Genomic DNA, 57671 nt, shown 5'->3' on the forward strand with positions numbered 1-57671 from the left:
GCGACGTAGACTAGCGAATCAGGACAACAAGTTTACGTCTTTATCAAACCGTCCGTGAAAACGGGGTAGAACCCCTCATTAATAAACATGGCTACGAGCTAGTAGACGGTAGATTATTTAGAAATTCAGCACTGCTAGCTAATTCGGATGCAGAGAAAATCGAGAGGGATAAAACTGCCATTGTTCGATATGAGTTATCCGCGCCTATGAAAGTTTTAGCGAAGCATGGATTTCTCGAAGGGCAATACTCTATATTCGATTATGGCTGTGGAAGAGGTGATGATCTCAGAGAGCTTGAGGCACATGGACTTGATGCACTCGGTTGGGATCCAAATTTCTTACCGGACGCCGAAAAAGTAAACGCAGATCTAGTTAATCTGGGCTTTGTGATTAATGTGATAGAAGACCGAAACGAGCGTATGGAAGCAATTCAGGGTGCCTGGGAGCTTACTGAAAAGCTACTCGTAGTTTCTGCCATGCTGGCTAACGAGAGCTATCTGGAACGCTTTACACCCTATAAAGATGGAATAATCACTAGCCGCAAAACGTTTCAGAAGTACTATAACCAAAGTGAGCTAAAAATGTTCATCGAGTTAAGCCTCGATGAGTCGGCCATCGCCGTTGCGCCAGGCATTTATTTTGTTTTCAAAGATAAATATCTAGAACAAGACTTTCTACAGAGTCGTCATAAGAGAAAACATAACTGGGAGCATAAATCTCAGCCCATTGATGTTAGAGAGGCAAAAACTCAGCTGTTATTCACTAAACATAATGAGCTGTTAGAAACCTTCTGGAAAACATGTCTATTGCTAGCCCGCTGCCCAACTAAAGAGGAATTTGACCAGGCAGAGGAGTTGCTTGAGCTGGTCGGCACAATGAAAAAGGCATTTCGGCTATGCCTATCTTTCTATGGCTCAGATGAGTTCAAGTTAGCGCAACAAATGCGGCGGGAAGATCTGCTTGTATATTTCGCAGTAGGCCTATTTGGCAAACGAAAGCCTTATAAGTATCAGCCAGAGCAAACAAAGCGCGATATAAAAGTATTCTTTGATACAAACAAAAGCGCACAAGCCCAGGCGACAGAACTTCTTTACCAAATAGCAGATGTTGAGGAAATAGAAAAAGAGTGCCTTGCTGCAAATAGTTACTTGCCTAAGAGCGTGTTAACGGAGGAGCTTGGACGGCCTCATTCACTTACCTTCCATAAAAAGTACATTGACTTGTTATCGCCACTTTTACGCGTTTATGTAAGTTCAGCTTTGCAGCTTTATGGGGAGTTGGAGGACATCCAGCTTATAAAGGTGCATATCAGTTCTGGTAAGCTGACACTGCTTGGCTATGAGAATTTCGAAAAAGCTAAGACGCCAAAATTAAAGGAACGAGTAAAAATTAAAATGGCTGACCAAGATGTGGACTTCTTCGACTACGTCGATGACCAATACGATACCTTTCTAGAGAATAAAAAGGATTACATTGAGTAATATTGCGACCTACCAACTAGACATTTCTCAGCTACTCAAGCTATTAGGCAAACTAATATAAAGTGGCGCGCCACTTGGGACTTGAAAACTGGAAGTATCAAAACTGATCGTAACCAGTACGTAATTTTTTAAAAACCAAACTTTACATATCATATTTTTTACGTAAAATTTTTACGTAACAACCCTAGCTTTTTTTAATTATGAATACATTAGACAACGACTTCTGCTACTCCTTTCCCGCAGTGAGAGGCGTTCAGGCAGGGCGCCCTTTTTATATCGCCACCTGTCCATTGCGTATAATACCTAAAATATTCATATACGACGAAGAAGAGGTTCCGCCGGAGCTGAGAGCTCAGCGTACGTTGAATAAAACCCGTATACCGGAAATGAGTCGCTATCTAGTGGATAACCCTGACGATTATGTTTTTTCCGCTCTAACAGCGTCAGTTGGCAATGATGTCTCATTCATTGAGCAGGACAATGCCCCAAACATTGGCACGCTAAAAGTGTCGATGAACGCGAGCATTTTAATTAATGATGGCCAGCACCGCAGAGCAGCGATTGAAGAGGCGATAAAACACAAACCTGAGCTCGGTCAAGACAATATAGCCATTGTATTTTATATCGACGAAGGTCTACGTAGAAGCCAGCAAATGTTTGCGGATTTAAATCAACATGCAATCCGCCCATCATCTTCTCTATCAACGCTTTATGACGACAGAGACCCTGGTGCTCGAGTAGCGAAATATCTAGCAAATACAGCAAAACCATTCGTTGGCTTCACGGAAATGGAAAAAAGTAGTATCCCGGTGAAGAGCAATAAAATTTTCGCGTTAAGTGCTATCAAACATGCGACCAGAGCCTTGCTCAAAAAAGGGCCAAAAGAGGAAATTTCGGACGAAGAAAAACAATTGGCTTTGCAGTTTTGGAATGACATAAATGATAATATGCCGGAATGGAAATTGGTGCAGGATAAAAAGCTCGCTGTAAGCGAGTTCAGGCAAGAATACTTAACGGCTCACGGCATTGCGTTGCAAGCAATAGCCAACGTTGGTTGCCAGCTACTCGAGCTCACAGAGGAAAAACGCATGCCTCTGATCGCCAAAATGCAAAATATCGATTGGCGCAAGTCAAATCGTGAGTGGATAAAACGTGCAATGATGCACGGTAAATTATCTAAAGCGGGCTCAAATATCTTTTTAACTGCAGTAGAAATTAAACGCCAACTGGGCCTTCCTTTAGAAGAGGAAGAGCTAACCAAAGAAAAAGACTTACTAGCATCATGACATTAGCCAAACAGTTCGAACTCGATGAGTATATAGACTTCATCGAGCAGGAAGATTTTGCAGGAAAAGCCTTATCTGAATACGTGGCAAACGTGCAGCGCGTCTACCTTCAAGACAAGCGCCCTTGGGTTATTGGTTATAGTGGTGGAAAAGACTCATCAGCCGTCATGGTGCTTGTTTATCTGGCACTGCTCGGCTTGAAGCCTGACGAGCGTCACAAGCATGTATTTGTGGTAGCTTCCGATACATTGGTAGAAACGCCAATCGTTGTAAACCATGTGAATAACTCATTAGAGGCGATTCAAAAGGGTGCAAAGCGGGATAATTTACCAATAACCTCACATAAAGTAGTCCCCAAAACGAATGATACTTTTTGGGCAAATCTATTGGGTAAGGGCTACCCAGCACCAACGCGTAACTTCCGTTGGTGTACCGAGCGAATGAAGATTGACCCAGTCAGCTCTTTTATTACTGATAAGATAAGTCAATATGATGAAGTAATTGTTGTATTAGGCTCGCGATCACAAGAAAGCGCATCGAGAGCGCAAGTTATAGCAAAGCATAAAATAGACGGCTCAGATCTGGCAAAGCACACCACTCTCTCTAATGCATTCATTTATACGCCTATTGATATGTGGGCTGTGGATGATGTATGGAAAATCCTTCGATTTTGTCATCTAGAGCAACATGACACACCATATGGCATTAAAAATAAATGGTTCGATAAATACGACCTTGAATGGGAAACCCCGTGGGGTGGAAAAAACTTAGTACTCTGGAACCTTTATAAAGACTCTTCCGGTCAGGGCGAGTGCCCTATGGTAATAGATGAGACAACGCCTTCCTGCGGAAACTCTCGCTTCGGCTGTTGGACATGTACGGTCGTAACCAAAGATAGAGCGATGGAAAGCTTAGTGCAAAATGGTGAGACCTGGATGCTTCCATTGCTAAAATTCAGGAATATTCTTTCTAGAAGCACTTCGCCTAAGCTCAAGAAAAAATATCGTAATCATATTCGCCGAGACGGTCGACTAGCATTTAAAACGCTTAGAGAAGATGGTGAAAAGATATTAACTGACGATTACACCACAGGTCCTTACAAGCTCAAATACCGCAAATTAGCATTGAAGCTCCTGCTTAAAACGCAGAAAAAGCTTTCAACCTATCAAAAGGACCTAGAGCTCATCACTGTCCCTGAGTTATATGCTGTCCGACATGAGTGGCTAAACGATCCTAACGAGCCAGATTGGGACGATGAACTTCCTGTGATCTTTAGAGGCATCTTTGGATTTGATCTTGATTGGACTGTTGACGACACAAACCAATTCTCGCAGCAGGAGTCAGCTTTGCTTAGTGAGGTTGCCCCACACCACGATATCTCGCCACAGATGCTGAAGAAGCTCATCGATTTAGAAGTATCCATGAGTGGCCTAACGCGCCGCGTAGGTATTTTTAATAAAATTGGTCGTCTTATTCAACAAGACTGGGAGTCAGCAGAGGCAATTATTAAAGAGAACAAAGACACTCGACAAAAGCAAATTGACCAGTCACGTGAAGTACAGAGCCTAACGGAAGAATTAGACATGATTAATGCCTCAATTGAACAGGAGGCTAGTTCATGATTTTTAAACGTCTTACTCTAAATAACTTTCGCGTTTTTGATGGCGAACATAATATTGAATTAGCACCTCGCAAAGATGGAGTGTTCACCAAGCCTATTGTTTTATTCGGCGGACTTAATGGCGCAGGTAAAACCAGTATTCTAACCGCTATCCGGCTTTTGCTGATGGGTAAACGAGCCGTGGGCAGTATCATATCAGCCAAAGAGTACAGCGAGTATCTAGCTACCCAAATCAACAATAAAGCCAAGGCTGAGAATGATTCACCAATTGCCAGCATCTGTTTGGAGTTTACTCACACGCATAAGGGTAAACACAATACGTTTGTAGTAGACAGGCTATGGGATATCTCAGGTAAAGAAACCCTTTCTTTAAAGCTTAACGACGAAGGATTAGATGTGCTCTCTGGCGAACAAGTTCAAGCTGTACTCTCTGAAATGATACCGCCAGGGATAAGTGACTTGTTCTTTTTTGACGGTGAAAAAATAGCAGAGCTTGCCGAGGACGATACTGGTGCATATTTAAAAGAAGCCGTTCAAAAGCTGCTGGGGCTCGATGTTGTTAATCGTCTTACTGATGACTTAGACATTTATTTAAAGCAAGCCACCAAGGACACCATTGACAAAAAGTCTCTAGCCCAAATTACCGTGCTTGAAAAAGAGAAAGCCGAACATTATAAGGCTGCACAGCAAGCGCAAGAAAGTGCAGAGCAAATCCGCCCTAGGCTTGCTGAGCTACGTAAGTCCGTTCAGGCAATTGAAGCTCAATTACAAGAACGTGGTGGAGCGTGGGCTAAAACTAAGAACCAAGAGAAAGCCAGAGCCAACCAGCTCGTAAAAGAAGAACACCAGCTCAGCGGCGCTATTCTACAGGAACTCGATGGTGCGTTCCCTATCGCTCTGGCTCCCACTGCCATCTCAAATTTGATTAGCCAACTTGAGCTAGAACGGCAATTAAAGAAACAGCAAGCTTTTGCTCAAGAGTTCGACGCTATCTCTGGCGAGCTATCAAAAACTTTAGCCAATAAATTTGGAGCAAAACCAGGGGACATATCTGGGTTGTTGGGTGAATTCATCTTAACCCGCCATAAGGCAGAAGCTGATAATGAGATTCTATTGGATATTTCTGACTCTGACTTTTATCGGCTAAAGGCCACTGTTGATAGCGCTACATATGCAAAGGATAACGTAAGCTCTCTTTTGAATTCTTTAAACAAGGTCCAAACAGAACTAGCTTCTCTCTCGATCAATATTGAACGAGCACCTGATGAGCAAGAGCTTGCGAAAATGTACGAGAATTTAAGAGATTTTGATAAGAAGATTCAAACAGCGAGAGAAGACTACAAATCACAGCTTTTACTTGCTAAAGATAACATGGCAAAAGCACTAGAGTTTGCCAAACGTCTTGAAAAACTCTTTAACCAGCAAAAAAACGAAGCAACAGTAGTAAAAGCCGTTACACGCGTTAACGCAGCACAGAGCGCATTAAGCGACTTTTCCACACGCTTAACACATTTGCGCGTTGCACAGCTTGAAGAATTATTTGCAACCTCTTACCGTCGCCTTGCACGTAAAGGCGGCTTAAAATTAGGCGCAAGGATTGACGCTAAGACTTTCGATGTTTCGCTAATAGACAAGGATGGCATAGAGATAAACCGTAAGTCACTGTCTGCCGGCGAAAAGCAAATATTTGCCTTCGCTATACTTGAGGCTTTGGGCAAACTTTCTGGCAAAGTTTTACCTGTAGTTGTAGACACGCCACTTGGCAGGCTCGATTCAAAACACAGGGATAAACTGATTACGCACTACTTCCCTGAAGCAGGTGAGCAAGTCATTTTACTTTCTACCGATACCGAAGTGGACAAAGAGTTCTACACCCTACTCTCAGATAAAGTTTCTCATTCTTACGAAATTGACTTTGACGAGAAAGCCCGATGTTCAAGGCTTAACGAAGGATATTTCTGGCAAGAAGAAAATCACAAGGAGGCTGTGTAATGTTACCTAATCGAATGCAGCTATCAAAAAATACTGAAGAGCAACTTAAAAAATTGAAAACACAGACAGGTGTTACACCTAATATATCGGCAAGAATTGCCTTTTTTAGTTCAATCGAAAGTGGTGACCGTTTTGACCAAATGAGTGACTATAAAACTGACGGTAGCCTTACACTAGATAAAATTACTTGGCTTGGTAAAACCCAAGCTGTAACAGAGCTATTTTTAAAAAAAATGTATGCAACACTAGATGAACGCCAATTACAAGCAGCATGGGCCTATCATGTTGAACGTGGAATTTCTTCAACTCGAGTAGCTAAAAATTTGACTAAATTAATTGATAAAGTTATTGATTAGAAAAGAGAGCTGCTCTTACTGAGGAGCAGCATACTCGTTAAGCAAGCAACTCTACTTTCAAAAAATGTTCGGCATAAGAAAGTTTACAATCGACTGGCCTGTCTAAAAGCCCATCAATATTAAACTTCTTTAGGCATGAGTTGGACAATTTCAAATTTTGATTACAAACGTCCACAACATAATCTTCGCCTAAATTTTTCAAAACCCCTGAAATCCTTCTACCATAATTGTCTAAAGTGAATAGAAAAGAATTTATTTCTTCTCTATGGTTATTCAACCAAAACTTAATGGAAAGATTTTCTAGCGTACTAATCGAACCAAATTTAAGCTCCTCATCAAGATTTTCAAACCAGTCATGATAGTTGTCAAAGACGTTGTGTATTGCTGCAATACATTCATTTTTATCTCTAGGTAAATACTCAGAAAAACTCTCAACATTTTCAAGTATGAATTTTATAACCTCTTTTTCTGGTGGCTCAGAGTAACGATTGGGTAAATAGTGAATAGGAAGCAAATACTTAGCATGATCAACTTTACCAACCATGTCACCATCTAAAATTGCGATTTGCTCAATGTTTTTAGAGCAATAGTGTTTTGCTACTTCTAAGATATGCGACTCGCCGTTTAGTACGTCAATAAAAAATTCAGAACTATATGACGGAGAATAGTTTAAAAAAATTTCTTTAAGTACTAATTTAGCAAACCTGTCTTCGACAAAAAATACACCTTTCTTGGGAGGAGTTAAACCTAAAGCATCTAAATACTGAGATTTTTTATGCTCTCTGATTAGGCTTATTTTCTCATCTGGATTTTGCTTGACAATGGAACAAGAGTTAACATTTTGTTTCTGTAATACTAAATCAGAATGTGTACTCATGATAATATGTAGAAAGTTTTTCTGAGCTACGTAGGCAATAAAATCCATTAAATATTCTTGCGACTTTGAACAAAGGAATGCTTCAGGCTCTTCCAACAATATAATAGAGTTCTTTGGCGCGGTTAACAACTTCCAAACTAGATATATTACCTTATGCTCACCTTGTCCCATCTGCAACGTCGAATAACAATTTTCTTTTTTGAAAACCTTGAAGAATGGAAGAACCTCAGTGTCATCTAGTTTGCCTTCAACTTCGATCACAGAAACCGATGTTATTTGTTTAGATAATATTCTCTGAATGTAGCCGATATACTCATTTAAAATATCACTTTCTTCGCCATTTTCCACATAATCTTCTATAAAGGTGCTATCAGAAGCTATCATTTTTCTTACATGAAGAGACTCCGAAGATGGATCCAAAAGAAAGCAATTTTCCCGAGCATCACTATATTCATTGTATGTTATTAGAGCGTCACTTGACTTTTCTCTTATATTAACTACCGACTTAATATCACGATATGAATCGTCTTCATCAAGAGATTTCAGCGTTCTAAATATAGAGTGTAGTATGCTCGACTTCCCTGCTCCATTTCGCCCGCAAAGAGTAATCAAACCAGAGTTGACATCGATTACTTTATTTTCCGAGTATTCACTGTCTATAATTTCTATGCTTTCTATTTCGTAGCGATATTTCTTTCTTTTATTAACATTATTCCAATTGTCGGCAATCTTCGCTCTTCTATCAACCATTAGCATCTCCCAACTCTGCCATGGTCTCGACTTTTTGCTTCAGCCTCTGCTTATTTTCATTTAGTGTTAATAAAATTTCTCCAACTTCACGTTTTCTGCGATCATCTAAACAGTTAACTTCTAAACTTTGAATACTATAGAATAATGAAATGCACCAATCTCTAATCAAGAGCGAGCTAGTCGTCATAACTCTCGAACTTGCCCTTTCATTGAAAAGAGAAAACAAAGGAAACAAACTTGTAATCTCTATATCTTTAGATCTAAATCTTGAAAAATCATCTAAATTATTTTTATAAGAAAAACGAGATGTTTCAAAACTTACAAACGCATCAATTAAGACTTTCGGATCTAAGTCACAACCCGATTTCATATACATTTCAGAGATAAAAAGAATCCAGGAGAAAAATGAAGCTTTTGTTATGTGTACTGAAACGTCCTCTTTTGACAACTTCTCTTTCACTTCAGATAGAGTCTCTAGAGAAAACACAACAGCGGCTACGGTTTGCTCATCGAACAATTCATCTCTTCTATATTTTTCGTAAAGCTCCGAGTCTGATACCTTTGCTCTTACTCCGCCTTTTTCCAAGTACATGCATAACCGTGCAAAAAGGTCATCATGCGCCAGCCTAGTGTTTGAAAATCCGATAAATTTAGAATCAAGACCAAAGGTGTCCAATCTTGCCGATAATGACTTTATCTGTTTCCTTGTCTTGCCAACTTGAGCATTTCTTTTTTCAGCTGCAGTCAAATTTAATGATTGATTTAGTCTATTGAAGAGTTCACCCGTCTCTCCTGGCAGATAGTCATAAACTTCCAATATTCTAATAGAGTAGAATTCTACACTTCTTTTTATGCTGTCAGGTAATTCACTATATAGTAACCCATCTAGTTTAGAAACTTTTTCATCTATCGGCTCGAAATTGCCTGATACAGGGAATTCATTATTGAAAAATCCTTGAATAGCTCTTAACCTTTGTTGGCCATCTAAAACTTCATGAAAATACTTATCTTGCCTAATCACGTGAATAGGAGGTATTTGCCACCCCCTTAAAATTGAGTCTATAAGTTTTTTTCTTTTTGAAACTGCCCAAACATCACCTCTTTGAAAGTCTGGTTGTAAATCAATTACATTCTTATTAATTCTGCTTACAACCGTTCCAAGATCGGGCTCTGAAATATTTATCTTCACATCAACTCCACTAAATTCAATTCCCAAAAAGCCTTATCTTTAATTTTTGTTATTTTCTTATTACCATCAATATATAAACTATGGTGCTTTTCTAATTCTCTTATCGACTTCATAAGATATTCTTGGTCAGCCTTATCATCTTTATTAAAAAGTGACTTAATATCCTGGTTTTTTATTTGAGAAACACGATGAACAATCCAGCTTAAAATGTAAGTTGAGTAATCATTGTCGCCTGTTTTGAAATGAGTAATATCTTGAGTGGATAGGATCACGCCAACACCATATTCACGCCCTTCCTTGAGAATTTTCCGCAAACTTGGGAAGTTTTGAGACATGAAGTTGTCAGCCTCATCCACCAATATCAGTTTAGTTACTTGCCTAAAGTCGCCATTAACTTCCGGCTTTCCTTGCTTCTGCATTTGCGAGTAGAAAAGGTCTAGTGTTAGCGCCACAACTAAACTCTGAATTTCGCCAGGGTACCCTGCTAATTCTACTACTGTGACTCCATCGACAAGCTCATATAGACTAGTGCATTTATTCACGTCAGTTTCGAATACTTCTAGTTCATACAAACTTTCTAGTGCTGCATACAGTGAATCTTCAGCAGGGTCGCTGTCCAAGAATAATGCCCACACATCAGCGAGGGTCGGAGCGGGCTTAGTCCAAGTTGAAGGATCTGCTTTGCTTATGCCTGCTAAATCGTAAGCCTGAGAAATTAGCTGCCTTAACCTTAACTGTTGCTTTTGTCCCAAGTTAAAAGCTTTTCCCATTGTCTCTGAAAAACCACGAGCAGTGTGTACTGGCAGCATTGGTGTAGAGCCAAAAAGGCTGAGCGGATTATATGGAAGCCTAAATAAGTTATACTTTTTACCGTTTGTAGCATTAAGGAACTCATCATCTACATAGTCTGACTTGTAATCGAAAATGAGAATTCCAATAGACTTACTATCAACATTGTTGTGTTGGTTACGATAAAGTTGAGTAACAACAGACTTAGTGCATTGAGTTTTCCCCGTCCCCATCGTGCCGATAATGCCTGAATTTGTGTTCATAAACTTAGCAGTATTAGTAGGCTCCCAAAGAACAGGCTGCTCATCTTGAACATCGTGACCGATAAGTACTTTTAGGTTTTCCTTTATTGGGGGCGTTTCCATGGGAACGTTTTCTGCCGACGACTCTGGTGGCACATCATCTTCATAACCGATGTCTGGTTCTCTAACTTCGTTATTCCTGTCGTTAGGAAATTCGAGCTGCTTACCAATGAGCAAGGTCGTATTTCCTAATATGTATTCACTACTTACGTGACAAAGCTTTGCAGGTTGTAATTCGAAAAGCTCTAGTAAAGGCGTTTTAATAAATTTGGATAAGTAGCTAATAGGTAATTCTATTTTTAGAATATTTTTTTTCAGCTCAAATGCCGGCTCAAAAAAAGTGTCATTCTCGACATGTGAAACCAGGAAGCCTGAAGGATAATCAGCAATGTCCGCAATGTCGTATTGACCCTGTAGCCACCATTCTCTTCGGTTAAGAAGCTCATCGAAATAGTTATCGCTATAGAGGTTGTACAACTTGTACTTATCGATTTGCATTAAAATCTGTCGAATAAACAGGCCGCGATAAAGCTGTGCAGCGAGACTATCGCCTTTTAATATATCCTCTTCCAAATATCTTTTGAGCTCTTTTGCTTGTTCAACGCCTTTACTGTGAGTTTGCTTTTTGCCAGTTTTCACTTCTAAAGGCAGAAGCACTATTGCGTCGTTTTTGAATCCCACGAACAAGACATCATCGGATATAGCCCCTTTGATTGTTCCTGCAATATTACTCTTGGAGAAGTCACTTTCGGACATCTTCAATCCAATATTCCCTGCGACCCTAAGCATCTCAGCCACAGAAAGCGGAACCCAGCTGATATCCGAGCGATGAAGTAAGCAATTTACAAACTTATACGCTCCAATAATGCCTCGCTTCTCTTTGCGTTCGTTGTCGTTAGCGGTGATCATTTTAAGTAACCATTCACCATTAAACGCATTAAACTCTTCTATTACCCCGCCTTGGTCACGCTCTAATACTTTTTTATAGAGATTAGACTCTTCTGTAACCGTTATAGCGTCGTAATTCACTGAGTTCGTGTAGTTATCCGAGTAGTGAATCAGCACAACATTTTTATCACTATCGAAGAAGTCTAATGTGACCTTCGGGTCAATAATCGTTGTCCAAATAGAGCTTTCATAGGCACATTTGAGAAGCTGTCTGAACTTACCACTCACAACTAGTGCAGTAGATTTAGAACGTGAGTATTGCTCGTCAGATTTGCGGGCAGGTTTGATCAGTCCGTTTAAACGCTCTGCTATTTGAAGGTGCGGCTTGTCGTCAAGTTCAATTCCCTTGAGACCAAATGCCGTAGAGTAGCTATCCTCTTCACTTGAAGACGCCTCACCTGCCATTAAACCGTCGGCTACTACCCCACTGAGTTCTTCATTAACATTACGGTCGCGTGATTGAACTTTATCGTTGTTTTTAAAAAATGAGATATGCGCATACTGATGCGGTTTGTACATACCGTTTTCGAGCTTCTCATTTTTGAATTTACTATAAGTTAATCGCGTTCGCAGTATGTCTATGACTGCATCAGCGATATCTTTATCGTTACCTTTATTTAACCCATATTCAGCTTTAATTTGATCATAGCTAGCTGTATCTGAAAATTTATCGAATTCGCAGTACTCAATTTCATCATCGTAAAGGTTTACGTGGATTCGACAGGACTTATCTTTGTTTCTTTTAATGAAATCGACTAAACCAAGAAATACTTCGCGGTTTTTTCCGTTGTTAATCGAATTGACAATAATCTGTGAACTTTCTCCATTTTCAAATAAGCTGGAAAAAGCATCACGAAATTCGGTCACTTTGTCTCTGACGAGCTTCTGCACATAATCGTAGCTAGTTTCCTGGTGAGGCACTAACTTTAACCACATAGGGTTGTCAGTTTCATACTGGCAAAACGCAAACTCGCTATTTGGTTCATAGATAAAAGGGAGTAAGCCCTGCGCATTAAGCCTGGACAGAGTGATTTTGGGTAGCGTTTTAAAACTTGCTGATTCATCCGCTACCACTTTTTCAGCTAAGTACAAATGATAAGCCAAAACCATTGGATGAAATGGCGTTAAGTACTCTACATTATTAAAATTAGCGAAGCCTATATTCACCAGTCTTTTTTGCGCTTTCGTCAGCAAAGTATCGTACTCAATACTTCTTAACGCGTTGTTGTATGCTGCGACAACTTTACTAACCAAATCCCGGTAGTCGTTCCCCCACCCGCTCAAACTTGGCAGTGTTTTATTATTAGCTAGGTAAGCAAAGTACGTCGCGTAGCAAGAAACTAGCTGAGGGTAATCAGAAGCGATATCATTGATGAAAAAGCTTTCTGTATCTGACGTGGCTTTAAAAAGTAGCTCTTCATCGACAATCTGGCGTTCCCATTGGAGTAAGGTCAACCGCTTACCTTTGGGTGCAATTTCATGGTTATCGAGTTGAATCTTTGTTTTTCTATTGTTCAATATAGCGAAATAACCATCGCTAAAAAGTTTTGAAAAACGTTCTTGATTAAAAATCAGGGGAAGGCTGATAACGTCTGTAGCGACTGCGCCTTCGATGTTTATTTTTAGTTGGGTCTCAGTGCCCTTGATTAGGAATTCAACGCTGTCTGATTCAGCGGCCAACTTCTCAAAGTCGATAACGCCCACGTTGTCTTTCTCAAATACCTGGCCATTTTCTTGTACTTCTTCTTCAGTGCCAAACTCAGCTATCTGCAGCGTATTATCATCTGTTTGAACAGTTACCTGTTGACGTTTTGGATTAATAAGAAAGCCATTTTGAATAGCATCTATGTAAAACTCACCTTCACGCAGGACCAACACCTTGAACTGGTGGGTCTCAGCAGATTTCTCTCGCTTGACTCGAAAAGTAAAATAAACAGAGGAACCCAGATAACTACCTTTGACCGAAACCCGGCTGCGCTTGCCTCCCGTATTGTCAGGTGGTGAGAAGATAACATCAGGCTGGTTGGTGATCATGATGCTACATTCTTTTTTATCTACCTTTCCGCCCAAGAAGCTGAACTCTATTTCAAAAGTATTCTTATCTTCTGGTAATAAGTAGATAAGATTCTTAGTACGTCGACCAGCTTTAGTTTCAGCCTGTGACCTTACATACAAAGTGCCTTCCGAAATATGCTCTTTCTCAAGTTCAAGAAGATTTTCTCTATTCTTTTGTTGCTCCTGCTCACAAGCACTGAATTCTAATGAATATTTCCATGCCTCAGGGTCTTCTTCACTAAAGTGTTCATTAACAAACTTAGGACTGAAATCTTCTTCTCCCAGCTTGTCTACTAAGCTGGTGGGAAAGTTGTGAGTGATATAGTCAAGCTTCTCAAACAGCTCTTTGTTTTTTTCTAATCTTGCGGCTATTTGCTTTGGGGCATCCCAATCTTTTAGAGCCGGGTCATTGAGTAACCCTATCTCATGGAAGCTAATTTCACCATCGTCCACTAGCGCGCGATAAAGCTCCTCAAAGCCAAACATCGTAGCACCGTCATCTTCTATTTGTTCAAATCGGTGATCGAGCAAACACTGAGATACCAGCTTATTTTCGTTAGTTGGATCTAGCTCGCTTTCTAACGCTTCTTTTATTTTGCTTGGGTGCCATACCCAACCTGGCTGTGCAACGTTTTCTGCAGAGTTGATCAGCGTATCTAACATAGAATTATGGATAATAAGAAGGCAGCTATCCTTCACTTCCTTCTGCTGTGAAGCTACTACATCGCGAATATGAGATATGAAGTTTTCACCAAATCCTTTGCCGATTTCCTCACTGTGCAAGACAAGGAGTACCTTAAAATCACCGGCTTGAACGTAAGGTATATCCACGTCTTTTATATTCAAGCTTCCATTGCTGATTGCACATAGTGATTTGAATAGCTTTTCACTGTTATCTTTATCTGGAGACTGAAACTGATAACGATAGCCGTTATAGAAATGCTCAGCGGCCCAACTTACTAATTTTTCGGCAAGAAAATCTTCAAACTGTTTTTCTGACATAAACTGCATCCCCGCTGTCACTCATTCGCTCAACATTCCCTATTCGCTCATAGAAATTCACCAAGAGCTTTTGCGTCTGTTTGTCAAAGTTAACCCCCCTTGCCTCAAACCTGGTTATCAATTCGTGTAACCTCAGCCTTTCATCCTTACCAATAGCTAGATTTGTCAGCAATAAAATATAATCTTGATTAAAAACCAAAACGCGACCCGCTCTACCGCGGTTTTGAATAAAGTGACCACATAGCTCAGACTCTATTGCTCTACAGTAGTGAATATTTATCTCATGACGAGACTCACCACGCTTAAACTGGTCGTGAGACAGCCGCAATAAATTGGAAAGCGCATCTAGCTCATCTGAACACTCTTCAATATTGGTTTTTAACTGACGATCATTTTTAAACTCTTGTGCGTAATCACTCAGCAAGGGCGTTGAACCTGTGTCTTTAATGCATTGAGCGACTTTCCAAATCGGCTCTTTTCTAGAGCCAGCGTCTTGTAGACTTTCGTTCATCGCAAGATAAGGAAACACTTTAGAGAAATTATTTGCCAATTGGCGATAACCAAAGCTTTTTACGAAAGTACGTTCATCTGAGGCTTTTTCGGTATCGAGAATAAAAAAACAAGGCTTGGGAGAAGGCTCTCCCCCTTTCCATTCATCGATATTAAGAGTTAATTGTGCAGTGTAGAGAAAGGCATATAACTTCAAAAAATCAGTTACAGTATCTAAGAAGTAGTTTGGCCTGGATGCCAGAAACTCTAGGTCTTGAGTAAAATTTGCTGATAAGAACGGAAGGTATGGACTCTCTTTCGCCGCTTCAGTGATAGTTCCTGCACTCTGACCGCTTTGAACGAAGTTAGTGAACACCTGGACTATTTCATTCTCCAAGAAGTTTAAACTTAATTCAGGAGAGTTAGTTAAGTGAAAGTCTTGAAGCAAGTTAAGAAACAAGTCACCTAACCTTTTATTGGCTGAACTTCCTTTAAGTTCTTGTGCTTTAAAGAGGAGCAATTCTGGACTTATTTTGTAAAGCTCGTCTCCGTTGAAGTACATGCTTTCTATATGATGCCAGAACTCTTTTTCATCCAGCTTTGATTCAAATGCACTTTTACATTTGCCTTTAAACTCATCCACTTGATTTAGCGGTACGCTCTTTCTATAAGCGAACTTTACGAAGTGACCTAAAACTACATCCCAATCAAATATACCTTTTCTATCCTTTGTATTGATTGGAAAAAACGACGTGAGTTTATTATTTTGCGGCTTGAGCTCTGCTTTGAGTCTGAACATCCTATTAAATCCCACTTACTTCAATCTCATCACCATCAAACTTGAGACTCATATTCTGATTTCCTTTCACAATAAGAAGCTTATTTTTCTTACTCGCGATCTGCGCTATGTGATCCGCGACCTCGTCCAAAAGCACTATTGTATTTTTATCGTGCTTGTTTGGCCTGTAGCCATTTATGATGCGCTTCATCATAGTCAAGAGGTTAATATTCACTGGAATATCGACTTGCTTTCCCTCTACAGACATAAAAGCAGTAAAGAATGAGGAGCTTTTAACAGCCGAAGCTTGAATGGCATCGAAGTCAGGCTCCATCTCAATTTCACTCATGATTTGGTAGTCATTATGTATTGAGATGAGGTACTTACCTTTTGCAACAGATCTAGCGTTTCTATTAACGTAAGCGTGTATTGATGCAAAAATAGTATCTTTATAAAGTGATTTGAGTAGTCTTCTATCTTCCTTATCACCCGAAAAATTGCTGTGAAGGTTCCAAGCTTTAGCGTATTGATCGAGTAAAGGCTCTTCAAAATCAGCTTTGAAGTCTTGATGATAGTTGTTTCCTATTTCGGCATTATTCAGGAGGTAAAATAACCTTAGATATGCGTGGGGATTTTTAGATCTCCTTATCCCATATTCAGCTGACATCAGTGTTGCAAACTCGTCAAATCGCTCATCAGAAAGGCCAAGGCTGGTTCCAAGGATGAATTTGTCTATATTTTCAGTGCGAATATCCGCAGGGTTAAATTCCGTTATTTTCGAGAGGATCTCGTTGTCCGATTGACTAAACATATTGTCAAAAAGATAACCGTCAGGAGATAGCAGGTTGTGAATAAAATCAAGTAATGTTCTTGCAGTTAAAAACTGGTCCTTTATTAACCTAGCTTTAAATAATACATCTATAATCCGGTCTTGAACTTCAGGTAAAGAAAGCAACTGGTAGTTAGCAATAAGCTTCTTGTTACCATCGTGACTAGCTTTTTCTATATCAAAATATTGTCGAATTAAATTGTTTTCTTGCTGAGTCAAACGGACTAGCACAGCTTTAACAAAATCAGATGAATGCCCGGTTTTAGTTAGTTGAAATTTGGGATAATCTTCAAAATTTAGGAATACTAGCCCTGGAGATGAGTACTTACTGTCTAGGTACTTTTTAATTGCGTTGCAAACAGCTGTGTTAGCTCCTTCTTCGGCATAGTTTCCCATCATGCCTACGTTGATACCTACAACTAACGCTTTATTGCTATTTTCGTACTCTACAAATACCTCATCCAGTGTAGTAATTGCTGTAGAATCAGGGTTAAAGCTATGAGTTGCATCAAGGTGGAACTTAGCTTTGTTTGCGAATTTCTCACCAAACTGAGTAAGAATTTCAGACTTCCCGTCACCACTGCTTCCACACAGAAAAATGATTTTTTTGTCACCAGGGGAGAGGGATGTTAACTGCTTTTCAAAATCTCTCTGGATCTCAGTCTCGATGTACAAATACTTTTTTACTGCATCCAACTGTTCAGATATTGAATCCTCTCGCTCTGTAGAAACTGCGTATGGAGAAGATTTTGACAATACGCTCAGTACATCCAAAAGCCGCATCTAAATTTCCCTGTAAATTTTACTTTTAGTAGCTTAACACTCAAATAGCTTAAAAAATAAGCCCTATCGTTATGTTTTTACATACAAAGTATATAATTTTGCTAAAGCATCGTTAATAGTTAGTTGTTTATCAGCGTTCATTAACTTACGTACTGTTCGAATTACAAACTTTGAGTTCTGAGTATGCTTCTTTGAAAATTCTATACAAAGTTTCTTAAGCTGTTTTTCAAACTCTTCATTCTCAAGCATATCGTGAAACGATTTGATAGCTTTCTCAAACGATCTCCCGTTTTGGTAATAGAGTTCTCTCAGCTTATGCTTTGGAATTCTAGATGTTTCGCTTGCGTGATCTAGCGCTGTTTTGAAGTCTAGAAATTCACGTTCATAGACACTTATTTTTTTTGTTTCACTGGGGCCCACTCGGTTCACTTCACCATCGACTTCATAATCAAAGCCTTTAAAGTTTAGTCGCTCTGTAGCCTCTTCCCCCAAACTTAAGCCGCCTTTGAGACTAGACTGAAAGTTTTCGTCCATTTCTTCCAGCTCTGAAAGCTTCCACATTTCGTACACTCTAATAGCTTTGGCGTATTTTTTTGCTATTGCGTGCTTTGCAGCATCAATGCGCTCTGCAAGGTTGGAGCCTCTTTGAAATTTGACCATATCAAAGCACTCGTTACATGCTGGTACTTTAATAAAGTCTGCTACGCTCCTCGAGTTGGTGTATTCATGTATGAAGCTAATTGGTGGAATGTAGTCTTGTGCCGTTGCATCGCAGCCACAATAAAAGCAGGTGTTGAAATTTGCTGAATGTATTGCTCGTAAAGGCTTGAAGTATTTGTCGTAATCCATGACATTGGACCTCCCTTTTGCATTAAAATATATTGTTAATCTCAATTGCAATCGTTCCAATGATAGTGGCGGGAGACTTGAATTGCGAATCTATCTACCGCAGCTAAATATCGAAAGGTTTATAAAACATTCGTGCTAGATAGTTTATGAAAAGAAGTAGGGGCTTCACTTCGAAGTACCACAACAGATAAAAAAACCGACATGAAGTCGGCTTTTTCGTATCTGGCGCACCCGAGAGGATTCGAACCTCTGACCTTTGCCTCCGGAGGGCAACGCTCTATCCAGCTGAGCTACGGGTGCGTAGTGTGACGTGTGATGGCATTACGCATTAAGCTTTCGTAATGTTTGGTATTAATACCAGTCACGTCGAGCCGCGTAATGATACTGATGCAGCCAGTTACCTTCAACTGATTTGTGGCGTAACGTTAAATTTTACGGTAGCTGTATGAATTATAACCCTTACTTTTTGCAGGTATTTGGCCGCAAAGAGTTGTCCACAACAGATTTACCGTTATAATCTGGCCTGCTAACGAATTCTCAAGATTGCCTGGAGACAGATGTGAAAGTGAAAACCTGGTTAACAATGATGGCTACGGCACTGACCGTATTCGCAGTTCAGGCGCAGGAAATGTCTGATGATGCCATTGCCGAGCGTATTAAGCCGGTTGGCGAAGTACACGTTGCAGGTGCAGCTACAGAAAGTGCTGCTGCCGGTGGTGGCGGTGCAAAGTCAGGTGAAGATATTTACAATCAGGCGTGTGTGGCTTGTCATGGCTCGGGCGTACTGGGCGCGCCAAAAGTTCACGTAGCGGCTGACTGGCAGCCTCGTCTGGACGAACGTGGCCTGGATGGTATCTGGCAACACGCACTTGACGGTTTCAATGCCATGCCGCCTATGGGAACCTGTGGCACGTGTAGCGATGACGACATAAAAGCCGCAATTGAATACATGATTGAAGGGATCTAATTCCCTTCTTTGTTGTCCTAATTGATGCAAAAAGTAGCGTTTTTGCATCAAATCAGGTAGCTTTAGTGGATTAACAGTCATCTACTATTATTATTCTAATTGGCTACCGGAATGTCATCAGATTCAACGCAGCTAGAGCTATCGGAAGAAGAGTTACGCGAGCTCATTCCTCAGCTGCAACAACTCACTGATAAATATAAGCGCGCTGAACGTGTTCAGAAGGCGCTTTTTGACATTTCCGAACTGGCCAGTTCAGTTAGCCACCTTAACCGCCTTTACTCAGCCATTCATGAAATTATCGCCGACTTTATGAATGCGGATAATTTCTTCGTTGCGTTTTACGAACGCGACGCCAACCTGATTGATTTTGCGTACTTTGTCGACGAGTTTGATGAGCAAACGGTTAAGCAGGTGCCGGTTGAGCAGATCATGGATGGCATCACCGGTCACATTCTTCGTACCGGTAATCATATTTTCTTCAAAAAAGAGGAAGAGCTGGACTTTCAGAAGTCCACCGCCGTGCAGCTGTTCGGCTCTCAGCCTCATCAGTTATTGGGTGTGCCCCTTAAGCGCGGCACCCAGGTTATTGGCGCCATGGTGGTGCAAACTTACGACGAAGAAGTGTCTTACACCCACGAAGACTTAGAAGTCCTGTTGTTCGTTTCGCAGCATATCGTTACCACGGTAGACCGGGTGAAAAGCCGCGAACTTACCGAGCGCACCATTCGTGAGCGTACCCGACAGTTGCGCAAGATTAATGACGATTTACAGGAAGAGATCCTCGAGCGTCAGAAGGTAGAGTCGCTGCAACAGGCACTGTTTGAGATTTCCGAGCTGGCAGCAAACCTGGAAGGCGATATGAGTATTTTCTACTCAAGCCTTCACGATATCCTTGCCCGGCTTATCAGCGCACCCAACTGTTTTATCGCCATTCTTGACGACGCCCGCGAGAATCTGGAGTTTCCTTATTTCAGTGACTCGCAGGACGACAAAGCACAGAAGCGTCCGCTGGGTTTAGGGCTGACCGAATTTGTACTTCGCACCGGACAAGCCGAACTGATTAATCCGCCCCGCGTATTAGAGCTGGCGGAAGCCGGCGAGCTGGATGTGTCGGTTGCTCAGAATATGCTTAACAGCGCTAACTCGTGGCTGGGCTCGCCGCTGGTTGTCGATGGCGAGATTTCCGGTGTTATTGCCGTACAAACTTACGGTAAACACGCCAAATATACCGCACGGGATCTGGAGCTGCTGCGCTTTGTGTCGCATCACATTGCAGTAGCCATGGAGCGTAAACGCAGCACAGAAGCCATTCAGCGTTACAATGTTGAGCTGGAAGAGCGCGTGAAAGAGCGCACCACCGAGCTGGATAAAGCCAATCAGTTCCTAAAGCAGCAAATTGAAGAAAGAAAAGAAATTGAGCTGAAGCTTATTCACGATGCGCATCACGATTCACTGACTGACTTACCCAATCGCGCCATGTTTACCAGCCGCCTCGAGCTGGCTATTGCGAACAAGCAGCGCTATCCGGAAAACCTGTTTGCGGTGCTGTTTATCGACCTGGACCGCTTTAAAGTCATTAACGACACCCTGGGTCACTTTGCCGGTGATGAGTTTCTGGTAGAAGTGTCTAAGCGCATATCACTGTGTATTCGCGGCCATGATTTACTGGCTCGCCTGGGTGGTGATGAATTTGTGGTGCTGCTGGATAACTTTGAAGACGTAGCTGACGTTGAAGATGTTGCCTCGCGAATTATTGAATGTATTTCCGAGCCGTTCGTGCTGGAAGGCAAAGAAATGTACTCCGGTGCCAGTATCGGTATTGCTCACCTTGAAGGTTATTATCGCTGTGCTGATGAAGTGCTGCGCGATGCCGATGCGGCAATGTATCAGGCCAAAACGCTGGGCCGTGGCCGCTTTGTGATGTTTGATAAAAGCATGCGCGATCGCCTGCTGGAAGAGCTGGAGCTGGAAAACGAGTTCCGCCGGGCACTGCGTGAAGAAGAGTTTGAGTGCTATTTGCAGCCGGTGATTGACCTGCGCACCGACGAAGCGCTGTATCATGAAATGTACGTGCGCTGGGAGCATCCGACGTACGGCAAGGTAGCCCGTGAGCAGTTCAGACAGGTGGCCGAACAGGGCGGCCTGACATTAGATTTAGATTTATTCCAGCTGCGTAAAGCCTGCGACCTGCTAAACAGCTGGCGCAGCGACAGTGACAAACCCAGTCACATTGCGGTTAACGTATCAATTAATCACCTGTTGCAGTCGTCGCTGGTTAATAAAATTATCCGCATTATTGACGATTCAGGTATTTCGGCCAATGAGCTGGTGTTTGAGTTTGATGAGAACGACTTAAACCGTCGCTCTCAGTATATTTTGCCAGCCATTAAGAAACTAAAACGTGCCGGGATCACACTGGTACTGGATAACTTCGGTAGCGGTCTGGCCTCACTAAGCTACCTGTTCGCCTATCCCTTCGACTTTATTAAGATTGATCACCGCTTTGTGAAATCACTTCCCCGCTCGCAGCGCAATCTGAAGCTTATCCAGTCTGTCATGCTGATATCCGAGCATTTGCGCTTTAAGGTGATAGCCGAAGGTGTGGATGCCCGCGCGCAGTTAGAAGCGCTGACGGAAATTGACTGCAATTACGCACAGGGCCGGGTGTTAAGCGAGGCGCGTCCGCTGGATATTAAGCAACTGGCCGGATAACGCGCCCGGCTGTTACGGCTGACGCGGCAAGCGGATACGCCAGATAGCAGACTTACTTTTTTAGCATATCCCGCAGATTCGCAATACTTGCCTGCCCTTTTTGCTGGCGCTCTTCGGCACTGGCTTTAGGCTTTTGATTTTCCCACTGCACATCGTCAGCAGGCAGCTCGTACAAAAAGCGGCTGGGTTCAGGCTGGATGATTTCACCAAACTGGCGGCGCTCTTTAGCAAGGGTAAAGATGAGTTCGCGCTGAGCACGGGTGATCCCCACATACGCCAGACGGCGCTCTTCTTCTACGTTGTCTTCATCAATACTGCTTTGATGCGGTAACAAGCCTTCCTCCATGCCCACCAGAAACACAATGGGGAATTCCAGACCTTTTGAGGCATGCAGTGTCATTAACTGCACCTGATCAGCATCGGCCTCTTCTTCGCCGCGCTCCATCATATCCCTTAAAATCAGTCGGTTAACTACTTCCACCAGCGTCATAGGCGCATCCAGCTCGTTGCCTTCCAGCATATCGGTAACCCAGCCAAACAGGGTACTGACGTTCGCCATGGCCATTTCCGCCGCTTTCGGGCTGGGGCTGTGTTCGTACAGCCACTCTTCGTAACTCATAGACTTGATCATTGAGCGCAGCGCCGCGGTGGTATCCCCTCTGGCGGCATTATCCGACAATTCCACAATCCAGCGCGCAAAGCCTGCCACGCGCTGATAGGCGTTGCCTGAAAGTACACCCGACAATGCGTCGTGACACGCGGCTTCAAACATAGACTTACCAAGATGATTGGCAAAGTTGCCCAGCTTTTCCAGCGTGGCCCGGCCTATGCCCCGGTTGGGCGTGTTAATAATGCGAAGCAGTGCATTATCGTCATCCTGGTTTACCATCAGACGCAAATACGCCATGATGTCTTTCACCTCGCTGCGACCGAAAAACGACATCCCGCCACTGATTTTATAGGGGATGCGGTTACTCATTAACAGCTTTTCAAACAGCCGGCTTTGGTGGTTTCCGCGATACAAGATTGCATAGTCTTTAAAGTTTGTGCGGTTCATAAACTTATGTGCAATCAGCTCTGCGACCACGCGCTCGGCTTCGTGCTCTTCGTTTTTCGCCACCACCACTTTCAGCGGCTCGCCGTACTGCAGTTCAGAAAACAGGGTTTTGTCGAACAGGTGCGGATTGTTCTGAATGAGAATATTCGCGCAGTGTAGAATGCGTCCGGAGGATCGGTAATTCTGCTGTAGCTTGATAACGTTCAGGCGCGGAAAATCCTGCTGAAGTAAGTTCAGGTTTTGCGGCTTTGCGCCACGCCAGGAATAAATTGACTGATCGTCATCACCCACCACCGTAAAGCGGGCGCGTTCACCCACCATCAGTTTCACCAGCTCATACTGACTGGTGTTGGTGTCCTGATATTCATCCACCAGCAAGTAGCGAATTTTACTTTGCCACTTCATTCGCGCCTGTTCGTTGTGTTTTAACAGCAGCGTGGGCAGCAGGATAAGATCATCAAAATCCAGTGCGTTATAGGCTTTTAAGTGATTTTGATACTGACGGTACGCCTCGGCGAACTCTTTCTCACCGGTACTGGTTGCGTGGCGCAATAACTGATCAGGCAGTAATAAATCGTTTTTCCAGTTCGAGATACAGCTTTGCAGCAGCGAGAGCTGATCTTTGTCCCCATCTAAGGTGTCTTCGGTGAGGTCGGTTAACAGCGCCAGCGAATCTTTATCGTCAAACAGTGAAAAGCCGGGTTTTAAGCCCAAATCTTTCACATGCGATTTGATGATATTCAGCCCCAGGGTGTGAAAGGTAGAGACTTTCAGGCCGCGCGCTTCTTTTTTTCCTAAGGTTTGCGCCACCCGCTCTTTCATTTCGCGGGCCGCTTTGTTGGTAAACGTAACGGCGGCAATGTAGCGTGCCGGCATATCGCAGTTTCGTACCAGATGCGCAATTTTGTTGGTGATCACCCGGGTTTTGCCACTACCGGCACCCGCCAGCACCAGACAAGGCCCGGAGACAAAAGTCACAGCAGATTGTTGTGCATCATTCAGCTTCATGGAAAATCAGATACCTGCATCTTGTTGGATGACACGCGCCACCAGACGCGACCGGGGAGAGGTGGCGGTTTTCATTGCATGTCGATGGTATCGCTATAGAATGGGAACCTCGTCGACGACGCGCATTATAAAGGAAAAACCATGCTTGATCCGAAGAAACTGGAAGAATTGGCAAAACAAATTGCAGACGCGGTACCGCCGGGTGTGCGTAATATGGCAGAAGAAGCCGAAGGTCGCATTAAGCAGGTATTGCAGTCGCAGTTATCTAAACTGGACCTTGTTACCCGCGAAGAGTTTGATATTCAAAGCCAGGTATTAATTCGCACTCGCGAAAAGCTGGATGCGATGGAAGCCAGGCTCACCGAACTGGAAAACCAGCAAAACGACTAATGCTGCCGGGATGTCTGGGGTATCAGATACCCCAGGCTGATTAGCTTACGGCAGCGGCTGAGTGCGCGGCAAGCAAATGCCCTGTTCCAGCCCCTTAAATCCTTCCATACTCATTCTCACGTTGAACACCGACAAACCGTATCTAAAGCGCACGCTGTGCCCCTGTGATACGAATCTACAGTAAATAGTTCGCCAGTAGCCCGGCTGTTACCACCATGCCCACATAATGGCTTTCGATAAACGCTTTGAAGCACGCTTCGCGCTCACGATGCCGGATGCGGGTATAGGCATGGGTAAAGAGTACGGCCGTTACCACAAGAGACAGGTAATAAGGCCAGGTTGCCTCAATCAAAACCCCCACTGACAGCAGTAACAACAAGGTTATCAGCTGTAATAGCACGATAATGGCTTTGTCGAAGCGGCCAAACAATACTGCGGTAGATTTCACGCCAATACGCACGTCATCGTCGCGGTCAACCATGGCATACATGGTGTCGTAAGCCACAGTCCAGCACAGGTTTGCCATAAACAACAACCAGCCCCAGACCGGCACCGTTTCGGTAATAGCGGTAAAAGCCATGGGGATCGCCCAACCAAATGCCGCGCCCAGCACCACCTGTGGCAAATGGGTATAGCGCTTCATAAACGGATAGCTTGCGGCCAGAATGAGCGCCGCGACAGACATCGCCACGGTTTGCCAGTTAAGCAGCAGCACCAAACCAAAAGAGACGCCGATTAGCAGTGCAAACAGCTGTAGCGCTTCTTTCTCGGAGACTTCACCACTCACCAGCGGGCGCGCCGATGTACGCTTTACGTCACCGTCGACATGGCGATCAGCATAGTCGTTAATAATGCAGCCGGCAGAACGCATGATAACCACACCGGCAACGAACACGGCGGTAATGAAGAGCGATGGCAGCCCTTTAGATGCCACCACCAGCGCCCATAGGGTTGGCCACAACAACAAATAAATGCCAACCGGTTTATCCAGTCGCATCAGCCGTGCATAGCCCGGCATATTGGAAAAAGAGAGCTTAACGTCCATAGCGATACCGCGATTCGTAAGCCGGGGCTCCCGGCAAAAACACCTCAGCCACAATCATGCGGCTTCCCTGAAAAGAAAACAACGAGCGGCGCCCCCACAACGTGTCGGCGATATCCATATTCAGGCGGGAAAGTGCCTCAGGGGTTGCCTGACAAAGTTCAAAATCGGAGCGGGCAAAACGGGCATCGTTAAACAGCCGTTTACCCAGAGGCTGGGTACCTAAGTTCGCCAGTTCATCGTCAATAAGTGTTTGTGGGATCACCGAGCGCGCGTACACCCAGGGCTCGCCATCGGCACACAGCAACACCTCGCGCACCTGCCAGTCGCTGTCGGTAGCAGCATTTAACAGCGCTTGTTCGCTGTGATGGAGACCCTGACGGCCCTGCCCTAACTTTTCCAGCGAAAAGTGCCTGCAAAGCGACTGCACCCGTTCTGTTAACGACCCGGTGTCGAGCAACCAGTTTTTGAGATAAGGATCAGACAGGGCTACCTGACTTGACGGCGCCCAATTGACATCCAGTCCAACGGGAAATTCAGGAGAGACTTTCAACGACACGTTCTCTGCTTGTTTAACTGCATTTATCTTATCACTGAAGCGGGTTTTACGCCCACCCTGTGCGCAGCGATATACCGCTGGTTTGTTATCTTTTACGCCGACGTTTCCATTTTACTGCCGTTACATCAGCAACTCTGAGGGCGACGAAGGTGCGATTTTAGCGAGTGGATTGACGCTGTAACGTCTTATTTGTCTTAAATGTCCCGGCTTCGACTAATGCAGTAGTGCGCTATTGAATGATTTTGCTACAATAAGGGCATCTTTATTCCCTGTTGTTATGAAGCGATACCAGACTTGACCAAAATGACATTTCGATTACTGCTGCGATCCTTGGCAATTTCGTTGATTTTAACTGCCGCCGGTACTTCACTGGTTAGCGCTCAGGATCGTCCTAATTACGCGTATCTTGGCCTTGAGCCAGACATTGTAACTAATTACGTGGGCTCAACAGCAAGAAAGCTGGGGTACGTGCGCGTGACGGTTGAGCTGATGATTAACGATGTTGACCAACTCGAGATAGCCGAGCATCACATGCCGCTGCTGCGCGCCACGGCAATTGAAATATTTGGCCGTCAGCCGGAAGAGAAAGTTAAATCGCTGACCGGCCGTGAAGATATTCGCCGTGCCATTTTAAAAGCACTTCAGGAACATATGAAGCAGGAAACCGGTGGCGAAGTAGTAAAAGACGTCATCTTTACCAAGTATCTGTATCAGGGCGGCTAATCCGCCCTTTTATCAGCACCAATACTCAGCACGGCAGCCAGCAGGCACCCGGTAATTAAACCGACTGTGTGTGCGGCATTCGCCATGTTCACCCACAAGATATCGGCATAGCCCAGCACCAGCCACACCAGCATAAAGCCGATAATACCGCGGGGAATGCTTAGCCCCCACTGCGGTTTTAGCCAGCCCAGCCACCACACAAAGCCCATCAACGCATAGACCACACCTGACAGGCCGCCAAAAGGCAGCAAGCCTCCGGGCAGCGGATCGGTAAAGAACGACTGACCAATGTTAGATGTGACAGCGGATATCACAAATACCAGCATCAGCATGCTGACACCCAGTGTGCGTTCGATTTGCGCACCCAGCATGCCCCACCACAACAGGTTAAACACAATGTGAAGAATGGAGAAATGAATAAACGCCGGGCCTATCACCCGCCACCACTCATGGTTTTGCACGAGCAGAGACAATGGCTGCATCATGAGTTCACTGGCAATAGGCGCAAACAATCCAAACAGCGACAACGCATACACCACCACGCAAATCACCAGCACGCTTGCCGTCATCGGGGAGGTCATTGCATTTTTCATCATACCGGCAATGCTCATACCGCTACCGGTTCGTGTCAGCGTTACCTGCTGACCATGCTCCCATGCCGCTTGCTGATACTTAGGATCGTTCGGGTTACGAAGAAAGGCTTCGGTGATATCTCTGGCACGAAGTGCATCGTCTTCATTGGCCAGCACCACCATATATTCATCGCCAGCGCTGGTTCGCTCAACCTTGGCATCGATGCTCTGGCTCTTAAGATAATTTGCCAGCAGGTGAGCCACCCCTTCCTGACGAAATGCGATTAACGGAGAGTTCACGCGTTATCACTAACCACAGGCTGCGACACGCGCCAGGCCTCAAAGCCACCATCCATACTGTAGACGGTATTAAACCCCTGCCCGGCAATCACCTGCGCTGCCTGCTGGCTGCTAATGCCGTGATAACACACCACCACAACAGGCTTTTCTTTTGGCGTGTTCTCGATAAACGTTGCCAGATTATCATTGCTTAAATGCAACGCATCGGGCATGTGGCCGTTAGCGAAAGACTGCGGATCGCGAATATCAACAATGGCATAGCTGTCTTTGTTGTCCGCGACATCCTGCACGGTGATGTGTGAAAATTGGGTCATTATTATTGCCAGTCCAGAATAACTTTGCCGGACTCACCGGAGCCCATGGTATCGAACCCTTTCTGAAAGTCGTCTACCGGGAACTGATGAGTAATGATAGGTGTCAGGTCCAGACCGCTCTGGATAAGGCTTGCCATTTTATACCAGGTTTCGAACATTTCACGTCCGTATATTCCCTTGATGGTAAGGCCTTTGAAGATCACTTCGTTCCAGTTAATGGCGACGTCCTGTGGCGGAATGCCTAACATCGCCACTTTACCACCGTTGTTCATATTATTCAGCATATCGCGAAAGGCTGACGGCACACCTGACATTTCCATGCCCACGTCAAAGCCTTCCGTCATGCCCAACTCGTTCATGACATCTTTTAAATTGGTGTTGCTGACGTTCACCGCGCGACTCGCGCCCATTTTTTCCGCCAGCGCCAGGCGATAAGGGTTCACATCGGTAATTACCACGTGACGCGCACCTACATGTTTTGCAACCGCTGCGGCCATGATGCCAATGGGGCCTGCGCCGGTGATAAGCACATCTTCACCCACCAGGTCAAAGCTAAGCGCGGTGTGTACTGCATTACCAAAGGGGTCGAAAATAGAGGCTAGATCATCGCTGATATTATCCGGGATCTTAAACGCGTTGAACGCAGGGATAACCAGATATTCGGCAAATGCACCCGGGCGGTTTACGCCTACACCGGATTCATTGCGGCACAAATGGCGGCGTCCGGCGCGACAGTTACGGCAATGTCCGCAGGTGATGTGACCTTCGCCTGATACGCGGTCGCCAACCTGAAAGCCGGCTACTTCTTCACCCATGCCTACCACTTCACCCACATATTCGTGGCCGACAACCATAGGGACCGGAATGGTGTTTTGCGCCCATTCATCCCAGTTGTAAATATGCATGTCTGTGCCACAAATGGCGGTTTTGCGAATTTTAATCAGCAGGTCATTATGACCCACTTCAGGCTTTGGCGTATCTTCCAGCCAGATGCCTTTCTCGCTGTGCGCTTTAACTAACGACTTCATTGAATCACTCCTAACTCGCGACCCACCTCAATAAACGCGTCTACCGCACGGTCTACGTGTTCAATACTGTGCCCGGCTGACATCTGCGTACGGATACGCGCCTGCCCTTTCGGTACCACCGGGTATGAGAAACCAATCACGTAGATGCCTCTTTCCAGCAGCTTGTCGGCCATGTCACTGGCCAGTCGTGCATCGCCTAACATAACAGGAATGATGGGGTGATCTTTCCCGGCCAAAGTAAAACCGGCTTCTTCCATACGTTTACGGAAATGTGCAGCGTTTTTCCACAACTGGTCACGAAGTTCACTACCCTGCTCCATCATATCGAACACTTTCAGCGACGCAGACACGATAGGTGGCGCGACAGAGTTGGAGAACAGATAAGGACGTGAGCGCTGACGCAACCACTCCACTACTTCTTTTTTGCCTGAGGTATAACCGCCTGACGCACCGCCCAGCGCTTTACCCAGAGTACCGGTGAGAATGTCTACCCGGCCCATAACATCGCAGTATTCATGACTGCCGCGGCCGTTATCGCCAAGAAAGCCCGTGGCGTGGCAGTCATCTACCATGACCAGCGCATCATATTTGTCGGCCAGGTCGCAGATGTTTTTCAGATCAGCAATGACGCCATCCATCGAGAACACGCCATCGGTGGCGATAACTTTGAAACGTGCACCGTCTGCATCAGCCTGCTTTAACTGGTCTTCCAGCGCTTCCATGTCGTTGTTGGCGTAGCGGTAGCGTTTGGCCTTACATAAACGCACGCCATCGATGATGCTGGCGTGGTTAAGGGCATCAGAGATAATGGCATCTTCGGGGCCTAGTAAGGTTTCGAACAGGCCGCCGTTAGCGTCAAAGCATGACGGGTACAAAATGGTGTCTTCTGTGCCCAGGAAGTGACTGATCTTGCCTTCCAGCTCTTTGTGAATGTCCTGCGTACCACAGATAAAGCGCACAGAAGCTACCCCGAAGCCATGGCTGTCCAGGCCGTCTTTCGCTGCCGAAATGAGATCGGGGTGGTTAGCCAGTCCCAGGTAGTTATTTGCACAGAAGTTCACAACGTGATCGTTGTTTACATCAATGTCAGCTTGCTGTTGCGAGGTAATAACCCGCTCTTTTTTGTACAGCCCTTCTTCTTTCGTGCTGGCAATCTGCGATTGCAGGTGTGCAATAAATGCCTCAGACATGCTGGTCTCCAGGTTCGCTAAAAGTGTGTATTTTAATGAAAGCGTGAATTGGGGTATAGCCTAACCCGCTCGCCGGGCAAGGCCATGCGACAGACGGTGTAAATAAAACCGCACACCTGCGCGTATCCTGCTCAGCCAGAGGTGTCAGCCGACACATCAAATACGGGCAGGTCTCCGGTCCATACGCCACCAGCCAGCTTTTCGTTTAGTGTAGCCCACAGTTCCGACTCGGGAATAGGTTTACTGATGAGGTAGCCCTGCCCCTGATGGCAATTGAAATGGCATAACAATTCGTACTGTGCCGGGATCTCAAGGCCCTCGGCAATGACCTTCAGCCCCATGTTGCGCACCATGGTAATGGTCGAATATACAATTGAGCGGTCATCCGGGTTGTCGACCATGCCCGCAATAAAAGACTGATCAATCTTAATATAATCTGCTGGCAGCGCTTTTAAGTAGCTCAACGATGAGTACCCGGTGCCAAAATCGTCAATGGCGATTAAGCATCCCATGGCTTTAATCTGCTCCATCACGTGGGTGGCACGGCTGATATCAGCCACCAGCACATTTTCGGTAAGCTCAAGCTCTATCATGGAAGGCGCGATGCGCTGTTCGATAATCTGTTGTTGTAAAAATTCTGGCAGCGACGGATCCAAAAAATGTGCAGAAGACAGATTGATGGCCATTTTCACATCGGCAAGCCCATTGGCTGACATTTCCCTGAGCAACCGGGTCGCGCGCGCAATTACCCAGTAATCCAGCTCCAGCATAAACAAGGTGTGTTCTAGTAATGGGATGAAGTCGTTGGGTGCGATGGGCCCTTTTTCCGGATGTTCCCAGCGCAGTAAAGCTTCAAAGCCAACTAACTTTCGGGTACGAAGTTCAAGCTGAGGTTGCAGGGCCAGATAAAACTGATCATCACGCAGCGCAATGCGCGCTTCAGACTCCAGTTCCACTTTGCGCATAACCTTAAGATTCATGGTGGAATCGTAGATCCGAAACGACGGTCCCTGCCGCTCTTTCGCTTCATACATGGCGATATCCGCATGGCGTAACAGGTCGACAGCAGAGGATTGCGACTGGCGCGTGATCGCGATACCAATACTCACTGTGATGTAAAACTGTTTGTCATCAACATCAATTGGGGTGGAGAACGCACTCAGCAATTTTTTAGCGACCACTTCCACCTGATCACGGGTACCAATCTGAGATAACAGCACGACAAACTCATCGCCACCAAACCGTGAAGCAATGTCATTGTCGCGGATAGGTGCAGAAATACGCAGCGCAGCGGCTTTAAGCAGTTTGTCACCCACATCGTGACCGTGACTGTCGTTTACCTTTTTGAAATCGTCCAAATCGAGGAACATCAGCGCCACAATATCTTCACTTCGGGCAGCGGCAGCCAGCTGTTTTTCGACCTGATAAGTCAGCATATTGCGATTTGGCAGGCCAGTCAGAGCATCAAACATTGCCATTTTTTCTAACTGCGCCGTGTTGATCGCCATACGGCTATCGATATCTTCGAGCTGGTGAGCCAGGTCCTCTGCGGTTGACTCCAGCACATCCAACTCGTCGCGAAAATAACGCTGACGCCACTCACCCGATATACCCGTGGCATGCCGAAACTCCTGATAGCGATGTTGCGCCAGCAGTGGCAGGCGGCGGCTGATGTCCATCAATCGATATCGGTACTGGTTCAGAAACAGGTACATCAGAATAGAAAATAAAGTGAACAGCCCTACCGCACTGCCTGCCACCAGCTTTTCATAGCGTTTGGCGCGCGCGACGTCACTGGTGATGTCCTGCACCAGTAAAATGAAGGTCTCTTTTCCACGCACAGGTGTCATAGGGATAAGGTTCAACAGGTAGCTGCCCTTTCCGGTATCGACCTGATGGCCTTTCTCGACCAGCTCTGTAATATAAGCCGCTCCGAGGTTTTCAAGCACTGCCTCAATTTCGCGCTGGTTGGTGTCAGTCAACTGACTGACAAAACGCAGGGGCAGCGCACTGCCCGGCGTGCTCTGCTGCACCAGAGCCAGTAATTTGGTGCCCACCGTCTGGCCCATCATTGAAAGCAGTTCCTGTAAGCCGGTGGATATGACTATCACGGGCATTGCCCCTGACTCAGTCATTACCGGTACAAACAAATACTGCTGACAATACGCTTCGCAATGCAACAGAAACTGCGTTGTGAGGTTTCGCTGCGTGGTTTCCAGATAAGGATAAAATAACGTGGTGGGCGCGCTCTGCTCACCGTAATACAGCGTTAATTCGCCATCGTACAGCCAGAAGTCTTTAATTTGGCGGTTCAGTCGAAGATAGTCTTTTGCTCCCTCCAGCGTTGCCGACAGGCTGGTCGGCGTTTGCTGACCGGTGGAACTCATGCTGGTAAAGCCTTCCAGCCAGATGATGGCTCGCCCATTGAGCTCCTGAGTAAACAGCTCGTAGCGCCGCTCATTTTCGACCTGTACACGAAAATGCTGGCGTTTGATGGTTTCTTTGGATTGCTGAATGAGGATAGCAGTTATCACAACCGACACTGTCAGCATCATCAACAACAGGATGATCATGACTTTGGTGGTAAAGGATAACCGTGGCTTCATATCAGAACCAGTACATCAGCTGCACAGCCCACATACGCCAGTGCGACTGCGACTGCAGTTGGGTTTGCGGATTCAGAATGCCTTTAATTCTGGCGCCGCCCTGCACCCAGTGATGCTCTCCCTGAAGGCGCCAGTTCGGTGCAATATCCCAGCGAAGGCCAATGGTAGTGGTGTCCATATAACCAAAGTACGCGGGGATCACCCCGCCGGTAGACGCTTCCAGCATGCTGCCATCACGATCGTCGCGATTGAGATCATAGATATCCTGCATGATGAGTCCGCTTACCTGAGGCGTAAACATATACCGCAGCTGCACAAATCCGCCTTCACCAATCCGGCTGTTGTAATAATCAGGTCCGAATGCGCCACTGTCCTGCTGATATTCTTTTAAAAATTCTGCGCTTAGCTCCCAGTTTTTACTGAAGTACTCAAACGACAGCATGACGCGACGAATATTGGTCGTGCCAGCAATAAGAACATCCATGGGAGCAGGTTCGTAGCGAAAATCAGACTCCAGCAGACTGCCGCCAATGCGCCAGTTCATGCTGGGTGGTTGCCAGAATACGCTAAACTGATGAACATAGTCCTGTTTCGCCTTGCCCAGCACATTGGTGCCCAGAAACGCCTGGGTTTGCTCATCACTGATGGACGAGCGACCGTAGCTCCAGTTTACTTCCCAGAGTCCGTGCTCGGTCAGGCGAGTAAGTTGCAGCAATGCGCCGTCGCTGCCAAGCGCAATATCGCGGAAACCATCGTAATACACGGATTGTGGAAGTACTGACGTGGCGCGGGTATGCGGCACATCGCGGGTCGCTGAATACAGCCAGTGACGATTTTTAAAGCGCCCCAGATGCAGGTGGCCCTGCCACTCCCCAAGATTTGGCAGCGTCCAGTCGACAAACAAATAATCAAGCCGGGCCCCCTTTTCGTAGCGATTCCCGCCATCCAGGTACACTACCTGACCCACAACGGCCAGCCGCTGATCGAACTCGTACCGGCCGTTAATGCCCAGTTCTGTCAATTCGCCGGTTACCGACTCGTTGTCGGTCAGAAAGTTGCTGTCTATCGACTGTGTAACGCCCTGAGACAGATAGCCGTGCCAGCTGCCATTCCCTGCCAAAGCCTGCCCCGAAAATGCCATCAAAGCCGCCAGTAATAGTGAAGTTCGCATTCTCATTGTAATTGTGCCTTCCGTTCACTGTATTGGGTTATCCCCGTTTCGGTCGCATAACCAATGGCGCCTGGGGTATTCATTACCGCGTTAATCAATTCCATTTCATTTTTCACTCTGCGGGGTGGCTCCCCTTGTCCTGAGTAGGTAATTTGGTTCCACAGCCGGTCCAGCTGATAAGGAAACATGCGCAAATGCTCACGACTGAAGCGCTGATGCAGTGGCGCATCAGAGTTCAGCATATAAACTGTTATTTTGCTGCCGTCAGGCCAGTACTGGCGGTTACCGGTGAAAATTTGCAGGGTGTCGGCCCGGGATAATGTCAGACCATCAGAGGCGTAGCTGTGAAGGATCGTAGTTTTTTCCTGACACAAAGCTGGCGTGCTGAGTAACACAGAGAGTGTCAGCATGAATGAAAACATGATTTTCAGGTGTGGGAACTTCAACCTGAGGCAGTCTTCCATAATCGTCAAAGGGAGTTCCCCCTGGGTATAGAGCGCATGCGCAACACGCGCTTTCCTTGTAAGTGTAGATAATCTGTTGACGCTTGTGTGGATTTACCGCAGCTATCTTTACGATTACTCACCATTAAACAGGTTATCGACAGTTTCGACAACGCGTTCAAGAGATATTTTTGCCATAAGGTCCTGCCCTTTGGCTCGTGCTCCCCATGGCAACGACTGCCAGGGTTTGCCCCGCTGTGCTTCAATGCACTGGTCATAAACAGACACCACTTTATCATTATCGTTATAGGGGCCGGTTCGTCTGGGGTTCGAATGCGCGTAGAGACCAATTACGGGCGTACCCACGGTGGTTGCCATGTGGGCAGGCCCGGTGTCAGGAGCGATAACTAACTGCGCATGAGCCAGCAATGCCAGCAACTGATGCAGCGACGTCTCGCCGGTCAGGTTAGCTGTAATTTGGGCATCACACGCCAGAATGGCGTCGGCAGTTTGTCGATCCAAAGCGCCCGGCCCGCCACAAAGTACTACAGATTTTCCTTTATTTTGCAGATGGTTAGCTATACCTGCGTATCGTTCGGGTAACCAATTACGCTCGGCTTTGCTGGCTGCAGGGCTGATTACGACAAAATCGCCGAACTGCTCAGCTTTACTGGCCGCCCAGGCCTTGTCTTCTTCGCTTACCGGTATGTTCCATGCTGGCTTTTCTACCGGAGGGACGCCTAATGCGTCAGCAAAATCCATAAATCCGTCTAACACGTGGGCGTGTTTGTGAGGCGCAACGCGTTTGTTGGCAAACAGCCAGTGCAATTCTTTACTTCTGGCCCAGTCAAACCCTATGCGGGTTTTCGCTTTAATAGCCCGGGACGCCAGGTTCGCACGCAGCGCCACCTGCATCATCAGCAGCGCATCAAATGTAGTATCAGCCAGGTCAGCCTTAAGCTTCGCCACTGCCGCTTTACCCTGAGACTTATCAAACACCACAAACCGAATGCCCGGCATAAGGCGAACCAGCTGATATTCAATTTTACCAATCACCCAGGTGATGTCTGCTTCAGGCCAGTGTGTCTGAATTCGGTTTACCAGGGCCGCGGCATGACAAACATCGCCAATGGCAGATAGTCGCATCAGACAAATCTTTTTGCTCACGCTAATACTCACTTTCGCTGAAAAATCAGAAATAAATCATTACAATGGCAAATTTACCATAAGTTACCGTTTGCATGGCGATAAAAGACTGGGCCTCAGAGAAAAACAACCACGCGATCCGTTACGATGATGCCGTGTTTGCCGGGCCGTCACTGGACTACTTTGACCCCACCTACTGGCAGTCTGAAAATAAAGTGACAGGCAACGCACAGGGGCGTGGCACCACCTACTTCATTGAACACGAATCCAGACACTGGGTGCTTCGTCATTATCGGCGCGGCGGCTTAATTGGCAAGGTGTTAACCGACGAATATTTGTATGGCGGATTAGGCAGCACCCGAGCCTTTGCCGAGTTTGACTTGCTTCACCGAATGCGTGAACTGGGGTTGCCGGTCCCGGAACCGGTTGCCGCGCATGTATCACGACATGGCCTGTTTTATCGCGCTGACTTGATTACCGCCATGATCCCTGACAGTCAGGACCTGTATCACGCGCTTTGCCACGAGCCTCTGGATGCGGCTACCTGGGAGCGTGTTGGTGAAACAATCGCCCGTTTGCACCAGGCCCTGGTGTACCATCACGATCTGAATATCCACAATATTATGCGCGACGGCGAGGGTACTATCTGGATAATTGATTTTGATCGCTGCGCCATTCGCGATGGCGATGGCTGGAAACAGGAAATGCTGGACCGCCTTCAGCGCTCTCTGGAAAAAGAGCTGGGGCGCTGCGAGACGTTTCACTTCAGCACTGAAAACTGGCAACAGCTGTTGCGCGGGTACGAGCGAAAAATACGCCCGTAACATCTTTGTGAGTAAGCCGGGACGGCCGTTTTTCGTTGCTGCCATTGCCAACTGCCAAATGGTAGTAAGCCAACGGCCCATTGCAACACCAGACGATTCTCGGTACTGTTCCGTTAAAACCAGACAGCCTCTTTGAATTATGCACACCAGAGCCTTGTACCCGGGTACGTTTGATCCCATCACGAATGGTCATGCTGACCTGATAGACCGTGCCTCGCGCATGTTTTCGCACGTTATTGTTGCTATTGCCTCGAACCCCAGTAAAAAGCCGCTGTTTACGCTGGAAGAGCGGGTAGCCATGATTAAAGAAGTCACGGCGGACTTGCCCAATGTCGAGGTTGTCGGCTTTACCGGTTTACTGGCAGATTTTGCCGATCAGCAAAACGCCACCGTGTTAATTCGTGGTCTGCGTGCGGTATCAGATTTTGAGTATGAGTTTCAGCTTGCCAATATGAACCGGCGGTTAAATCCGAAGCTGGAAAGTGTATTTTTAACCCCGGCGGAAGAGAATTCCTTTATTTCCTCAACGCTGGTGAAAGAAGTGGCCATGCACCGCGGTAACGTCAGCGACTTTTGCCACCCGGTGGTGCAGAAAGCGTTGAAAGCAAGCTTCCATGGTAGTCAGAGCGACTCGTAAAAGCGCCAGCGTTGCCAGGGCATAGTCGCTCAGCGAGGCCTGTAGGCAGTTACAAGGCATCTTCGCAGGGTTCGCAGGGTTCGCAGGGTTCGCAGGGTTCGCAGGGTTCGCAGAGCAGGATAGTCGCATTTGCCAGGAAACCTAACGTCGCCATTGCCTGCTTTATGGCTCGCCCTTCGGGACATAAAACCAAATACTGACTCTTCGGTGATTTTTTATTTACCCCGTTAACCCTGCAAGGGACCGCCCTGATTAGTCAACTGGCTTTATGCCTGAGCAGCCATCGACTTATTCTCATCATCCCTAGCGCTGACAACCAATACAAAAGAACGTATTGCGCTGGCCAATGACTTTGCTTTTAATCACCCCGCCGCAGCGCCCACAGGCTTTCCCCGCCTTACCGTACACATTCAGATGCTGCGCGAAGTAACCCGGATTGCCGTCGCTTTGCGCAAAGTCTTTTAACGTGGTGCCACCTTCTGTAATGGCTTTTTGCAATACCGCTTTAATGGCATCGGTTAGTGCCGCGTAGCGTGAGGCGCTAACCCGGCCTGCTGCGCGGCGCGGATCGATGCCCGCCATGAACAAGGCTTCGTTGGCGTAGATGTTACCCACGCCAACCACGACGTCGTTGTCCATGATAAAGCTTTTTACAGGGCTTTTACGGCCACGGGAGAGAATATGCAGACGTTCACTGTCGAACGCGTCAGTCAGTGGCTCTGGCCCCAGTTTACGAAACTGAGGGAGTTCGTCGCCCTTTGGCTGCCACAGGCAGGCACCAAACCGGCGCGGATCGTTAAAGCGCAGGCACTTACCGGAGTCCAGCACGATATCAATATGATCGTGCTTAATTACCGGTGTGTCTTTGTCTATCACGCGCAGTTTTCCCGACATACCTAAATGCAATACGATATCGGCATTTCCTACGTCAATCAGCAGGTATTTAGCGCGCCGTCTGACATCAACAACAGTACGCCCCGTTGCGGTTTTTATTTCCTCAGGCACCGGCCAGCGCAGGCGCTTGTCACGTACGATAACATCCGTGATTTTATGATTGATAAGCCAGGGCGAGATACCTAACCGACTGACTTCCACCTCGGGTAATTCAGGCATAGTTAATTCACCGACACTTCTTTGAAGGTAAACCAGGGGAGCAAAGATTTCAGCGTCACCCGCTCCAGCTCGAACCACTGATCGTTGTGCTTCACAAACGTGTGTGAGTCCGACATATAGAACGCATACACCAGCCCCTGGGACTCACCAGCCAGCCACACCACTGCGATAATCGGGCGCAGATTCTGGGCAAGACTTCTGGCCCGCGGCGCAGGCTCTAATATCCCGCTTTGCCAGGCTTCAATTTGTGCTTCCGGTGCCATGTCTACCACCGTCTCAGTCACATACCGCCAATGCTGGCCAGTACGCTCAAGCCGCTGCTGGTCCTGCTCAATTTTAAGGATATAGGCATCACTGGTAAGCAGCGGCTGACTTCCCTGAGGCTGCGACACCGGCAGAAAGCTGTCCAGATTGAATAACGCAATCATCAGCAGCATGGCGAATATCACCACATTATTAAAAGCACGTTGGGATAAACGGGCCACGTCAGTCCTGTCCTTTCCAATTAGATTCCTGCGTATGATATACCAATCTGACCATCAGCGTGATCAATCTACCCTGTAATCTCTGGCAGCCCGCACACAATAACCTGCGTTGACAACCATCTCAGGCAGACGTTTAACAGTACGACACCGGATTTCACCTGGCTATCAACTGACAAGCGATTTATATGAATAGAACAAGCGTTAAGCGCGCCGGAATCAGATCCGGGTTTCGCGGCACTTCTATACCAGCGCATAAACGCAAAAAACCCGGCAAGAGCCGGGTTTTCGTGGAGACAAAAGCAAGTTTTCTTACTTGATTTTTGCCTCTTTGAACATAACGTGCTTACGCACAACAGGATCAAACTTTTTGATCTCCATTTTGCCTGGCATGTTACGCTTGTTCTTATCTGTGGTGTAGAAGAAACCTGTACCTGCAGAAGAAACTAATTTGATTTTATCACGCATTGTCGGCTTCCTTAGATTTTCTCACCACGGGCACGGATATCAGTCAGAACTGAATCGATACCTTTTTTGTCGATGATACGCATGCCTTTAGTAGACAGACGCAGTTTAACGAAACGGTTTTCACTCTCAACCCAGAAGCGGTGAGTTTGAAGGTTAGGCAAAAAGCGACGACGGGTCGCGTTTCTCGCGTGCGAACGGTTATTACCAACCGTAGGACGCTTACCTGTTACTTGACATACTTTTGACATTGTATTTGTCTCCAGAACAACGATAACTGTCGCGCCAATCGATCCCACCGCTCATTTAGTCACTGGGTCAAATGACGTATTACTATAAATTAGAGGGCGCATTTTATACAGTAAATGCACGCGCAATTCAATAAGAATGTGAAAAAAGTCGGGGTTTTCGGGCGGTATTCACCCGTTTTTACAAATTGGGATCAAAAATGATCCCAAAGAGGGTAACTTTGATCTATCTCGGATCCTGCTGAGCGTATCTTACACGCTTTCGGGATCAGGTTGAACTTTTCCGGTTACAGCTCCTGCTATCAGTACTTGTATTAACGCAATTCCGCAGTGCTATCTTGATCGCCAGCGGATCCAGCCAGTTTGCGAAGACCGTAAGGTGTCTGGGTGACATTATGCTTTTTCGTGTAATCGCGGATAGCACGGTTTTTATCGCGCATTTCCTGCTTAACGTAACCTCTGGCATGATCCAGATGGACACAGATAGCGGAATAACGAATCTGCTTTGACTTGATTCCAAGGTTGAACAACCTTTCACCGAGCTCACGGTCTTCGCCACCGTATTGCATACGTTCGTCAAAACCATTGGCTTCAAAAATATCCGAGCGCCAGCCAGAGACGTTATGACCGTTCCACGTTGCTTTAGTAGGCGTCAGAAAGTTCAGCATTTCAGCCTTTTTCCCTGATGCCGTCAGCTTCATCGTTTTATGCGTTTTTTTCAAGCCATGAGACACAAGCCAATCCAGCTCAAAAGCACGCCCGGTTCTGATATCTTCCCGGGTAATCGCCAGGCTGGTTTCCATAGGTAACTTAAAGTACCCGCCAGATAAAAAGTATCCGGGTTGCCGGTAGCGGTCGTGCACAGCCAGAAAGTCACTACGCAAAATGCAGTCTCCATCGGTAAATACAATATATTCACCCTCTGAAGCCACCAGCGCTTTGTTCAGAATTCGGGTTTTCTGAAAGCCGTCATCGGGCTGCCAGACGTGCTTAACCTTTCTGCCTGAGTCTTGCTCAAACTGAGCAATGCGCTTCGCAGTCTCTTCTGTTGAACCATCATCGGCAATGATAATCTCGAAATCCTGAAACGTCTGATAGTGCAGACCCCAAAGCGTTTTCTCCATCCAGTCTGGCGAGTTATAGGTAGAAAAAATCACCGAAAATGCTACAGATTTCATTTTATGATCCTTCATAGAAATCAATTCCTGATACATACTCTTAATAACAAAACGCGTGCGCAGGCCAAGTGCGCTTCTCGCGTGATAGAAATATATTGCGCGTCTTTTATTACTTAACAATGACGATCTCAAAGCGTTGATATGTCGCTCAGGCAATATAACTATTGCGAATTACAGACCACGTTATTCTTTAAAAGTTTTGTCGTTTATCTTGTTCATGCTCAGGTTTCGTTTCGCGCTCAACCAGTTATCTGCATGAAATGTGTATTCCCGGTGTGCAACATTACAACTTACATGCAATAGCAATAGACGCTTTGGGCCGACCTAATGCCATTTATTATATTTATGTTACACTCATCAGAATAATCGGCTCGTGCTGTAAAGTGCGGGTGGGACTGAATTGATATTACTTAACCGGACGTCGTCACATTGCGTAGAATTATCACTTTCGGCACCTTTGATGTGCTTCATGTTGGTCACGTCCGAATACTTAAGCGTGCAAAAGCGCACGGCGATCATCTAACCGTAGGCCTTTCATCTGACGAGCTAAATTTCAGCAAAAAAGGTCGCAATCCAATCTACTCATTTGACGCACGCCTTGAATTACTCTCTTCTCTTCGGTTCGTCGACGATGTATTTAAAGAAGAATCGCTGGAGCAAAAGCGCGAGTACATAATCAAACATAAAGCAGATATGCTGGTCATGGGTAATGACTGGGAAGGGCGTTTCGATGAGTTTAAGGACGTATGTGAAGTCATTTATCTTCCCAGAACGCCCTCCGTGTCGACTACTGAAATTATCGAAATTATAAAAGAACAACAATAAATGCGTTTCGTTTTATATCTTTCACAAAATTATTCCTTTGAAATATTAAGGCCGCTCGCCGCACAAATGCTTAATGACGGCCATGCCGTTCGCTGGTTTGTTGAAGGCAACGACGTAAATACCCGGTTATTTCATCCCGAAGAACAACGATTACAAGAGGTCGCGGACATCGTTGAGTTCAATCCTGATGCTGTATTTCTGCCCGGAAACATCGTGCCTTCTTTTATACCCGGCCTGAAGGTGCAGATTTTCCATGGCTTTGAGTGGAAGAAAAAGGGGCATTTTCGAATTCGCGAGTGTTTCGATTTGTACTGCACACAGGGCCCTTTCTTCACACAAGCGTTCAAGGATTTACGGGCACGCCACCCGCACTTTACCGTGAGAGAAACCGGCTGGCCAAAGTTAGATCCGCTGTTTTCCGGGCTTGAAAACGCCAACTACAATGACGTACCCCACATTTTATTTGCCCCCACCTTCTCGCCTAAGCTGACCAGTGCGCCAGCGCTACTGGAACAGATAACAACGCTAAGCCGAACCAAACCCTGGAAATGGCTGGTAAAGTTTCACCCGAAAATGGATGCTGAGACAATTGAGGCGTACAAGAATATCGCCAACGATAACCTGGAGGTTGTTGAAAGCCAGAGCATTCTGCCTCTGCTGCAACAGTGCGATGTTATGGTATCCGATACATCATCAGCCATTACTGAATTTCTGCTGATGAAAAAACCCGTAGTGACCTTCAAAAACTCTCAACCTGAGGACGTCTTTATTGATATCTCAGCACCTGAGAAGCTGGGCGTTGCGGTAGAAGATTCACTCACGCTATCTGACTCACAACGTCAGAGAATTGAAGCTTACGCTGATCAGATGCATCCATACGATGATGGACAATCCGCAAAGCGGATCCTCGAGGCGACTATTGAGGAAATTCAGGCGTTCCCCCGACAGGACAATGTGGCAAAACCCCGCAATGTTATTCGTAATCTGAAATTGCGTAAACGGCTGGGTTACTGGTCGTTGTAATCGGCATCGAGGTATCTGCTCCATATCACTCTGAACAGAATCAATTGCCGTGTACCGTGTTGACTCACCAAGACACGAGCATTACTTGTTTGTCACTAAATGGCTGTCACCGCCATATTGATTATGACAGCGACAGCATGAGGTAGAAGAATTAGTTGTAGAAGGGTGAGCGCGGTTCCGTGAAGTCAATCAGACGGACGGGACGGCGCAGTAATTGTCCGCCATCGCGCGAGATTGGGATCCACGGGAACATACCGCGGCCTTTCGCAGGTTCAAGCAGGAATAGATCCAATGGAATCGACAAATAAAACCCTTTGGTAAAGCTGCCCTCACCATAGTCTTCCGATGACACATCGGTAAAGGCCGCGTAAGCACCAACAATTACGCCACTGTCGAAGCGTTTGGCGAAGTCGATGTTCACGCCCTTGTCGCCGGCCAGAAACTGCCCGACACTTGTTGTGATTTGCGTGTCTGGTAAGAATTCAGGTTGCCAGTAGACACTGGCGTGACCAGTAAAGGTGTCATAATCCAGGAAGCTGAACTGATCATCAAAGTCTCTCTGCTTCACATAGTTAACATCAATACCGAAGGCAACGTTACTATCCACCGGCCGATAAAGTATCTCACCGCCCGCGCCAGCAAACATTCTTTCCAGATAGCCGGCATACGCCTGCCCAAACCATTCATCAGACAGCTGATCTTTCCAGTTCAGGAATGCCGTGTCGACGCTAAAACGGTTGTTGGTGACATATTCTCGCACCAACGTACGCACACGCGGAAGTGGTGTATCTTCTTTGTCTACAGTAAAGGTAAACTTATCGAAGTTATCTAATACAGTGGCGCTCAGCCCTCCCACGACAGACCAGTTTTCGTTAAACGCGTAACCCGCTGTGAAAATGACGCCGGTTTGATACAAATAGAAGTCTTCCGGGCTGCCGAAGGTTTGTGTCCAGAACAGGTCCGCAGAATGAAAAAAGCCTGAGTTCGCTGCAGGCGCATAGTCATCGCGCAGCGCCTCATCCGGATTTTTGCGATACCAGGTATCTTTAATATTTGCATCCAGTGACTCATAGCGGGCCGCTGCGATAAACGCTTCTGCGTCAATCACATTCTCGACCATGGGCAGACCGCCTTTTGCTTCTACAACATGATACGTTTTTACCGACTCTGGCAGCTCTGATGCCAGCACCCGGCCAGTACGCTCAATCGCTTCATCGTTGTCGCGATAGGCATTCTGATAACCGTAAAAGATGGCTTTTTCTTCCTTAATATCCACATCGGTCAGGATAAAGGAGGCGTCTTTTATCAGGCCCTGGAACAACGCGTTGCCGTTGATTTCAGATAACGACTCCGGACGCTTGGTGTTCATCAGGTCGCGGGGTGGATCGTCAATCTTGATCTGCGACATAGTGTGCAGGTTAAATTTGTAGGAAACACCAAACCCCACTGTGTTGCCACGCTGGTAATTCAGACTGAAGTCGAAGCCATTCCATTTGTAAACTGCGCCGACATTAAGGCGTGTATCCTGCTCAAGCTCGCCTGCGCGATCAAATTCGTACGTATTACCTTCCCACTCCAGCTTTAGCGTTAAAGGCTCCCACGGTGTCTGGTATTCAACCCCACCGTAAACCGCCATTTTGCCCTTAAAGAACTGGTCGTAGTCGACTTTACCGCCAAGGCCGGAGTAGCCCAGAGGACGCTCACAGAAACTGTCTTTTAACTTACAAAATGGGTTTGTGAAATCATCGGCAGAGCCCATATAGCCCCAGCCTAAGCCCACGTGGAAATCGAGGGGACCTACAGACTTACTGGCAACCACAAATTCACTTTCAAAAAAGCCGGTTCCGCCAAAATCCCGAAATCCCACTGAGATATCTGGCATGTAATAGCTTTCTTCCCACAGGCGAAATTTTACGTCCAGGCCTTTATCTTTCAGAGTTTGATCGCCACTGAAAGAATCTACCTGACTGTAAAGCTGAGTACGCACGTCAGTATAACGCGCCGTGGCCTGCATCCAGTCAAAGAGTTGCAAGTTTACCGACCAGAAACGGTATTCGCCGTTATCGGTATAGTTTAAATACAAATCCCCGGCGTCCTGCATTCTGGCGGTAGGGGTCTGAATTAGTCCTGTGCCGCCCTGCACCATTTGCGACGGCTTAACGTTCACGGTTTCCTGTGCGACAGAAAGTGTTGGCAGCAAGCCAATCACCGCGACAGAAAGTGCAGACTTGGTAAAAGGTAATCGAGATATCATTACGGCAACACCCTGTGAACGGCAAGCTGGGCAAGACTTTCATTAAACTGAGTCAAAGAAGGAGTGAAAATACTGGAAAAGACAGGCACGATAACCTGGCTACCCGGCATCAACTGATTATAGGTGCCGTTCCAGTATGCGATCCCCACTCGATTTACCTCACCAAGCGGAGTCACCACGTACACAAAGTCGTGCTCAGCACCTTCCAGCTTACTGATAGATGCCAGATAGTCAGGTGTGCTGGTCTGAGACTTATGCGCATAGCTCCCGGCACGCATAACCGCGCCAGCAAGGTGCACGGAATCAGGACGAGGCATGATTCTGATCATATAACGGCCGTGATCCAACATTGGGTTTTGCTTGGGGTCCAATCGCGCCGCATCATAATTGATGGTTCTGACAACACGTGTGGCAAGAGTCCATAAACTGACTTGTTCTTCGATTGCTGATAAGGCTTGATAGGAGGCCTCTGATGGATCGCGCTGTGCTTTCAAAGCTACGATTTGATTTAGTACCTGATTGCGCAGTTGTTCGGCGCTGTCATCGTCTGACTGATAAATCGCACTGGCCGGCCAATACCAGTCACTACTACCTGATACAGGCGCAAGTACTTGCGCCAGACGCACGGGTTCAGGATAACTAAATTGTAACTGGTTAATTTGTACACCCACGACAGCTAATGCTCGCGCCGACAACAGGCCAAGAAGTAGGAAAATCCCTGCGACAAATTTCATTGTGCACTCTCCATCAGTCTTACCACCCGGCTTAAATAAACCATGTCGTACCAATCACCGTCCGGAGCATATTTTTGCTTGCTCGCCAACAATGTTTTCGTTTTCAAATCCAGCCAGTAATGGTTTTCCCAAGCAAGGTTCCCCTCCCAGTAAGGCGAGGTGTCAGCAAATGAGACTTGTTCCGTGATATGCAGCAATTCGAAAGGGGTATCCAGAAACGTACGGCTGACTTCTCCTTCTATTCGCCAGGTCGAGATGATAGGCAATCCATAACCGATATTTTCTACATCTGCCTGACGCTCCCACCTAAACGCCAGTTTGCTGTCCCCTGCCAATGGATTAGTAGCAAGTGGCGCGGTGTATAACAAATCGTTTTCCAGACCATGGGTTTTGATAATCACGCCGTGATGCATGGTAATAACTTTACTGTCAGCAGAGACCCACTTGTAATAGTCATTCTCAATAAATGCCAGCCCAGCTACGGCGATGGGACGCTCACCACTTTTAATCTGCAACAGGTCTGGACCACTTTGTGTGATTTGTTCTTTGGTCAGCTGAATATCGCGGTCCGAAAACGCCAGGCTCAGTGTATCGATGTAGGCACGGTTGGTTGCCGAACACCCCGATAATAAAAAGAATAAAATGAAAAAAAGAGGAAAGATTTTAATAACGTTCATGTTGTACAACTGGCAAGCCATGCTCAAAAGACTATTGTCACCTTTTTCCGGCAAATAAAAAAGCCGCTCGGAAGCGGCTTTTAAAATTCTTTATTATTACAATTACTCTGGCGCGTAAGTAAACGTCACAGGAACAGTAATAGTCTGAGTACCAGAAACAGTTACAGTGGTAGTTGTACCCACACAAACATCGTTTTGAAGCGGATCATCACCTGAACATTCAGGCGTGTTTCCACCACCGTTGCCGCCGTCAACTTCACCTTCTTTACGGTTGTTAGAAACCATAGCAGAAAGTACACCTAACGTAACCGCGCCAGTAGCGATAGTACCGCCACTCAGCGCATTCAGGCCGTTGCCTGAGTTTGCACCATCATTGTCAGTTTGCGCGCTAACGCCTGCTGACATTGCTGCTGCAGCAAATAATGCAATAATTGACTTTTTCATAACAGTCCTTTCTAAAGAAACCCACCAATCTGATATCGTATAGCATTTCGTGTCATTTGACTACTATATAATCGATGAACAGACATTAAATCCTTGCTTAACACCAAACCGTAGTTTTATTACATCAAACCACGCTGGGCCAGCGACACACAAATCGTATCACCTACAATAATATGATCAAGCACAGAAACATCGATCAGGCCCATAGCGGCGCTGACTTCACGGGTTAATGCAATGTCGGCGTCACTGGGTTCCGGGATCCCGGAGGGATGATTGTGAACCAGTATGATCGCTGCGGCGTTACAGGCGATCACAGCCCTGACCAACTCTCTGGGATAGACCGCCGCACTGTTAACCGTGCCGGTAAACAGGGTTTTGAAACGTATGAGCTGATGCTGACTGTCGAGAAATAACATACCAAAGTTTTCCTGTGGACAGTCACGCAGCTCGGAACGCAGGTATTCCGTCACACTTTCCGCAGCGTGAAAAACCGGCTGCCGGTACAAGGGTTCAGCCAGATGCCGGCGAATGATCTCCAGCGCCGACTGCAGCTGAATATAGCGCACAGCCCCTACCCCAGGCACCTGAGTAAAGGCGTGCTGCGGCGCCGTGATCAGCGCTCTCAACGATCCGAAGTGGGCCAGCAGATCTGACGCTACTGTATACGCACAACGTCCCGCCCTTCCGGTACCCAGAAAGGCTGCGAGCAACTCGGTATCTGTCAGCGAGGCAACACCACCTGCCAGTAGCTTTTCCCGAGGCCGATCAGATTCAGGTCTTAGCGTTAATGAAATCATGTCTGTAGAGCATTGCTGAATTGTATTGCTGTAGTTATACGACTTACTTACCCGTTACACGACTGTACAGAGGATGGGAAACACACCAATAACTACCCCCTGTTTCACAGTCGTGGTAGGCTTAGCGAGGTAAAGTATGTAACGAGTCAATCAGGATCCTGACCGCTTATGTCGTTAGCTAACAAAAACATTTTACTCGGTGTAACCGGTGGTATTGCTGCATATAAAGCGCCGGATCTGGTGCGTAAACTGACAGCTGAAGGTGCCAATGTTCGTGTGGTACTGACCGATTCAGCCAGTGAATTCGTTAGCCCGATGTCTCTGCAGGCAGTGTCGGGTAATCCGGTCCACCAGCACTTATTAGATGCAGATGCAGAAGCGGCAATGGGTCATATAGAACTGGCGAAATGGGCAGATATTTTGCTGATCGCTCCCGCAACAGCCAACACTATGGCCAAACTCGCCCACGGCCTGGCTGACGACTTACTCACTACACTGTTTCTTGCCACCACAGCCACCGTTTATATTGCTCCTGCCATGAATCAGCAAATGTGGAAAGCACCGGCTACGCAACGAAATCTCTCTGTTCTGGAAACCTCCGGCATTACGATGTTAGGGCCGGATAGCGGTGAACAGGCCTGCGGTGATGTAGGCACTGGCAGAATGCTGGAACCGCTTGATATTGTTCGCGCCATCAGTGTGCCGCGCAATCAGGAGCTTGCCGGTATGAACGTGGTTATTACTGCCGGCCCGACACGTGAACCGCTGGATCCGGTGAGGTATATATCGAATCACAGCTCCGGAAAAATGGGATATGCGATCGCTCAGGCCGCCCGGCTGGCAGGGGCGAATGTTACCATTATCAGTGGCCCGGTAGCACTGACTACGCCGCCCGGCTGTCAGCGTATTGATGTCATTACCGCTGAAGAAATGCTGAATAAGGCTAAAGCTGAAGCCACAAACTGCGATATATTTATAGCGACAGCCGCTGTGGCCGATTATCGCGCGGCTGAAGTGGCAGATAATAAGCTGAAGAAGTCTTCGGATGAGTTAACACTTACTTTTGTCAAAAACCCTGATATTCTAGCAACTATCGCGGCTTTGGAAGACGGTCCATTTACAGTGGGCTTTGCTGCCGAAAGCCAGAATGTCGAAGCTTACGCCAAAGATAAATTAATAAGAAAGAAGCTCGACATGATTGCTGCCAATGATATTACCCGAGAAGGACTGGGCTTTAACAGTGATGACAATGCACTCCATGTGTATTGGCAAACTGGCGATGCTGAACTCCCGACGGGCAAAAAGAGCGAACTAGCAAAATCGCTGCTGTCGCTGGTAGCAACACACTATAAAAATAAAAAGTCCGGTTAACGCCCTATTAGTACGTTAACAAGACAACTAACAACATACTCAATTTAACACGGAAATACGGGCCATCAGGTCCGGTAGCGGAGGAATTACTCTCGTTATGCCTGCTGTAAAGAAAACCAATCGCCGTGCGCAAATTTTGCAAGCACTGGCAGGGATGCTGGAGACCAGTCCGGGTCAGCGGATCACCACAGCCAAACTGGCAGAAAAGGTGGGTGTCTCTGAAGCGGCGCTGTATCGTCACTTCCCCAGTAAAGCGCGGATGTTTGAAGGCCTTATCGAATTTATCGAAGAGACCCTGTTCACTCGTATCAATAAAATCGTCAACGAAGAGAAAGACTCAGCCGCACGCTGTCAGTTGATCCTGCATCTTATTTTAGGCTTTGCCGAGAAAAATCCGGGTATCACCCGTATTTTGAACGGCGATGCGTTGCTGGGTGAACAAGACCGACTGCGCGCACGCATTGCCAAGCTTTACGAGAGACTGGAAACCCAGCTAAAACAGGTGCTGCGTGAGCGTAAACTTCGCGAAGGCAAAACCCTTGCTGCCGATGAAGGCGTGATTGCCAACATGTTGATTTGCTACACCGACGGTCGCATTAACCTGTTTATTCGCAGTGGTTTTACCCGTAAGCCTACTGAACAATTTGGTGAGCAGTGGCAACTGTTCAAACAGAGCTTTTTATAAGCCGGTAACCGCGCCTGCGTCTAACGCCTGGTTAGACACCAGTAAAAAGTGCCAGACGGGACTTTTTACTGGTTTCGTATTCTAGAACACCTATTACGATGAGCGTTCTTTACTGGCGTTGTAAGCTGCAAGATACTCACTGAATTTATCAGTCATTAGTAAGCGCTGCGTAAGTGCAGTGAAATGCTTTTCCTGTGCATTTACCCACGTAGTGGGAATAACATAATATGCGTGAAGAAAGTTGAGAAACCCACGTCTTACTGCCACATTTCCGTAGCAGAATTTGGGATCACGTAAGCCCTCCACCAGCGCATTTTCATCGCTAATTTTCTGACATACTCCTTGCAGCGCATAGCACGCCTTTCCCATCACCATGACCGGTTTATTCAGTAATAAGGATTCCAGTCCTACTGTAGAGTTTACGGTTAATACGGCTTCTGCTTTGTCTATCAGTGCTTTGGTATCACACTGATTGGCAAACAGTATCCGTGGGTGGAGCTGATGTAACTCATCATGTCGTTTAAGCTCGGAAGGGTGCTCCTTGATAACCAGATAGAGTTCATCGTCATTGATGCTGTCCATTGCACTTTGCAAATGCTGATACAGCTGGCCCATACTTTTAATCCAGGGCGAATTCGTAATTATTTGGCTGTCTGTTTCTACCTGAAATGGCACAAAGACAAACCGGGGGGGTAGCGTATCAACATCGATGCCCTTCGCTTTTGCCCGCGCGGGCGCCCTGGGGATCAGGTGTTGTGGCAATGGCTTGTCGCTATCGAACCGTTTATAAAAATCAGGATCATCGGGTAGTGAGTTCAGGCAGTTAACGCCAGACCAGTCGCAGGTTGTGGTATCGGGCAGCAAGCCATTCTCAAAATACACCACCTTTTTCCCCTGCAACTGCGCCGCCAGCGCAATTGCAGAGCTGGGTAGTTTCTGCCCGTTCCAAACACCTATGACATCTGCATTTTTTCGTTTTATGACCGCACGAAATCTCGCAATGTCATATTTAACAATGCTTTTTGTGACCCTTTTGTACAGCCACCACAAAGCCGTTTTACTCAGTCTTGGATATTTTCGCGCTTTTTTTGCAAAGTGCGGTGTCAGCAAAGATTCCAGTTCCTCTTGTGCGATACCGCCTAAAAACGTCAGATAGCCAGGTTTTGGCAAATGTCCTGTCACCTTCACTACCTTGACGTTCAACGACGTCGCTTTTGCGAAAGCAGTAAAATAACGGATATGCGAACTTCCGCGCGCCATCAACAGATAAGTGAGTGAATTTTCCTGACTCAATCCTTTCCCCTTTCGATAAATCAGGTCTTTGCGTGCGAGAATGGTACACTCTTGGCAGCAGAAAGTAACGCTTTGAGCCTGAAACATCCCCCTCAAACAGGCAGTTTTAATAAGCCTGCGGCAGATGCAAAACACAACGCTTTACCACGTTACACAGCGACTCAGTAATGCAGTGGGTTTACACGTTTTGATTCATCCACGGGTAAACGTATGGTGACTGTTTCCTATGCGAACGGCCACAAAAAAGCAGCGCCGGAGCGCTGCTTTTTATGCTGTGAAAAGCCGAAGCTTATCGGCCGAATGTGGTTCCGAAGAAGTCACCCTCATTCCAGGCAGGACGCTTCTCCTGATTCGCCAGTGTCAGGCCGATTTGCGCATTCACCTCGGTAAAGGTTTTTGCCGCATCCCAGTTAAAGGGCTGGTTAATGTCATCACTAGGCTTGTGATAATGAGTAGACAGGAACTGACCAAACACTTTGCTGCCGTCAACATCAGGATCTTTTGATGTCAGGCCTGGCACCATAAAGACTGCCGGCACACCCTGCTTCACAAAGGCGTAGTGATCAGAGCGGGTAAACAGCGCCTGCTCTGGCCAGGGATCGGCGCTGAGTTTGATATCAGCATTCGCTGCAGCCTGCTCAACAGAGGCTTTAAGATCGCTGTGACTGGCGCCAAATGCGATGACATCAGCAAATTCGTAGGTAAGTATTGGCATGTCCAGATTCACATTAGCCACCATGCTTTCCACCGGAACCGTAGGGTTACGGGCAAAATAATCTGCGCCAAGCAGCCCTTTCTCTTCACCCGTCACAGACACAAACAAGATGGAACGCTTAGGCTTGTTGTCCATTTCACTGAACAAGCGTGCGGTTTCCAGCATGACAGCAGTACCGGAAGCGTTATCCATAGCGCCATTGTTGATGTTGTCTTTTTTCACGGTTTTCGAGAAGCCGATGTGATCAGAGTGCGCCGAGTACACCACATACTCGTTTTTCAGCTCGGGATCTGACCCTTCCAGCATGCCGATAACGTTAGGGCTGGAAATTTGCTCATGCTGACTTTTGCGCGAAAGCGATACTTTTCCTTTAAGTGCAAACCCTGCCGGAGACTTGTCTTCTTCCAGGTCAGCGTAAACAGCTTCCAGCGTGCGAGGGGCATCTTTAAACAAAATTTTTGCCGCGCCTTCGCTTAAGTAGGCACCGCCTTTAAGCTGCTCGAATCGATTAGCCGGGGTACCATCTTCCTGTAGCCAGGCCATGCTCGGCGTATGGATATAGCTCAGGCGGCTTTGGTAAGGACGCACCTTCTCATTTTTAGGTGTCGTGACCGTGATCACGCCAACTGCACCACGCTCAGCGGCGTACTTGTTTTTCTGGTATCCGGAAGCGAAATGCGCGCCTTCTTCAGAAGGAAACGATGCCGGCTTACCGGCAAGCGTCACGACAATTTTGCCATCGACATCCATGCCGTCATAATCGTTGTGCTCAAGCTCGTCTGCCACGATGCCGTAGCCTACGAAAACCATTTCTGCTTCTACAGCAGAGGTTTCAGACAACAGGCTTGGCCCCATCAGATATTGCTTTGGATAGCTCAGCGACGTTGTACCTTCATCGGTGGTTATGGTGAACTCAGGCGACTCCTGCACCAGTATCGATTTACGGAATTTCACGTCCTGCATAAAACCGTCAGTACCTGCCGGGGTTAACCCGTATTTAGCAAATTCGGTAGCAATATAAAGCGCGGCAATGTCGTGCCCGCGAGAACCGGTATCCCGCCCTTCTAACAAATCATCTGCTAAGAAAAACAAATGCGATTTGATGCGTTGGGTATCAGGTTGAAACCCGGTCGACGGAGCACTTTCATTATGTGCTGACACAGTCAGGCTCAATGCGGCAGCCAGGCCGCCAAGTAACAGTTTTCTAATCATAGTGGTCTGTTTCGTTAAAAATCCGGCAGGCATAGTAACGCAGGTACCAAATTTTACCAATTTTGCTGCCACAGCTTTGCGTTATATCGCTTGACCACGCGATAGTTTGCGCTAGTCTCTAGAGAGAGTTTATCTTTGTTAATATTTCATGCAGTCGGTCAGTTTTGCATCAGACAATCGCGAATGAGCGTAGTTTAGTGGGTCTAAATAAGCGAATTTGTGAGCAGTATGATGCAAAACTGGCCACTGCCCGAAGGGTTGGGATTAAAATGGCTGCTAACTGCGTTGTCGCTGACTTATTTGGATTGCCAAACGACGTCAACGACGCCTTGTTTTCAACCATTTTAGTCACCAACATGAATAATGAACAAAGATAAACTCTCTCTAGGGATCTTAGCGACAGGAACCCCGATATGCCCAGAACCGCCCTGTACGATGTAGAAACCATTCTGAGCCAGGCCGTTGATATTTTTCTGGAGCACAGTTTCCACAGTGCCATCATGGACGAAATCATCGCCCGCACTGAATTTAACCGTCGTGGTTTTTATCTCGAGTTTGGCAGCAAACAAGCGTTTTTATACCGGGTGTTACAGCACTATCTGGATACCGAGTTGATGCCGGTGGTCAAAGAACTGGAAAACCATCAGGGGATGAACTCTATTCACGCGTTTTTCATTCGTTATATTCCGTTAATCCACCGGCGTGGCTGCTTGCTGATAAATTGTCTGACCGAACTGGGTAAACAGGATGAGCAAATCCGCGAAATGGGCCGCCATTATCTCGACCGTCTGCAGCTGGACTTTATCGGCTGTCTGGAAAAGGCGCAGCAACTTGGCGAACTGGGCCCTCATGTGAATATCGAATCGGCGGCGCTGCAGTTGACCAGTTATGTTCAGGGCTTTGCTGTGAATGCTATCCTGGCCGAAGATACCGATGAAATGTACATTGCCACAGAAGCGCTTTTATCCCCTTTGCAGAGGCATGGAAACTCAGGTTAAAATTCGCGACCAGCTGCCATGGTGGCAGTGAGTGCCAGTTTTAATGACTCGTTGGTAACACTGGCACACAAGGCGAGTTCGAGGTATTCAGATTCCATGTCCACCCCAAATAATGATCCGATTTACCGTGTACAATTTGTCAGTAATGGCGAAAGGTATGAGTTGTATGTGCGCGAGCTCTCTCAGGGGAGTCTGTTCGGCTTTGTTGAGATTGGCGATTTTGTCTGGGATACACACACCAGCGTGGTTGTCGATCCCAGCCATGAAAAACTGAAAAGTGAATTTAGCGATGTCACACGGACTTACGTTCCGATGCACAATGTGCTGCGCATTGACGCGGTAAAGCGACAAGGGACTGCCAAAATCACTCCGATATCTGATAAAGTAACGGCATTCCCCAATCCGATTTATACACCCAAGAAAGAGTAATCACCCCGGTGTGCCCGGGCGAAGTTACCGGAGAGCGCATGTTTAAGTTAACTCTGTTCAGACCGCTTGCAGCACTAGTGCTGTGTTTCGCTAGTATCACAGCCACTGCTGCCCCTGCCCCGGATAAACAGCTGCATTCGTTGCTTGAAACCATCTGGGATTATGAAATATCCACCTCGCCACTTATGGCGAGCCGCGAAGGCGTGAAAGGATATGATCATCTGTTGTCTGACATTTCACCTGAGGCGTTAGCGACGCAGAATAAACAGTGGATCCGCTTCTCTGAACAGTTAGCGGCTATTGATGCCGATGCACTGAGTCAGGAAGATCGCATCAGCTTATTAATGCAGCAATATCGGCTGAACAACAAAATTGATCAATACCGTTTTCATGCTCACTGGGTGCCTCTGACATCAGAGTATGGTTTTCACAGTGCCATGAGTTCGTTGCCGGGCAGCGTCATCTTTAAAACTGAAAAAGACTATCAGAACTACCTGTCTCGTCTGGGGGCGATCAGCGGTTACTTCGACCAGCAGATGGCTTACATGAGAAAGGGTCTCGACGCTGGCTACACGCAGCCAAAAGTCGTTCTGCAGGGTTTTGAAGAATCAGTTGTTCCTTTCATTGTTGAAAACCCTACGGAAAGTCAGTTTTTCAAACCTTTTACGGAGTTTCCCAGCCACATTAGTGCTGAAAGCCAGGATGCATTAATCAAAGCGGCCAAATCGGTGATCATGACAGACGTGGTTCCCGCCTATCAGCGCTTTTATGACTTTCTGAAAACCGAGTATATTCCAGGTGCCAGAGATGACATCGCGGCCAAAAACTGGCCGGATGGTGAAGCGTATTATCAGAATCGTGCGCGTCATTACACCACCACAGATATGACCGCGGAAGAGATCCATGAATTGGGTCTGAGCGAAGTTAAGCGTATCCGTGCAGAGATGCAGGCAATTGTCGATAAGCTGGAATACGACGGCAGCATTGACGACTTTATACAGTTTCTGCGTACTGATCCGCAATTCTATGCCTCTACACCAGAAGCCCTGCTGAAAGAAGCGTCATTTATTGCAAAGAAAATGGACGCCCGGCTGCCACAGTTATTTGAGTTGTTGCCGCGAATTCCTTACGGCGTCGCGCCGGTACCTGACAGTATAGCGCCTAAATATACCACCGGGCGCTATGTTCATCCTTCGCGGGATGATCAGCCGGGTTATTACTGGGTAAATACCTATGCACTGGATAAGCGCCCGCTGTACGCGTTAACAGCGCTGACGCTGCATGAAGCGGTGCCTGGTCATCATTTACAGATTTCACTGGCTGCAGAGTTAGATGACTTACCAAAGGTCAGACAGGACACGTATATTTCCGCCTTTGGCGAAGGCTGGGGACTGTATTCGGAGTATCTGGGTATCGAAGTGGGAATGTATGAAGATCCTTATGATGATTTTGGCCGTCTGAGCTATGAGATGTGGCGAGCGTGCCGCCTGGTTGTCGATACCGGCATGCACATGTTTGGCTGGTCCCGCGATAAGGCGCTGGATTATATGATGAAAAATACCGCGCTTTCAGAGCACAACGTCAGAACCGAAATTGATCGCTATATTTCATGGCCGGCGCAAGCGCTGTCTTACAAAATTGGCGAAATCAAAATTAAAGCGTTACGTCAGAAAGCCGAAGATGCACTCGGACCGAACTTCGATGTACGCAAATTTCATAAAGCCGTGCTCGCCCATGGTTCGGTACCGCTGTTTATTCTTGAAGAAAATATCGATCGGTTTATTCAATCTGAGCTGGAGAAGACATGATAGTTGGATTGGGAAGCATTATCGCGTTGTTGGTGATCATGCTAATTTTTTTCGTCCTTCGAGGTCAGAATATGCAACGTGAGCTGGCGCTCACACGGCAATCAGCCAAAACAAACGCTAAGAAAGTAAATTACGCGTATACCAGCCTGGTGGTGGTGACGAATAATCTGCAGCAGATTTTTGTTTCCCGAGTGGAAAAAGCCCATCAACGGGCTCTCATCAGTGAAGACCAGTACGGCATTCTGTCGATTCTTGCCAGTCAGTATTCCCGTGTTGTGATGGATTGCTGTGAAAAAGAAGCGACAGTCGAAGAAGCGCTTAAAAAGTCATTAAAGAAGACTGCAGTCACCATTGAGGAAGTCAAAGACATCGTGAAGGAGTTTCCCAGCGAAGTCAGAATGGCGTGGGCTAAAAACACCCCGGATGGTTTCACGGCGGCGATGAATCACATTTCGCAGTACATCAATGGCAAGCAGAAAAAATCTACGACAGATCAAGAAGCTGAAGCCAAAGCGTCGTAACTGTGTTGTAAAAAATAAGACCTGACATATAATACTGTACATGCATACAGTATTATATCGTCATGGTTGAATCTCTCTCTACACTGGAAAAGCATCCGCTGATATGGCGGGGTACCCAAACCCCGTCAGCCGTGTCGCGCTTGCCAACCGGTCATGCCATATTAGACAAACACATACTTGGCGGCCTTCCCAGTGCCGGTCTGGTTCGTGTCCAGGCTCATGTGGGGGTGGGTGAGCTGTCTCTGCTCAAAGGGGCCCTGTTGTCCGGTCGCCGGCATAAACTACGGGTCTTTATAAATGCGCCTGGCGATCTTCACGCTCCCTGGCTACACCACAGTGGCTTTGACGATACCACTACGCTGCAGGTTACCCCTGCAAGCGACGAAGAGGCGTTGTGGTCAGCAGAACAATGTCTGAAAAGCGGCGTGTGTCACAGTGTCATACTCTGGGTTTCCGACTTACAAGCCAGACAAGCACGCAGACTGCAGATTGCAGCCAGCGATAACGACTGCCTTTGTCTGCTTTACCAGCACCGTAATATAGTCTCAGGACTGCCTGTGGTTTTGGATTTAAAAGTCAACCCACATGGCCAGGGGCTGTGTGTCGACATCGTAAAAATTCAGGGAGGAAAACCGGTAGATAACCTTTACCTTCCGTTAAGTCATACTCCTGATAACAGCGTGATATTGCGACTGACCCGCCACGCTCACCAACACTCTCCTCATCTCTCCTCGGTGAGTTAAGCATCATGTTGTGGGCCTATTTAGACTTTACCCAACTCACTCTGGATTTGTCCGGTTCAGAGAGAGCCAGCGCACCAGCCGCAGTGTATAACGAGCAGGAAAATGTCATTGTGCAACGGTGCGCTGAAGCAGCAAAGCAAGGTATTATGCCGGGGATGGGCCTGGCTCAGGCCGCCGCGTTGTGTCCTGACGTAACCATCACGGTTTATGTCCGAGATAAAGAGGTAGAACATCTGCACTCTCTGGCCGCCCGTCTGTATCAGATAGCATCCGACATTGTGGTGATCACTCCGGCCGCGCTGGCAATAAGACTGGATAACCTTTGTCATTACTATGGCTCTGTAGCAGCAACCTGGAAGGCGATTGTCAGTGAGCTGGCTCCCATGAGTGTAAACTTCGCCTATGCCTCTAGCTGGTCAGTTGAATGTGCAAGAGTGCTGGCTAAAGCCAACTGCAATGACATTTACACGGATAAAAAAGCGATCTCCGCTGCCTTAAAGAAATGTCAGATTTCTCATTTGGACCTCGATCACTCGCAACGATCAACGCTACACCGGGTAGGTATATTTACACTCGAGCGCTTATTGTCAC

General features: G+C 46.6%; 50 protein-coding genes and 1 tRNA gene (1 of these 51 running past the window's edge). 21 read left to right on the forward strand and 30 right to left on the reverse strand.

The genetic code is table 11. The annotated features are described in order from the left end of the window. Positions 1-158: 158 nt before the first annotated feature. The 5 genes from JKP77_RS18060 (at position 159) to dndE (ending at position 6736) form a co-directional block, all read left to right on the forward strand. Positions 159-1481, forward strand: a complete 1323-nt coding sequence (locus tag JKP77_RS18060; RefSeq protein WP_338024894.1) for a DNA phosphorothioation-associated putative methyltransferase — start codon at positions 159-161, stop codon at positions 1479-1481. A gap of 200 nt (positions 1482-1681) precedes the next feature. Then, positions 1682-2767, forward strand: a complete 1086-nt coding sequence (dndB, locus tag JKP77_RS18065) for a DNA sulfur modification protein DndB (protein WP_218312570.1) — start codon at positions 1682-1684, stop codon at positions 2765-2767. Beyond that, positions 2764-4389 (forward strand): DNA phosphorothioation system sulfurtransferase DndC, encoded by a 1626-nt coding sequence (locus JKP77_RS18070; protein WP_218312571.1) that lies wholly within the window; start codon positions 2764-2766, stop codon positions 4387-4389. The genes dndB and JKP77_RS18070 overlap by 4 nt, the downstream gene beginning before the upstream one ends. Further along, positions 4386-6380: a DNA sulfur modification protein DndD gene (gene dndD, locus JKP77_RS18075; protein ID WP_218312572.1), complete on the forward strand. Its 1995-nt coding sequence runs from the start codon at positions 4386-4388 to the stop codon at positions 6378-6380. The genes JKP77_RS18070 and dndD overlap by 4 nt, the downstream gene beginning before the upstream one ends. Then, positions 6380-6736, forward strand: a complete 357-nt coding sequence (gene dndE / locus JKP77_RS18080; RefSeq protein WP_218312573.1) for a DNA sulfur modification protein DndE — start codon at positions 6380-6382, stop codon at positions 6734-6736. The genes dndD and dndE overlap by 1 nt, the downstream gene beginning before the upstream one ends. A 37-nt stretch (positions 6737-6773) precedes the next feature. Here dndE and JKP77_RS18085 read toward each other — a convergent pair whose 3' ends face one another. From JKP77_RS18085 to JKP77_RS18115, 7 genes are all read right to left on the reverse strand, one after another. Further along, on the reverse strand, positions 6774-8363 hold the full coding sequence (locus JKP77_RS18085; RefSeq protein ID WP_218312574.1) for an ATP-dependent nuclease: 1590 nt from the start codon (positions 8361-8363) through the stop codon (positions 6774-6776). Continuing rightward, positions 8356-9552, reverse strand: a complete 1197-nt coding sequence (locus JKP77_RS18090) for a DUF262 domain-containing protein (RefSeq protein ID WP_218312575.1) — start codon at positions 9550-9552, stop codon at positions 8356-8358. Before JKP77_RS18090 ends, JKP77_RS18085 begins: the two co-directional genes overlap by 8 nt. Then, complete coding sequence (dptH, locus tag JKP77_RS18095; RefSeq protein ID WP_218312576.1) at positions 9549-14648, reverse strand: DNA phosphorothioation-dependent restriction protein DptH; 5100 nt, start codon at positions 14646-14648, stop codon at positions 9549-9551. The genes JKP77_RS18090 and dptH overlap by 4 nt, the downstream gene beginning before the upstream one ends. Then, the gene (gene dptG, locus JKP77_RS18100) at positions 14629-15936 is read right to left on the reverse strand and encodes a DNA phosphorothioation-dependent restriction protein DptG (RefSeq protein ID WP_218312577.1); all 1308 of its coding nucleotides are present in this window, start codon (positions 15934-15936) and stop codon (positions 14629-14631) included. The genes dptH and dptG overlap by 20 nt, the downstream gene beginning before the upstream one ends. Positions 15937-15940: 4 nt before the next feature. Further along, positions 15941-17527: a DNA phosphorothioation-dependent restriction protein DptF gene (dptF, locus tag JKP77_RS18105; RefSeq protein ID WP_218312578.1), complete on the reverse strand. Its 1587-nt coding sequence runs from the start codon at positions 17525-17527 to the stop codon at positions 15941-15943. Positions 17528-17596: 69 nt separating this feature from the next. Further along, entirely contained in the window at positions 17597-18376 is a 780-nt protein-coding gene (locus JKP77_RS18110; RefSeq protein WP_218312579.1) for a hypothetical protein, read from the reverse strand. A gap of 223 nt (positions 18377-18599) precedes the next feature. Then, positions 18600-18676, reverse strand: a tRNA-Arg gene (locus JKP77_RS18115). 259 nt (positions 18677-18935) lie between these two features. Between JKP77_RS18115 and JKP77_RS18120 the strand changes: the two genes are divergently transcribed. Continuing rightward, the gene (locus JKP77_RS18120) at positions 18936-19343 is read left to right on the forward strand and encodes a c-type cytochrome (protein ID WP_338024890.1); all 408 of its coding nucleotides are present in this window, start codon (positions 18936-18938) and stop codon (positions 19341-19343) included. Positions 19344-19454: 111 nt separating this feature from the next. Next, the gene (locus tag JKP77_RS18125) at positions 19455-22055 is read left to right on the forward strand and encodes a sensor domain-containing diguanylate cyclase (RefSeq protein WP_218312580.1); all 2601 of its coding nucleotides are present in this window, start codon (positions 19455-19457) and stop codon (positions 22053-22055) included. A 52-nt stretch (positions 22056-22107) separates the two neighbouring features. Here the strand turns inward: JKP77_RS18125 and rep are convergent, their stop codons facing one another. After that, complete coding sequence (gene rep / locus JKP77_RS18130; RefSeq protein ID WP_218312581.1) at positions 22108-24120, reverse strand: DNA helicase Rep; 2013 nt, start codon at positions 24118-24120, stop codon at positions 22108-22110. Between the two features lie 141 nt (positions 24121-24261). Between rep and ubiK the strand changes: the two genes are divergently transcribed. Further along, positions 24262-24510: a ubiquinone biosynthesis accessory factor UbiK gene (gene ubiK, locus JKP77_RS18135; RefSeq protein WP_218312582.1), complete on the forward strand. Its 249-nt coding sequence runs from the start codon at positions 24262-24264 to the stop codon at positions 24508-24510. Between the two features lie 175 nt (positions 24511-24685). Here ubiK and ubiA read toward each other — a convergent pair whose 3' ends face one another. Beyond that, entirely contained in the window at positions 24686-25555 is an 870-nt protein-coding gene (gene ubiA, locus JKP77_RS18140) for a 4-hydroxybenzoate octaprenyltransferase (protein ID WP_218312583.1), read from the reverse strand. After that, a complete protein-coding gene (locus tag JKP77_RS18145) occupies positions 25545-26111 on the reverse strand; it encodes a chorismate--pyruvate lyase family protein (protein WP_338024891.1) in 567 nt (188 codons plus the stop codon). Before JKP77_RS18145 ends, ubiA begins: the two co-directional genes overlap by 11 nt. 303 nt (positions 26112-26414) lie before the next feature. On the opposite strand from JKP77_RS18145, the gene JKP77_RS18150 reads away from it, so the two are divergent. Continuing rightward, positions 26415-26834 carry a flagellar basal body-associated protein FliL gene (locus tag JKP77_RS18150; protein ID WP_218312584.1) on the forward strand — a complete coding sequence of 140 codons (420 nt, stop codon included), beginning with the start codon at positions 26415-26417 and terminating at the stop codon, positions 26832-26834. Here the strand turns inward: JKP77_RS18150 and glpG are convergent. The 8 genes from glpG to JKP77_RS18190 form a co-directional block, all read right to left on the reverse strand. Further along, positions 26831-27706 carry a rhomboid family intramembrane serine protease GlpG gene (gene glpG / locus JKP77_RS18155; RefSeq protein WP_218312585.1) on the reverse strand — a complete coding sequence of 292 codons (876 nt, stop codon included), beginning with the start codon at positions 27704-27706 and terminating at the stop codon, positions 26831-26833. The two genes, JKP77_RS18150 and glpG, sit on opposite strands and share 4 nt — an antisense overlap. Then, a complete protein-coding gene (gene glpE, locus JKP77_RS18160) occupies positions 27703-28020 on the reverse strand; it encodes a thiosulfate sulfurtransferase GlpE (protein WP_218312586.1) in 318 nt (105 codons plus the stop codon). The genes glpG and glpE overlap by 4 nt, the downstream gene beginning before the upstream one ends. A gap of 2 nt (positions 28021-28022) precedes the next feature. After that, entirely contained in the window at positions 28023-29048 is a 1026-nt protein-coding gene (gene tdh / locus JKP77_RS18165; RefSeq protein ID WP_218312587.1) for an L-threonine 3-dehydrogenase, read from the reverse strand. Continuing rightward, positions 29045-30238, reverse strand: a complete 1194-nt coding sequence (kbl, locus tag JKP77_RS18170) for a glycine C-acetyltransferase (RefSeq protein WP_218312588.1) — start codon at positions 30236-30238, stop codon at positions 29045-29047. The genes tdh and kbl overlap by 4 nt, the downstream gene beginning before the upstream one ends. A 131-nt stretch (positions 30239-30369) precedes the next feature. Next, the gene (locus JKP77_RS18175; RefSeq protein WP_218312589.1) at positions 30370-32844 is read right to left on the reverse strand and encodes a putative bifunctional diguanylate cyclase/phosphodiesterase; all 2475 of its coding nucleotides are present in this window, start codon (positions 32842-32844) and stop codon (positions 30370-30372) included. A 1-nt stretch (position 32845) separates the two neighbouring features. After that, positions 32846-34021, reverse strand: coding sequence for a hypothetical protein (locus tag JKP77_RS18180; protein WP_246601274.1), 1176 nt, complete (start codon positions 34019-34021; stop codon positions 32846-32848). Then, positions 34018-34488, reverse strand: coding sequence for a hypothetical protein (locus JKP77_RS18185; RefSeq protein ID WP_218312590.1), 471 nt, complete (start codon positions 34486-34488; stop codon positions 34018-34020). Before JKP77_RS18185 ends, JKP77_RS18180 begins: the two co-directional genes overlap by 4 nt. Before the next feature lie 105 nt (positions 34489-34593). Then, positions 34594-35625, reverse strand: a complete 1032-nt coding sequence (locus JKP77_RS18190; RefSeq protein ID WP_338024892.1) for a glycosyltransferase family 9 protein — start codon at positions 35623-35625, stop codon at positions 34594-34596. Positions 35626-35699: 74 nt separating this feature from the next. Between JKP77_RS18190 and JKP77_RS18195 the strand changes: the two genes are divergently transcribed. After that, positions 35700-36428 carry a 3-deoxy-D-manno-octulosonic acid kinase gene (locus JKP77_RS18195; protein ID WP_218312591.1) on the forward strand — a complete coding sequence of 243 codons (729 nt, stop codon included), beginning with the start codon at positions 35700-35702 and terminating at the stop codon, positions 36426-36428. Positions 36429-36567: 139 nt separating this feature from the next. Next, positions 36568-37065 (forward strand): pantetheine-phosphate adenylyltransferase, encoded by a 498-nt coding sequence (coaD, locus tag JKP77_RS18200; protein WP_218312592.1) that lies wholly within the window; start codon positions 36568-36570, stop codon positions 37063-37065. 303 nt (positions 37066-37368) lie between these two features. Here coaD and mutM read toward each other — a convergent pair whose 3' ends face one another. The 5 genes from mutM to JKP77_RS18225 form a co-directional block, all read right to left on the reverse strand. Next, positions 37369-38178: a bifunctional DNA-formamidopyrimidine glycosylase/DNA-(apurinic or apyrimidinic site) lyase gene (gene mutM, locus JKP77_RS18205; RefSeq protein ID WP_218312593.1), complete on the reverse strand. Its 810-nt coding sequence runs from the start codon at positions 38176-38178 to the stop codon at positions 37369-37371. Positions 38179-38180: 2 nt separating this feature from the next. Next, positions 38181-38663 carry a hypothetical protein gene (locus tag JKP77_RS18210; protein ID WP_338024893.1) on the reverse strand — a complete coding sequence of 161 codons (483 nt, stop codon included), beginning with the start codon at positions 38661-38663 and terminating at the stop codon, positions 38181-38183. A 309-nt stretch (positions 38664-38972) separates the two neighbouring features. Then, complete coding sequence (gene rpmG / locus JKP77_RS18215; RefSeq protein ID WP_013786148.1) at positions 38973-39128, reverse strand: 50S ribosomal protein L33; 156 nt, start codon at positions 39126-39128, stop codon at positions 38973-38975. Between the two features lie 11 nt (positions 39129-39139). Next, positions 39140-39376: a 50S ribosomal protein L28 gene (gene rpmB / locus JKP77_RS18220; protein ID WP_218312594.1), complete on the reverse strand. Its 237-nt coding sequence runs from the start codon at positions 39374-39376 to the stop codon at positions 39140-39142. Positions 39377-39687: 311 nt separating this feature from the next. After that, a complete protein-coding gene (locus JKP77_RS18225; protein ID WP_218312595.1) occupies positions 39688-40551 on the reverse strand; it encodes a glycosyltransferase family 2 protein in 864 nt (287 codons plus the stop codon). Positions 40552-40980: 429 nt separating this feature from the next. Here JKP77_RS18225 and JKP77_RS18230 point away from each other — a divergent pair, with 429 nt between their 5' ends. Then, entirely contained in the window at positions 40981-41376 is a 396-nt protein-coding gene (locus JKP77_RS18230) for an FAD synthase family protein (RefSeq protein ID WP_218312596.1), read from the forward strand. Next, complete coding sequence (locus JKP77_RS18235; protein ID WP_218312597.1) at positions 41377-42399, forward strand: CDP-glycerol glycerophosphotransferase family protein; 1023 nt, start codon at positions 41377-41379, stop codon at positions 42397-42399. It begins immediately after the preceding gene. 151 nt (positions 42400-42550) lie between these two features. Here the strand turns inward: JKP77_RS18235 and JKP77_RS18240 are convergent, their stop codons facing one another. The 5 genes from JKP77_RS18240 to radC all read right to left on the reverse strand — a co-directional run bounded on the left by JKP77_RS18240 (position 42551) and on the right by radC (position 47302). After that, positions 42551-44653, reverse strand: coding sequence for a YjbH domain-containing protein (locus tag JKP77_RS18240; protein WP_218312598.1), 2103 nt, complete (start codon positions 44651-44653; stop codon positions 42551-42553). Then, a complete protein-coding gene (locus JKP77_RS18245) occupies positions 44653-45387 on the reverse strand; it encodes a capsule biosynthesis GfcC family protein (protein WP_218312599.1) in 735 nt (244 codons plus the stop codon). Before JKP77_RS18245 ends, JKP77_RS18240 begins: the two co-directional genes overlap by 1 nt. Continuing rightward, on the reverse strand, positions 45384-46064 hold the full coding sequence (locus JKP77_RS18250) for a YjbF family lipoprotein (RefSeq protein ID WP_218312600.1): 681 nt from the start codon (positions 46062-46064) through the stop codon (positions 45384-45386). Before JKP77_RS18250 ends, JKP77_RS18245 begins: the two co-directional genes overlap by 4 nt. A gap of 102 nt (positions 46065-46166) precedes the next feature. Next, positions 46167-46508, reverse strand: coding sequence for a hypothetical protein (locus JKP77_RS18255; RefSeq protein ID WP_218312601.1), 342 nt, complete (start codon positions 46506-46508; stop codon positions 46167-46169). Positions 46509-46627: 119 nt separating this feature from the next. Beyond that, the gene (radC, locus tag JKP77_RS18260) at positions 46628-47302 is read right to left on the reverse strand and encodes a RadC family protein (protein ID WP_218312621.1); all 675 of its coding nucleotides are present in this window, start codon (positions 47300-47302) and stop codon (positions 46628-46630) included. A gap of 171 nt (positions 47303-47473) precedes the next feature. Between radC and coaBC the strand changes: the two genes are divergently transcribed. Together coaBC and slmA are read left to right on the forward strand one after the other, a co-directional pair. After that, positions 47474-48676 (forward strand): bifunctional phosphopantothenoylcysteine decarboxylase/phosphopantothenate--cysteine ligase CoaBC, encoded by a 1203-nt coding sequence (gene coaBC / locus JKP77_RS18265; protein ID WP_218312602.1) that lies wholly within the window; start codon positions 47474-47476, stop codon positions 48674-48676. A gap of 97 nt (positions 48677-48773) precedes the next feature. Beyond that, positions 48774-49361: a nucleoid occlusion factor SlmA gene (slmA, locus tag JKP77_RS18270; protein WP_218312603.1), complete on the forward strand. Its 588-nt coding sequence runs from the start codon at positions 48774-48776 to the stop codon at positions 49359-49361. A gap of 93 nt (positions 49362-49454) precedes the next feature. On the opposite strand, the gene JKP77_RS18275 is transcribed toward slmA, so the two are convergent. Together JKP77_RS18275 and JKP77_RS18280 are read right to left on the reverse strand one after the other, a co-directional pair. Continuing rightward, complete coding sequence (locus tag JKP77_RS18275; protein ID WP_218312604.1) at positions 49455-50654, reverse strand: capsular polysaccharide export protein, LipB/KpsS family; 1200 nt, start codon at positions 50652-50654, stop codon at positions 49455-49457. 289 nt (positions 50655-50943) lie between these two features. Beyond that, a complete protein-coding gene (locus JKP77_RS18280) occupies positions 50944-52581 on the reverse strand; it encodes a M28 family metallopeptidase (protein ID WP_218312605.1) in 1638 nt (545 codons plus the stop codon). 413 nt (positions 52582-52994) lie between these two features. Between JKP77_RS18280 and JKP77_RS18285 the strand changes: the two genes are divergently transcribed. The 6 genes from JKP77_RS18285 to JKP77_RS18310 all read left to right on the forward strand — a co-directional run. Next, the gene (locus JKP77_RS18285; RefSeq protein ID WP_218312606.1) at positions 52995-53579 is read left to right on the forward strand and encodes a TetR/AcrR family transcriptional regulator; all 585 of its coding nucleotides are present in this window, start codon (positions 52995-52997) and stop codon (positions 53577-53579) included. Between the two features lie 96 nt (positions 53580-53675). After that, positions 53676-54008: a DUF1820 family protein gene (locus JKP77_RS18290; RefSeq protein ID WP_218312607.1), complete on the forward strand. Its 333-nt coding sequence runs from the start codon at positions 53676-53678 to the stop codon at positions 54006-54008. A 38-nt stretch (positions 54009-54046) separates the two neighbouring features. After that, the gene (locus JKP77_RS18295; RefSeq protein ID WP_218312608.1) at positions 54047-55816 is read left to right on the forward strand and encodes a DUF885 domain-containing protein; all 1770 of its coding nucleotides are present in this window, start codon (positions 54047-54049) and stop codon (positions 55814-55816) included. Then, positions 55813-56337, forward strand: a complete 525-nt coding sequence (locus JKP77_RS18300; RefSeq protein WP_218312609.1) for a hypothetical protein — start codon at positions 55813-55815, stop codon at positions 56335-56337. Before JKP77_RS18295 ends, JKP77_RS18300 begins: the two co-directional genes overlap by 4 nt. Before the next feature lie 62 nt (positions 56338-56399). Beyond that, positions 56400-57080: a recombinase RecA gene (locus JKP77_RS18305; protein WP_218312610.1), complete on the forward strand. Its 681-nt coding sequence runs from the start codon at positions 56400-56402 to the stop codon at positions 57078-57080. A 5-nt stretch (positions 57081-57085) separates the two neighbouring features. Beyond that, positions 57086-57671, forward strand: the 5' end (the start) of a protein-coding gene (locus tag JKP77_RS18310; protein ID WP_218312611.1) for a Y-family DNA polymerase. Its footprint extends 800 nt past the window's final position; 586 of the gene's 1386 nt are visible here — the first part of the coding sequence; the start codon lies at positions 57086-57088; the stop codon falls past the right edge of the window.

Origin of the sequence: Alteromonas antoniana (assembly GCF_019249295.1) — a bacterium.
Taxonomy (GTDB): Bacteria; Pseudomonadota; Gammaproteobacteria; order Enterobacterales; family Alteromonadaceae; genus Alteromonas; species Alteromonas antoniana.

Coding starts and splice junctions, on each gene's coding strand:
- dndB (WP_218312570.1), top strand. CDS start 1,682: ATGAATACATTAGACAACGACTTCTGCTACTCCTTTCCCGCAGTGAGA.
- JKP77_RS18070 (WP_218312571.1), top strand. CDS start 2,764: ATGACATTAGCCAAACAGTTCGAACTCGATGAGTATATAGACTTCATC.
- dndD (WP_218312572.1), top strand. CDS start 4,386: ATGATTTTTAAACGTCTTACTCTAAATAACTTTCGCGTTTTTGATGGC.
- dndE (WP_218312573.1), top strand. CDS start 6,380: ATGTTACCTAATCGAATGCAGCTATCAAAAAATACTGAAGAGCAACTT.
- JKP77_RS18085 (WP_218312574.1), bottom strand. CDS start 8,363: ATGGTTGATAGAAGAGCGAAGATTGCCGACAATTGGAATAATGTTAAT.
- dptH (WP_218312576.1), bottom strand. CDS start 14,648: ATGTCAGAAAAACAGTTTGAAGATTTTCTTGCCGAAAAATTAGTAAGT.
- dptG (WP_218312577.1), bottom strand. CDS start 15,936: ATGTTCAGACTCAAAGCAGAGCTCAAGCCGCAAAATAATAAACTCACG.
- dptF (WP_218312578.1), bottom strand. CDS start 17,527: ATGCGGCTTTTGGATGTACTGAGCGTATTGTCAAAATCTTCTCCATAC.
- JKP77_RS18110 (WP_218312579.1), bottom strand. CDS start 18,376: ATGGATTACGACAAATACTTCAAGCCTTTACGAGCAATACATTCAGCA.
- JKP77_RS18125 (WP_218312580.1), top strand. CDS start 19,455: ATGTCATCAGATTCAACGCAGCTAGAGCTATCGGAAGAAGAGTTACGC.
- rep (WP_218312581.1), bottom strand. CDS start 24,120: ATGAAGCTGAATGATGCACAACAATCTGCTGTGACTTTTGTCTCCGGG.
- ubiK (WP_218312582.1), top strand. CDS start 24,262: ATGCTTGATCCGAAGAAACTGGAAGAATTGGCAAAACAAATTGCAGAC.
- ubiA (WP_218312583.1), bottom strand. CDS start 25,555: ATGGACGTTAAGCTCTCTTTTTCCAATATGCCGGGCTATGCACGGCTG.
- JKP77_RS18150 (WP_218312584.1), top strand. CDS start 26,415: ATGACATTTCGATTACTGCTGCGATCCTTGGCAATTTCGTTGATTTTA.
- glpE (WP_218312586.1), bottom strand. CDS start 28,020: ATGACCCAATTTTCACACATCACCGTGCAGGATGTCGCGGACAACAAA.
- tdh (WP_218312587.1), bottom strand. CDS start 29,048: ATGAAGTCGTTAGTTAAAGCGCACAGCGAGAAAGGCATCTGGCTGGAA.
- kbl (WP_218312588.1), bottom strand. CDS start 30,238: ATGTCTGAGGCATTTATTGCACACCTGCAATCGCAGATTGCCAGCACG.
- JKP77_RS18175 (WP_218312589.1), bottom strand. CDS start 32,844: ATGAAGCCACGGTTATCCTTTACCACCAAAGTCATGATCATCCTGTTG.
- JKP77_RS18180 (WP_246601274.1), bottom strand. CDS start 34,021: ATGAGAATGCGAACTTCACTATTACTGGCGGCTTTGATGGCATTTTCG.
- JKP77_RS18195 (WP_218312591.1), top strand. CDS start 35,700: ATGGCGATAAAAGACTGGGCCTCAGAGAAAAACAACCACGCGATCCGT.
- coaD (WP_218312592.1), top strand. CDS start 36,568: ATGCACACCAGAGCCTTGTACCCGGGTACGTTTGATCCCATCACGAAT.
- mutM (WP_218312593.1), bottom strand. CDS start 38,178: ATGCCTGAATTACCCGAGGTGGAAGTCAGTCGGTTAGGTATCTCGCCC.
- rpmG (WP_013786148.1), bottom strand. CDS start 39,128: ATGCGTGATAAAATCAAATTAGTTTCTTCTGCAGGTACAGGTTTCTTC.
- rpmB (WP_218312594.1), bottom strand. CDS start 39,376: ATGTCAAAAGTATGTCAAGTAACAGGTAAGCGTCCTACGGTTGGTAAT.
- JKP77_RS18225 (WP_218312595.1), bottom strand. CDS start 40,551: ATGAAATCTGTAGCATTTTCGGTGATTTTTTCTACCTATAACTCGCCA.
- JKP77_RS18235 (WP_218312597.1), top strand. CDS start 41,377: ATGCGTTTCGTTTTATATCTTTCACAAAATTATTCCTTTGAAATATTA.
- JKP77_RS18240 (WP_218312598.1), bottom strand. CDS start 44,653: ATGATATCTCGATTACCTTTTACCAAGTCTGCACTTTCTGTCGCGGTG.
- JKP77_RS18245 (WP_218312599.1), bottom strand. CDS start 45,387: ATGAAATTTGTCGCAGGGATTTTCCTACTTCTTGGCCTGTTGTCGGCG.
- JKP77_RS18250 (WP_218312600.1), bottom strand. CDS start 46,064: ATGAACGTTATTAAAATCTTTCCTCTTTTTTTCATTTTATTCTTTTTA.
- JKP77_RS18255 (WP_218312601.1), bottom strand. CDS start 46,508: ATGAAAAAGTCAATTATTGCATTATTTGCTGCAGCAGCAATGTCAGCA.
- coaBC (WP_218312602.1), top strand. CDS start 47,474: ATGTCGTTAGCTAACAAAAACATTTTACTCGGTGTAACCGGTGGTATT.
- slmA (WP_218312603.1), top strand. CDS start 48,774: ATGCCTGCTGTAAAGAAAACCAATCGCCGTGCGCAAATTTTGCAAGCA.
- JKP77_RS18280 (WP_218312605.1), bottom strand. CDS start 52,581: ATGATTAGAAAACTGTTACTTGGCGGCCTGGCTGCCGCATTGAGCCTG.
- JKP77_RS18285 (WP_218312606.1), top strand. CDS start 52,995: ATGCCCAGAACCGCCCTGTACGATGTAGAAACCATTCTGAGCCAGGCC.
- JKP77_RS18290 (WP_218312607.1), top strand. CDS start 53,676: ATGTCCACCCCAAATAATGATCCGATTTACCGTGTACAATTTGTCAGT.
- JKP77_RS18295 (WP_218312608.1), top strand. CDS start 54,047: ATGTTTAAGTTAACTCTGTTCAGACCGCTTGCAGCACTAGTGCTGTGT.
- JKP77_RS18300 (WP_218312609.1), top strand. CDS start 55,813: ATGATAGTTGGATTGGGAAGCATTATCGCGTTGTTGGTGATCATGCTA.
- JKP77_RS18305 (WP_218312610.1), top strand. CDS start 56,400: ATGGTTGAATCTCTCTCTACACTGGAAAAGCATCCGCTGATATGGCGG.